This is a genomic window from Bradyrhizobium sp. JR3.5, from assembly GCF_054057015.1.
Window position 1 is genome coordinate 6,311,660 of record NZ_JBSRYV010000002.1, and the last position, 43,658, is coordinate 6,355,317.

Genomic DNA, 43,658 nt, shown 5'->3' on the forward strand with positions numbered 1-43,658 from the left:
CCGAAGGCGCAATCTCAATTGATGGGCGGCAGTTGGCAACGCTGCTTGCTATCGGGAAATCGGGCTGGTGAAGTCCTGGCCGCTGGCTTGTTCAGTCCCGGAGGGGTACGTGATCTAAGCAGTTCCGCGGCGGCCTGGTCGTTCGACGTGACGCCGGCCGGCATCTCAGTCTTGACGTCGATGACGTCTCCAGGCTCAACGGGCGTCGTCTCGTCGGCATCCGATACGACGGCGTGACCGTTCCGCATGCGCGTGATGCTGATCAAATGCTTGGCGCCGGTGCCGCCGCCGACGTTGCGCCATCTGGCGTCGCGGACCGCGATGGCCGCAGGCAGCGTAATGTCGAGGTCGTTGAGCAGATCGCGCGTCTGCTGCAGTTCGGTCGCGACCTGGCGCTTGAATGCCGCGTCAACCTCCTTGATCCTGAAATCCACGTTTCCCGCATCGACCTGCAGCCGGGAGACGTCCGAGAGCAATCGCCAGACCGTTGCCTCCTGGTTTGCCTCGAGGACGCGGTAATTGAAGTCGTTGTTCTGTGTCCCCAACCCTTGTCGGAGAAGGTTGCCATATCGATCGATTTGCTGACGGATCAGGTCGAGCTGCTTCTTTGCCGGCATTGCCCTGTTCGCTGTTGGCCTCGATCTGCTCCTTTAGCAGCGGCTTTTGCGACCGGAGCAGGTCGATCTGCCCCTGCAGGATCGTAGCCTGGATCCTGAAGACGTCCTGCTCGCTTCCGATGATCCGGAGCGTGTCCTTGTCGTTGGCCGCATTGCCAAGATCCGGCGGAACGAAGCTGTCCTTTCCGTCGCGCTGCGCCTCGAGACGAGCCTGGCGGATGAGCATGGTGCGCTTCTGGTTCGTGAGCTGGCGGACACGTTCTTCCGCTAACAGATAGTCGGAGAGTGCGGTCTGGCGCAGTGCGTCGACGGGGCCATATCCTCCAGCGAGCGCCACGGCGCTCTGCGTCGTACTGCCGTAGCGGAAGGGATAAGCGCCCGGCAGCCGCACGTCGCCCAGCACATAGAGCGGCCGCAGTTCGGCGATGCGCACGCCGACCGATCGTGTCCGAAGAAGTCCCTCGGCAAGAAGTTTGTCGTTGATCCGCTCCTGGCATTCAAACACTGTCAGGTCCTTGACCTCGATGGCCGCAGCAAGCGGAAGGCTGATGGTGCCGGCATCATCGATCAGGACGTCACCCGAGAGTTCAGGCTGCCCGAAGACGGTTACCGTGATGCGGTCACCTGACGCAAGACGGTAGGTTGTCTGTCCTGCCGGCGCCACACCTGCGCACAACAGGACGGAAAGGCACGCCGCCGACAACGATGTCAGCAAGCGTCGGATCGGCGTCGACGGGCTGGTACCGGAAGCAATCGGTCGCTGATCACTGTCCACGAATAACTCCACGCGCGGCCAGCTGGATTCGCGCAGACGCTCCATGGCCGGCAGCGTCAAGACTAGTGGTTGCGTGGGCCAAGTGCAGAAAAACACGGGCTAATGACGCGCGCGTCAGCGGTACTTCACTGGTGGTACCTCCGGATTCGAGCCGGATAGCTCCTATTCGTTGCGGCTTATCCATGAGCGCAACTGTTGGCGGCGTGTTGGCTCCCTCAAGATCGGGAATGCCGGAGACCGTCCGGCGGACATGCAAACCGGCGGAGACGCAGCTTGAAAAGACGTGTTCTGGTCACCGGGGGAGCTGGATTCCTCGGCTCACATTTGTGCGCGCGACTGCTGAAGCAGGAATGCGAGGTGCTTTGCGTCGACAATTTCTTCACCGGGATGCGTCGGAACATCGAACCGCTTCTCGGCGAGCCGGCATTCGAGGTCATGCGGCACGACGTCACGTTCCCACTCTATGTCGAGGTCGACGAGATCTACAACCTCGCGTGCCCGGCATCGCCAATTCACTACCAGCGCGACCCGATCCAGACCACGAAGACGAGCGTGCTTGGCGCGATCAATATGCTGGGCCTCGCCAAGCGGCTGCATGCCCGTATCCTTCAGGCGTCGACCAGCGAGGTCTATGGCGATCCAGATGTCCATCCCCAGACCGAGGACTACTGTGGCATCGTCAACATCGCGGGACCGCGAGCCTGTTACGACGAGGCAAAGCGCTGCACGGAGACGCTGTTCTACGATTACCGGCGGCAGCATCGGCTGGATATTCGCGTCGCCCGCATCTTCAACACCTACGGTCCGAATATGCATCCGCAGGACGGCCGCGTCGTGTCCAGCTTCATCGTGCAGGCGCTCAGAGGCGAACCGATCACGGTCTTCGGGACGGGAATGCAAACGCGATCGTTCTGCTACGTCGACGACTTGATCGATGGATTGACGCGGTTGATGAACGCGCCGGCGGACATTGACGGATCGGTCAATCTCGGAAATCCGACCGAGATGACCATGTGCGAACTCGCCGAGCTCATCATCTCGCTGACGGGGTCGCGCTCCAGGCTCGAATTCCGACCGTTGCCGCAGGACGATCCGCGTCAGCGCCGGCCCGACATTTCCCGCGCGCGTGAGCTTCTGCATTGGGCGCCGGTCGTGAGCGTGAAGGAAGGACTGAGCAGGACCATCGCCTATTTCGACAACCTGCTGTCCGACCCGCGCGAAGCTGACAAGCTCGTGTGGAAGATGCCCCAGTGAGTCCCAGGGCCGACCCAGCGCTTGATCGTGGCGACGTGCTCGGTGTCAGCGTGAGCGCCATTACCATGGACGACGCAGTTGCAACGCTCGAGTGCTGGATCGAAGAGCGACGCCGCGAATATGTCTGTGTCACGGGGGTGCACGGCGTGATGGAATGCCGATGCGATCCGTCGCTGCGCAAGATCCACGATGAGGCCGGCATGGTGACCCCGGATGGGATGCCGCTCGTGTACTTCCTGCGTCTTGTCGGCAAAAAGCGCACGCAACGGGTCTATGGACCGGACCTGATGCGAGCGATGACGGCGCTTTCCGCAACACGGGGTTATCGGCAATTCTACTATGGCGGGGATGTCGGGCTTGCCGAGAAGCTCAAGGAAACCCTGGTTCGCTCCGCTTCGGGCCTGCAGGTGGTGGGCACCTTCTCGCCGCCGTTTCGCGCACTGACGCCGGAGGAAGACCGCGCGATTGTCGACATGATCAATGCCGCGCGGCCGGACATTGTCTGGGTCGGCCTGAGCACGCCGAAGCAGGAGCGGTGGATGGCGGCGCATCGCGGGCAGATCGAGGCACCGGTGATGATCGGCGTCGGCGCGGCATTCGACTTCCTCGCGGGAACCAAGCGTCAGGCGCCGCTGTGGATGCAGCGTCATGGCCTCGAATGGCTGTTCCGGCTGTGCTCGGAGCCGAAGCGTCTGTGGCGGCGCTACGCCTACATCGTCCCGGGATTCTCCTGCCTTGCGGCGGGTGAGCTATTGCGACGCGCCATGCAAGGTCGAAAGTCGACCGGCACGATGGCGTCGCGTGAGGCCGGGTGAGTCGAAGGTTGGAATGCAGAAAATCGGAATGAAAGACCGCCCCTTGGCGCTTGGTGTGGACCGCAATGCGCTCCCGCATCCGGAGCGCCACGTTCTGCAAGAACCCGCAAGCCGGAGCGCCACAGCGTGGGCCGGCGATCATGAGCATCATCTTCGGAACGCACGCCCTGGCGTTAGCGGACCAGGCGGTCGTGAGCGGCACCAGCCTTATGTCGACGGTGCTGGTCGGTCGCTTCACCCAGCCCAGCCAACTCGGCATCTACGCCATTGGTCTGTCCGTATTGGGATTTGTGCTCGCGGTGCAGGATGCCCTTATCCTGATGCCTTATACGATACAGCGGCACCGCTCGTCGCGAACCCCCGCGCAGCATGCCGGGCTCTCGCTGCTGCACAGCGTGTGGTTGTCCGCGGCCGCCATTGTCGTGCTGGCCATCGTGGCTGTTGCGATGATCGCGCTATGGGCCGCGAACGATTTGACCTGGCTGGTCTGCACGTTGGTGCTGACCGTCCCGTTCGCATTGCAGAGGGAGTTCAATCGAACGTATGCATTTGCACATTTGAATGTGGCGAATGCCCTGATCCTTGATGCCGGCGTGGCGGCGGTGCAACTGCCTGTGCTGGCTTGGCTCGGATTGGACCGACAGGATGTCCGCTGTCAATGCCTCCCTCGCCCTGGCGGGCGGCTGCGCGTTGACCAGCCTCGTCTGGCTCTACCTGGCACGACAGAATTTCTCGTTTCCCACGGGCCGCGTGCGGCAGGCGACCGCGGAGAGCTGGCGACTTGGCAAATGGCTGTGTGCCGGACAGATCACGGTCACGATCCAGAGCTACGTCAGCTACTGGGTGCTGCCGCTGTTGGTCAGCTTGGCGGAAACCGGCGTTTTCGCAGCCTGCAACAGTATCGCGTCTGTGGCCAACCCGTTGCTGAGCGCATTCCGCAACACGCTGACGCCGCGCTCGGTCCTTGCTTTCAAGGAGGGGGGAGTCGAGAGACTGCGCCGTCAAGCGTCGCGTGACGCGCTTCTGCTTGTCGGTGTCATGTCGCTGTTCTGGGTCATGATTCTTTTCAGCGGCGACTTCCTGATGAGGCTGATCTACCACGATCACGGATACGACGGGCGGGGCGACGTCGTGACGATCCTGGCGCTGGCCGTGCTTGCGACTGCCGCGGGGGCGTCGGCTTCCAACGCTATGGCAAGCATGGAACGGCCGCGGGCGGTCGTGGTGGCGACGTCGGTCGGAGCCTTCGTCACGGCGACGGCGGTCTGGGCGTTTACCGCCGAATGGGGATTGCTCGGAGCTGCTTACGGGATATTGGCCGGGAGCGTTGCGGGATCGGCGGCCCGCTGGGTCGCATTCCTGACGGTCGCAGCCCTGCCCGGTCCTGCGGATCACGTTCGCGCTCCTATCGTGCAGGTCCTGCAGCAACTTGCGCAACCGAACCCGGCTGTCGATTGGGACATCAGGCAGATCGGAGAAGGATTCCAGGGCCGGATCTACGGCATCCGTACAGGTAGGGACGATGCGGTCTGGCAAGGATATCGCGATCTGGCGGTCAAGCTCTATCCCGACGAGCCGGCCGCGGTCGAAACGGCAAAACGGCAGTTCGATGCCCAGATGCGGCTGCACGGCTCGGTCGACGGCAGGACGGTTCATGACTGGACGTTACGCGCGCCATTGCCGCTTCATGTCTCGGAAACGCCGCCGGCCCTGGTGATGACGATGGCTGCCGGCACGGACCTCAACAAGTCCCTTGCCGCCCATAGCGATCAGCCTCCCGAAGTGCTGGCGGCCATGGCCCGGGTTCTTGTCACCGTGTTGCGGCCGCACTGGGCCACGGGCAGTCCGCACGGTGATCTCTGCCTTCAGAACATCCTTTACGATCCCGCGCAACGCATTCTCACGCTCGTCGATGCCGACAAGCCGGCTTGCGTCGGTGTCGTATTCAACCAACGTTACCCGGCGGCCTATGACCTGGCCGGCCTGCTTTGCGATGTGGCGACCGATATTCGTACCGTCGATCGGCGCGTGGCCCTGAGCAAGCGGACGTTTGTAGAAAGCGTGTTGTCGGCCTTTCTGACAATGATGGAAGCACCGGAGCAGGAGCCGGAGCTGATCGCGGAAATCCGCGCCATTTGCGCGAGCGGAGCTCAAGTTGCTCGACCTGCGATGGTCGCCGCGAGGGCTTTTCCGCTTGATTCAGCGAAGCGTCGCGATGCCCCGCATCGATCGGATGCTCGCCGCCGCTCAGGCGAACGTCCGGATGCGTCATCGCTTGAGCGTGGTGGGAGGCGGGTCATGACGTTACCGGCCTACATCACGACCAGTTGGGATGATGGCCATCCCCTGGATCATCGCGTGGCTGCATTGCTCTCAAAGTACGGACTGGAGGGCACCTTCTACGTACCCGCGACGACGAGCGAACGACAGACCATGTCCGCCATGCAGCTGCGCGCGCTGGGCAAGGGCTTCGAGATCGGCGCGCACACGCTCCACCATGTCGATTTGACGTCCGTGACGACAGAAACGGCCTCGCAGGAGATCGCCGAGTCCAAGGCCTGGATCGAGGACAGCACGGGTATTCGCTGCGAGTGCTTCTGCCCGCCGATCGGCCGCTACCGCAAGGAGCATGTGCGCATGGTCCAGCGAGCGGGATATATCGGCCTGCGCACCGTCGAGCTTCTTGCGCTCGGCTTTCCGCGACCGTTAGCCGGCCTGTTGCAGATACCGACGACCGTCCAGGCGTTTCCGCACCGCCGTTCCACTCTGGCGAGGAACGCGATCAAGCGGATGGCCTTCGGTAACATCTGGCGCTACCTCCGTCACGGCCGCGCGACAGAATGGCCCGCGCTCGCGGAATCGCTGCTGTCTCAGGTCATTGCGCGCGGCGGCGTCTTCCATCTCTGGGGACATTCCTGGGAGTTGGAGGAGTTCGACCAATGGCAGCGGCTGGAAAGTGTGCTGCGCCTCATGGGGCAATTCACGCGGCAGGCGCCGGCGGTCAGCAACGGACAGCTCTGCCGCTTGCCGATGCCGCCCGTCGCTGCGTCCGGTCAGGCGGTGGCCGCGGCGGAAGCTGCAGCTGCAGGAGGACGTCGATGAACATTCTCGTGGCGCACAATTTCTACAAGCTCCGCCGGCGGCGAGGACCAATGCGTCGCGGCCGAGGTTGCGCTGCTCAGGGCGCACGGCCACGAGGTGACGCAGTATTGCCTCTCCAACGACACTATCGACGACATGGGGCGTCTGCAGCTCGCGGGCCGCACGATCTGGAGCCGGCAGACCATTGTCGAACTGCGGCGATTGATCCGTCTGCATCGACCGCAGGTCGTTCACTTCCACAACACGTTTCCACTTATGTCTCCGGCCGCCTATTACGCCGCGCATGCCGAGGGCGTTCCCGTGGTGCAGACGCTGCACAACTTCCGTCTTGTGTGCGTCAATGCGCTGCTGTTCCGCGATGGCAAGCCTTGTGAGGATTGCCTCGGCAAGGCGACGCCCTGGCGTGGCGTTGCGCACAATTGCTACCGTCATAGCACGGCGGCGAGCGCGACCGTCGCGGCGATGCTTGCGACTCATCGTCTGCTGGGGACCTGGCAGCACGCCGTCGATGCGTATGTCGCCCTGAGCGCATTCAGTCGCCGGAAGTTCATCGAAGGAGGGCTTCCCGCGGACAAGATCGTGATAAAGCCCAACTTCCTTTATCCCGAGCCGCGTGTCGGCGTCGGCGATGGCGGCTACGCTGTCTATGTCGGCCGGCTTTCCGAGGAAAAAGGCATTCAGGCGCTTCTCGAGGCCTGGCGGCGACTCGAAGTGCCGCTGAAGATCGTGGGCGACGGCCCGCTCGACGGCCTGGTTCGCGAGGCGGCCGCCCGTAACGCGGTGATCGAACGGTTGCACGGCGTGCCCCACGACGACGTCTACGAACTGATCGGTGCCGCGGCGGTATTGATCTTGCCATCGCAATGTTACGAGGGAGCTCTTCCTCGTGTCGTGATCGAAGCGTTCGCCAAGGGCACGCCCGTTATCGTTCCTCGGCATGGCGCGATGGTCGACATCGTCGATGGGCGCAACGGCGCGTGCTTTGCAGCAGGCGATGCAGACGATCTCGCGGCATGTGTGCGCTCCCTCTGGTCAGAGGCATCCGCACTGACTGAGATGCGCCGTGCTGCGCGGGAGACGTTTGACCGGCATTTCACCGCTGAAGCCAACTACCAGGCGCTGATGGCGGTCTATGCACGCGCGATCGATCAATATGCCCGACATGATTTGTCCGAAATCGAGGCGGGTTCGGCAGCGTAACCATTCAGGAACCGGAGCCGAAATAGTGATGTTGGTGCTGGAGAGGCAGGCGATTATCGAGCGATCGGCGGTGGCGCTGGACCCGTTGCCGGCCGAGACCGAGTTCTATGCCGCCTATGATTGGTGCCTCGATCCTCATCTGACGGTCGGTGAAGTGAGCGAGCGTCTTGCCGCCGAGCTTGATCGGCTCGGTGATGTTGAACCGGGATGGCAGGCGAGGGAAGTTGCCACAAACATATATCTGCTTTCATGCTCGCTGTTGAATGGCGTCGACGAGTATCTGCGCGGACACACGCTGCGCATACCCTCGCAGTTGGCAAAAGGCCCGCTCGGGCGTCTCGCGGTATCGACTACCGACAAAGTCGCGCAGAAGTGGCCGCAACGGCACAGGACCCAGCTTCGTCGCTGGAAGGAGGAGTGGCAGAACGGGCTCGAGATACTTCTTGCCGGTCTGATGCGATCGGAGGGCGAGGCGGCGCCGTTCGCGGAGGTCATCGGGAAGCTGTCAGCGTTGTTGCGCTGGCAGCTCCCGTCCGGTCTGCTCGACGTTCGCCTCGGCATACCGTCCGCGTTCAACCGGCTCGATCTCACGCCTGTCGACGTGTTCGAGCTGGGGCGACAGTTCATGCGGGGCGTTGCCGACAGGTCGCACCCGGTTCTCGTGCTCGGGCTACGAACGGCTGGTACCTACTTTTCCGCGCTGTTGTGCTCCTTCTTCAAGGCCGAAGGTTACGGCCGGATCGCCGCGCTCACGGTGCATCCGAAGAAGGGCCCGAGCGAATGGGAGCGCAGGCAGTTGTCGGAGTACGCCCGCAAGGGCTTCAGGCTCGTAATTGTGGACGATCCGCCCAATTCGGGAGGCACGATCGTTCTTGCCGTCGATATCGCGCGTCAGGCGGGCTTCGACCTTTCCAAGATAAAGGTGCTGGTGCCGACACATCCGGCAACGCCCGGTTGGGCTGCGGCGTTGCCTGACGACTTGGTGATCACGCTCGAGCCGGAGCGCTGGCGAAAGCAGCAGCTACTTGATCCCCGGATGGTCGCGGAAAGATTGGCCGAATATCTTGCGCCGCGCGGGTTCACCGATGTTCATGTGCTCGATAGCTGGCGGGCGGAGGAGCTCGATGGTGGTCTGCAGCACAGCGCGAGCGGCAAGCGAGGCGCGACGCTGAGGCGGATATTCAAGGTGCAGCTGCAGACTGCGCAAGGCGACCGCGAGGTCCGTCATTTCGTGGCGAAGAGCGTTGGACTGGGATACCTCGGTTACCCGGCGTTCCTTGTCGCGCAGCGGCTGTCCGAGTTCGTTGCGCCGATCCTTGGGCTGCGTGACGGCATCCTCTACAGCGAGTGGCTGCCGCAGCAGCAGGCCGCCATGGATATCGGATTGGATCGCGATTCCTGGATCGACAGGGTGGCCTGCTACGTTGCCGCGCGCACCCGTCTCCTGGCCCTGCCGAAGTCGCGTGTCGCGGGCAAGGCCGTGCACGAGAACGGTTGGACGCTGCTGGCCGAGGCGTTCGGCCGCGCATATGGTGATTTCGTGCTCGACATACCGATGCGGTCATTGATCCAGCAGCGACTTTATCGATTACATTGCCCGTGTCCCACGTTGATCGATGGCAACATGGGAGCTGCCGAGTGGATCGTGGGCGGGACGGGTTTGTTGAAGACGGGCTATTTTGGGCATGGCCTCGGCAAGACCCTGCTAAACAGCGTCGATCCGGCTTACGACCTCGCGGACGCCATCTTGAGCTTCGAGCTGTCGCCCGACGAGGAGGAGCGATTGGTCCGCCGTTACGTCGAGCATTCCGGCGACGCGTCGGTTGCAGACCGGCTCTTCATCAATAAGCTGCTGGCCGGCGTGTGGGCAATGGAGACGGCGCAGGAGAACCTCTTCAGTGTCGTGCAGTGCGGTAAACAGCAGCAGGAGCAGCACCGGCGCTTCCTCGGCGCGTGGGATTTCCTGACTGCACAGACCGCCAAGTTCTGCGGTGCGCGATGTCGGCCGTCGCGAGCGGTGTCTTGGCAGTCGCCGCTTGTCTTCCTCGACATCGACGGCGTCATGGACCGGCGCATCTTCGGTTATCCTTGCACGACGGCGGCCGGCATCGAGGCTCTTTCCCTGCTGTCGAAGCACGGCTGTTCGGTCGCGCTCAACACGGCGAGGTCGGTCTACGAGGTCAAGGACTATTGTGAAGCGTACGGGCTGGCCGGTGGCGTTGCGGAGAACGGCGCTTACTTGTGGGACGCCGTTGCCGGGCACGGATTGCCGCTGATCGATCAGGACACGCTGGTTCAGCTCGATGAACTCAGGAGAGCGCTGCGGCAACTTCCCGGCGTTTTTCTCGACGAGCGCCACAGATATTCCATCCGGGCCTACATGATCGAGAAGAAACCCCAGAGCCTGCTATCGCGGATGCGCCGCTTCAACATCGGTCAGGGCGTTCCGGTCCCGCTGCCGACGCTGATCGTGCGTGATCTGATCGCGACGCTGCAGCTCGACCGGCTCTGCTTCCGCCAGACCACGAGCGATACCGCCGTGGTGGCAAAGAACGTCAACAAGGGGACGGGCCTGACGGCCCTGCGCGATCGGGTCTTGGGACCGGACGCCGAGACCATTGCGATCGGCGACACCGAAGCCGACCTGCCGATGTTTCGGTCGGCTACGCGCAGCTTTGCTCCGGCGCAAATCCGCTGCAAGCAAGAGGCGCGGCTGCTCGGCTGCACGATCTCGCGCTATTCTTATCAGCGGGGTCTGCTCGATATAGTCGGCGCTCTTGTCGACCGAAAGGCTGACGGGAGCGCTGGCCGGATAGAACCAGCCGGCCAATCCGACGGCGAGCACCTGTTTCTGGATCTGCTCAGGGTAGCCGACCGCCTTCAGGCCCGCGCGCTGGTCGGTGCGCTTTTCAACAGGGCCGCTTTCAGGATTTTCATACGATGACCTCACTGAGCCATCGACTATTGGCCAACCGCCTTGGCCACGCGCAAAGATCGGGAACTCGCACCCGTTCGGGAGATCAGGAAATGTTTGTCGAGACAGGCGCGATCAACGCCCCCCGCATACATTATGAGCAGGTCGTACATGATGCGCTGGGTGTCGTATGGAGGCACCGGCAGCTCGTCATGATAACTGTCGTGCTTGCGCAGGCAGCCTTTCTGGTTGCGTTCATGTTTATGGCATCGCGATACACCGGCGAAGCCACCATTCAGCTCGAATTTGTGCGCAACGAAAATATTGCCGGCGAGAGGCTGCAATCGACAGCGGCCGTCGATGCGGCTGCCGTCGTTGACAGCTCGGCGCGCATCATCCGATCGCGCGGCACCGCAAGCGCGGTCGTGTCGGCGCTGCGGCTCGACCAGGACCCCGACTACGCGCGCCCGGGCCGCCTGGAGCGAGCGCTCTCCCATGTCTGGCCGTATCTCGGGGCTCATCCCGCGCCAACGCCGCGCGAACTCGCGATCACACGCCTCATGAAGCAGATCACCGTTACCAACGATCCGCGGTCTTATTTGATCGCGATCGCGGTGACCACGTCGAACCCGCAGCGCGCGGCCAACCTGGCGAATTGGGTTGCGTCCGAATATCTGCGCGGGCGGCTGCGCGCACAGGCGACGGAGGCGTACGCTGCGGCCGAGCGGGAATTGGCCGGGCTTTCGGCCGTATTGGGTCCGCGTCATCCCACCTATGTCGGCGCTCAAGCCAAACTCGAACGTCTGAAGGAGGCAATGGAGGGCGCGGAGAAGAATCCTGCGTTCGACAACCAGGACAGCGCGCCGGCGCGTGACATGGTCAGGTCCGCTGCTGGTCAAACGCTACTGCCTGCGGAAGCGGTGATGGTACCCTCCGGTCCGAACGGTCCGCTGCTGTTCGCGCTGACGCTCCTCGCTGCACTGGCGCTCGGTGGCCTGCTGTCGCTGCTCGCCGAAAGACGCCAACGACGACGGCTTGCCCGTCCGCACGGCCATTGAGGAGGTTGCTTCTATCAAGCAATCACCTCGCATGGCCCGGTGACGTCAACGATCGATGAACGCCCAGGGTCAGCTCCGACGACGATCATTGAGCGATCCTGATCGCCGTTGATCGTCGCATTGAGTCCGCGTCCGTCGGGGGGATAGATCAAATCGAGGCGAACGGGGCTCGAGCGCGGGCGATGCGTTGGTGCGCGGTCATTCGTGAATCTCGCTTGCGTCGTTCGGCCGCACGCAGATGCAGGTGGAGGATAAGCTGGTCAAGCTCGGTCCTGGCATGGTGACGGTTGAGATCTAGACAGGCAGGCGCCGGATCATCGGTTACCTGCTTCTTGCCGCCGGCGAGGCGACAGCGTGAAACATTGTGGGAAGGATAGACCAGCCGTCTGCGCTGGCGCTGACCTCGGCATCGGCCATCGCGCATCGCATTCCGTTGATGCGGCTCGCAGGCCGAGGGACATCCCGCCTGGGTTACCCGGCGAGATGTCAACGGGAAGGTTCAGCTATTTGCGAAGCCGGATCGCCTCGTCGATCTTCGAACTGCCGTTGTGGGCGTGACCGTTCGTAAGCGGCACTTCAAAATAGTTCGCCGTGTGGTCGATCGCGCCAAGTGGCGCCGGCCGGCCCGCTCTTGCGATCTTGGGAACTTCCCGCTTCGGCGGGAGAGGTCGCTCGGCATCGTTCGCGTGGGGCGCCGACCCGTGGCTATTCGGCCATGCCGCAGGGCGATGGTGCAAGCCCCAGATCGCGGCCTGCGTTCTGTTCTGGACCCTGATCTTGCGAAGGATCGCCTTGATGTGAACCTTCACCGTGGCTTCTGCAATATTGATCTTGCGGGCGATGCACTTGTTGGAATCGCCCTCGATCAGGCACTGCAGAATCGAGATTTCCCGGGGCGAAAGTTGCCGAGCAAGCCTGTCGTCCGGTTCTGCGGCGGCAGGATCGTCATTATTGGGGCCGGGCGTATCCTCCGCATCGCGTTCTTCGGCGTCGAGTGCGGACGTCAGGAACGCCGGCGGGAAGACGGTGCCACCCATCATCACGAGTTCGATGGACTTGATGAACGCGTCGCAATTCATCACGTCGATGAAGTATCCGGTGGCACCGGCCCGAAGTGCGACAGCCAGGTCGCTCACACGATATTGATCCGCGACGACGGCGACGCGCCCATCGGCGTGACGGCGCCTGAAGGACTCGATTTGCTCGATTGTCGGGCGGAAATCGTCGCCGGTGTGAACAATGAGGAGCAACAATGCCTGATTGGTTGCGGCCTTCTTGGGCGTGTCGTCGCCAAGCAAATCGTCGGCATCGGATATCGAAGTCAGGACTTGAAAACTCTCCGAATTCAGAATTCTGGCAAGACCTTCCTTACGAAGACTATTTTCACCAACAAGCACAATAGCAAAAGGATATCGTCGTCTCATGGAAATTCTCCCGGACGCTACAATGAAACAATGGGCGGGTCGGTTGAATCCGGCTCATTTGTTGATCATCACCCAGCTAAAAAGAACGACGTATGCAAAACGCTTCCTCGGATTTGTCCGATCGGACCAACGAATCTGAGGACGAAAAAGTCTTGAGCGCACTCTAAATATTTAAGAATGTTAGATGCTAATCCCCAATATCCCTATATACCGTTGGTTATAGTCATTGCCTCAGATGTCGTCCGTCGTTTCAGATGTCGATCATCATGAGAAAGAGACGCCACCCTTAGGGCGCGCGCGCAGGGCACCCTTGAGAAACACCCGCTCTGGGTGAGTAGGTCAGGCGCTGCGATCATGCGTTGCTGAAATTATGCCTGTTGGCACGCTTAGGGCAGTAAATTCACGGGGCGTCCGCGACAACAAATCCTTACGGAAAAGTGTCATATTGGAGTAGCTTATTAATCAATTGGGTTGGAGTAGCTTATTAATCAATTGGGCGCGGAGCTGATCTGGAGGGACTACGGAGCTGAACTGGAGGGACTGAGGGATTGGTCGTAAATGCATTTCAGTCGTGTGGTGATTGCTAGCAGATATCCAGTTGTCTTATTGGGTCTGAATTGCCTGCTCGAAGCAGAACGTGATTTCAAGGTTGTCGCTCGTTGCAATGATGCTGCGAGTTGTTTCGAAGCAGTACGGGGTCTAGCGCCCGACATAGCCATTTTGGACATGTCGATGCCTGACATTTTTGAGCGGGCAACGATCGACATTGGAAATTCCGCGACGCGTGCCGCGCGCCTCGTCTTTCTCGCTACCTCCGTCGAGGATCGCGATCTCGCGACGTTGGCAGCAGCCGGAGCCTACGGCGTTATTCTCCATGACGAGGAGCCTGAGACTCTCCTGCAAACATTGCGGCAGGTCGCGGACGGTCAGAAGATGATTGCCGCCGCCCTCGTGCGAGGAAGCGATCTCCCGTGCTCAGACCGCGATGCCGGAGAAGTATCTTGCAATGCTGACGGAACGCGAGCGTCAGATCATGAACCTGGTGTCGGAGGGGCTGTCGAACAAGGAGATCGGCCGCCGTCTGAAGGTGGCCGACGGCACCATCAAGGTTCATTTGCACCACATCTTCCGCAAGCTCGAGATCAGCAACAGGACAATTCTGGCGACGCTCGCCGTCCACTATGCCGGGCCAGGCGGAGTGTAACGGTCGCGCGTCCTTGCAACTGAAACTGCCGCGGGCACGTCATCGCGATCGCCCGATCGGTGGCGCATCGATGGTGATCGCCCTGGATCGTCAGCTGGGTCGGCCGTGCCCGTAATCCAAAAATATTGCAATCCGAGCCGAGGGCGACCGCGCTCAGTTGTCGTGCGCATCCCGCGGTTTTCGCAGGGGCGGCGATCGATGGCGGCTTGCCGGCCGAACTGACTGTGCGCGCGACGAACGCGGCGAACTGCTTGCCTTGGCTCCCCAGTTCCGGCCCTCCGCCGGGTCGGCGATTGACAGGTAATTATTACATGTATAAAAATATGCAAATTCATATAATATGAGCTGCCCGAATGGACGCGCATCCGCTCAAGCTCAAAGTGCAGTCGATCGTTGCGGAGACGCCTGTCATTCGCAGCGTCGTGTTCGGTGTGGAGGGCGGTGCTGTGCCGGAGTGGCAAGCGGGCGCGCACATTCGCGTGTTGCTGCCGGGCGGGGGAGATCGGCCGTACTCCCTGATGGCATTGCCGGACCTGCCTGAGGGCGCTGTTGCGCTGGGGGTGCTGCGCGAGGAGACGTCAACCGGCGGCTCGCAGTTCATGCATGCCCTTCAGGTCGGCGACGTCGTCAGCGCGACCGCGCCGGTCAACAATTTCGGTCTTCATGGGGGCGCCGCGCCGGCGTTGCTGTTTGCCGGCGGCATCGGGGTCACGCCGATCCTGTCCATGGCGGCGGTGCTGAAGGCGCAGGGAACCTGGTTTCGACTGCACTATGCCGGACGAATGCCGGGGCTGCTGGCGTTCCTGCCGCAGTTGCAGGCAATCTGTTCAGAGGGCTTGGCGGTCCATTACGACAGCGATACGTCCCGCCTCGATATTGCGGCAGCGCTTGGCGATGCGCCCGCAGATGCCCACGTCTATGTCTGCGGGCCCGCCGGCATGATTGACGCGGTGAAGGTAGCGGCGCTCGCCAGGGGCATCCCGGCAGACCGCATCCATTTCGAGCTGTTCAAGGCGGAGCCGGCCAGCTCCCCGAACCAGCCGTTCGAGGTCGAGCTCAAGTCGACCGGGCAGGTCATCACGGTCGCGACCGATCAGAGCATCATCCAGGCGCTGGAAGCGGCAGGGCTCGACGTGCTCTATGATTGCCGGCGGGGCGATTGCGGCATCTGCCAGTGCGGCGTGATCGCGGGCGTGCCCGATCATCGCGACGTCATTCTCAGCGATGACGAGAAGGCGTCCAACAAGGTCATGCAGATCTGCGTGTCGCGTGCGAAGTCGGACCGGCTGGTGTTGGATCTCTGAGAGGAGGCAAGAGGCGCCATGGCGAAATACGGAAAGAATCCCCGCGCGATCGGCGGGCTTGTGCGCGACGCCGAGGTGCATCGCGACGTCTATGTCGATCCCGAGGTCTTCGATCTCGAGATGGAACATCTGTTTCCCAACAGCTGGATCTATGTCGGGCATGCCAGCCAGTTGTCGAAGGCCGGCGATTTCATCACCGCCAATATCGGTCGGCAGCCGGTGGTGGCCAGCCGCCATACCGACGGCTCGATCCACCTGTTCTACAATCGCTGTCCGCACAAGGGCGTCAAGATCGCCTCCGAGCCGTGCGGCAATACCGGAAAGTTCTTCCGCTGCCCCTATCATGCCTGGTCGTTCAAGACCGACGGCTCGCTGCTCGCGATCCCGCTGAAGAAAGGCTACGAGGGCACCGGATTTACCGACACTCAGGCCAACGACGGGCTATCGAGGATCAAGAATGTCGTCGTCTACCGCGATTTCATTTTCGCGCGCCTGAGCGAAAGAGGTGTCGCCTTCGAAGACTATTTTGGCGAAAGCCTCTCGACCATCGACAACATGGCCGACCGCTCGCCGGAGGGGAGACTGGCCGTCGAGGCCACGCCGATCCGCTACATGCACACCTGCAATTGGAAGATGCTGGTCGAGAACCAGACCGACACCTGCCATCCCATGGTGGCGCATGAGAGCTCGGCCGGCACCGCCATCAAGGTCTGGCAACGCGAACAGGGCAATTCCACGGAGACGCCGATGGCGGTGCAGCTCTATGGGCCGTTCATGAGCCCGTACGAGTTTTACGAGCAGAGCGGCATCCGGATCTGGCCCAACGGCCACGGCCATACCGGCGTCGCCAATTCCATCCATTCGAACTATTCGGATGTCGAAGGCTATCTCGGCCAGATGGTCGCAGCCTATGGCGAGAAGCGGGCCCACGAGATTCTAGGAGAGGTCCGGCACAACACCGTCTATTTCCCGAACATCATGGTCAAGGGCGCGGTGCAAATCCTCCGCAATTTCATCCCGATCGCGGTGGACCGGACGCTGGTGGAGAGCTGGGTCTATCGCCTGGTCGGTGCGCCCGACAAGCTCTACGAGCGTGCGCTGATGTACAACCGCTTCATCAACGCACCGACCTCGATCGTCGGGCACGACGATCTCGAAATGTATGAACGGGCCCAGGAAGGGTTGAAGTCGAACGGCAACCAATGGGTCAATCTGCGCCGGCTCTACGAGAGCAACGAAGAGCCTGATGTCACCGCGGTCATCAATGGCACATCGGAGCGCCAGATGCGGAACCAGTTTCATGCCTGGGCCAAATTCATGACCATGGACATGGACCAGCCCGTCGAGGCCGCGGAATGATCAGCGAAAAGACCATCACCGATTTCATCTATCGGGAAGCCGACCTCCTCGACACGATGCAATGGCAGGCGTGGCTCGATCTGTTCCATCCGGAAGGGCGCTACTGGATGCCGCTGGAATGGCAGCAGCAGGATCCGGTGCTGCAGCCGTCGCTGATGTACGAGGACCTGTTGCTGATGAAAGTGCGCATCGAGCGACTGGCCGGCGAGCGCACCTTCAGCCAGAAGCCGAAGAGCCGCTGCCATCACCTGCTGCAGGCGCCGCAGATCCTGGTGTGCGACCCGGCGGCCGGCCTGTTCAAGGCACGGACGTCCTTTATCTACACCGAGACGCGTGGCGACACGCTGGAACGCTTTTCAGGATGGGCGTCGCACGATCTGGTTCAAGTCGGCGATGAACTCAAGATCAGGCTCAAGCGCATCGATCTCGTGAATTTCGACGCGCCGTTCGGCAATATCCAGCTTTTCATGTGAGTGCGCCTTGACCTCAGCGACCACCGTCTACGCCCGCTTCCGCGAGACCGCCCTGCGCCGCGGGGAAGCCGGGTTTCTCAACGTGCTGCCCGAGACGGGCGAGATCTACGGCATTGTGGCCGGGGAGATCTCGTATCGCGCCATGCTCGAACGGGTCGAGCGCTGGCGCGCGGCATTTGCAGACCGCGGTTACGGTGAAGGCCATCGGGTCGGGCTGCTGCTCCAGAACAGGCCGGTGTTCGTCGAGCTGTGGTTCGCCTTGAACGCGCTCGGCGTGTCCGTGGTGCCGATCAACCCCGATCTGCGGGTCAGCGAACTCGAATACATCATCGCGCATTCCGAGATGAATGCCGCATTCGTGCTTGCCAAACGACGCGGCGAGGTCGAGACGGCGGCGCGCCAGGCCGGGTGGCCCATTCCGGTTGCGACCGACAGCGGCGATGTTCCAGCCCCGTTCGGTGGCGCGCGGCCGGCGAACGCCGGCGACGGTTCGAGCGAATGCGCGCTGCTCTATACGTCGGGGACGACGGGCCAGCCCAAGGGCTGCGTGCTGACCAACACCTACTTCCTGTATTCCGGAGACTGGTATCGCGATGTCGGCGGATTGATCGATCTCAGAGGTGATGGCGAGCGCATGATCACGCCGCTGCCGCTGTTCCACATGAACGCGATGGCGGTGTCGCTGATGGCGATGCTGTCGGTCGGCGGCAGCCTGACGATGCTCGATCGCTTCCATCCGCGGAGCTGGTGGAAATCGGTGCGCGACAGCCGGGCGACCTGCCTGCATTATCTCGGCGTCATGCCCTCGATGTTGATGGGCGCGCCGCCGACGCATGAAGATCGCGCGCACAGCGTGCGGTTCGGCTTCGGCGCCGGCGTCGACAAGCTGCTGCACGCGCCGTTCGAGCAGCGCTTCGGTTTTCCGCTGCTCGAGGCCTGGGCGATGACCGAGACGGGAAGCGGCGGCGTGATCGCCGCCAATGTCGAGCCACGGAAAGTCGGCACAAGCTGTTTCGGACGTCCGGCGCCCGAAGTCGAGGTGCGGATCATCGACGACGGCGGCAACGATGCGACGGTCGGTATACCGGGCGAGCTCTTGGTGCGGCGGGCGGGGGACGATCCGCGCTACGGCTTCTTCAGCGAGTACCTGAAGAACCCGGAAGCCACCGCCGAGGCCTGGAAGGACGGATGGCTCCATACCGGAGATATCGTGTCGCGCGATCATGATGGCGATCTTCATTTCGTCGACCGCAAGAAGAACGTGATCCGCCGCTCTGGCGAGAACATCGCCGCGGTCGAGGTCGAATCCGTCCTCAACCGCCATCCGGCGATCCGGCAGGCCGCGGTGGCGGCGACACCCGATCAGGTGCGCGGCGACGAGGTCGCGGCGGTCATCATTGCGGAGCAGCCGGGAGCGGACCGCGCGCTTGCCGAGGACATCGTGCGCTGGAGCCTGGAGCAGATGGCCTATTACAAGGCGCCGGGCTGGATCTCGTTCGTCGACCAACTGCCATTGACCGCGACCGAGAAGATCCAGCGCGGCGGATTGAAGGATTTCGTCGCGAAGCTGATGCGTGATGGCGCGTTCTTCGATCTTCGCGACCTCAAGCGGCGGCAGGAGTGACACGTGGCGTTCGCAGGGAGCCGATCATGAGCGAGAGCCGCACCACACTCATCACCGGAGGCAATTCCGGGATCGGCGAGGCCCTGGCGAAGAAGCTCGTCGACGAGGGACAGCGGGTGATCTCGGTCGGTCTTGAGAAGCCGGACTGGACGCATGATCTGCTCACCGCCTATCGCGCGGACTTGACCAGCATGGCCGAGACAAGGGCCATTGCACAGGAGATCTGCCGGGATCATGCGGTCGATTGCCTCGTGCACAATGCCGGCATCATCCTGCCGAACCTCCTGGCCGACGCGAAGCCGGAAGACATCCTGACGCTGGCGCAGTTGCACCTGGGCGCACCGATGCTGCTGACCCAGGCGGCGATGGAGGGGATGCGTTCGCGGCGGTTCGGGCGGATTGTGTTCGTGAGCTCGCGCGCTGCCATGGGCGCAGCGACGCGCTCGGCCTATTCCGCGACCAAGGCCGGCGTGCACGGCATGGCGCGGACGTGGGCGTTGGAGCTGGCGTCGAGCGGGATCACGGTGAACGTGGTCGCACCAGGCCCGATCCTGACCGACAATTTCTGGGGCATCATCCCGAAGGACTCCGAGCAGCAGGAGCGGATGGCGCGCAACGTTCCGGTCGGGCGACTCGGGACGCGCGAGGACGTGGCGCACGCGATCAGCTTCTTCCTCGACGAGCGCTCGGACTTCGTGACCGGACAGGTGCTCTACGTCTGCGGCGGCACCAGCCTTGCCGGCCTCAGCCCTTGATCGTGAGCGGATCAGATCTGATTCTGGCGGATGTTCTCGACCATCGTGGCGAGCACGCGGGCGCACACCTCGATCTCGTCGGGATCGATACCGACGGTCAGCCGGTCGTAGTTGTTCTCCATGATGGGCCAGATCTTTCGCAGCAGGGCCTCACCGTCCGCCGTCAATCCGACGACGCGGCGACGCTGGTCTTCTTCCGCGATCTCGCGCTTGACGAGACCCGATGACACCATCGACTCGACCATGCGGCTCGCGGTCGACTGCTCGGTGACCGCCAGAACAGCGATCTCGTTGACGGTCAGGGTCTTGTAGATGAACAGGACCGACAACGTCCGGAACACGACGTTGTTGATGTTGTGCTCGCTGAGATCACGGTTCTGATCGAGGTTCCAGCGATTGGCGAGCCGGTTGAAGAGATAGGGAATGTAGCTTTGCAGCTGGTCCCGCGTCCGCGGTGGACCGGATTTCCATCTGCTCCTGGAGTCTTTGGCCATTATTTCTTGCGACCCTGCTTCTTGCTTTCGCTGCCAAGTTTCGAGGAGAGGGACCGCAGCACCGACAGTGCGGCCTCCAGCTCCTGGGCGGGAATACTTTCGAGCCGTTCGCTGAGATGCCTCTTGTGCACGTCGGCTGCCTTCCTGAACAGTGCTTCGCCCTTTGGCGTCAGGCGCACGATGAACGACCGGCGGTCCTCGCTCGACATCTCCTTGCTGATGAGGTCGTCAGCCAGCAGGCGCTGCACCAGGCCCGAGACGTTGCCGCCCGACACTTTCAGGTTCTGCGACAACTGGCCGAGCGCCATTCCGTCCCGGTAGCGATCGAGCTGGGCCAGCACGTCGAACTTTGCCAGCGACAAGGCGAATTCCGAGCTCAGCATGGAATTCAGCGACGCAAACAGCTCGCCATGCAGGGACAGCAGTTGCAGCCACAGCCGGGTTTCAATCTGCCCGAACACGGGAGCCGTGCTCTCTTTGAGTGCTGCCGGCATCATGCAAAGCTCTTGATGGTCTGAATCACGCCGTCGAGCTCCTTGCCTTCGCTGTCCTTCAGCGCGGCTTCCCGCAGCCGGCGCGCCCAGTCGGCGGCATCGTCGCGCGGTGCGACCAGCTTGATCGCGGCCAGCGTCTTGTCAAATTTCGACAGGCCGCGGCTGTGGGTGTCGGAATAGCCCTTGACCAGGCGCCGGCATTGCAGGATCTCGACGCCCAACTGATAGTTGGCTCGCACTGCCTCGGTCGCGGCCTTGAGCCATTCGTCCCGATGAGCGGTCTCGATGGCGTGACGCAGCGAGCGGCGGCGTATGCCGCGGAGTCCGCCGACGACATAGAGCGCGAGGAACCAGGGCAGCGAGTAGGTCCGCACCCGGCGTCCCTTGTTGACGCGACGGTCGAGCCAGCCGAGGAGGCGCGGCTTGGCGCCGAGCCAGCGGCCAAAGCCCACTGGGAGCATGCCCATCACCTCTTCCATGCGGGGATGCATGAACTCGGTGGTCTGGAGCACCTGGTCCTGCGACAACTCGAGTTCGCCCTCGATCCGCGCACGGCGGCCGGATCTGGTCTTGAGGTCGGCAACGCGGATGACGTCATCATAGGCCATGGCGTTGGCCAGATATTTTGCGGCGGCCTGGGTGAAGGCAAAATCTCGCCCGGCGCCACCGCAGCTGCGATCGGCGGCGTGGAGCTTGCCGAGGATGTCGAGATATTCGCCGCCATAGGCGACGTCCTGGAAATCGACGACCTTCTTCAGCCCGGCGCGGCCCATCGCCTGCACGGCCTCCGGCAACTGCTGCGTCAGCCGGGCGGCGAGGCCGGCAAGACGGGGATCGAGGGCTGCCGGGGAGGGAGGCGCGTCAGTCGGCCCCGATTGCGCCAGCGGCGCCGGGTCGGGAGATTTCGACTGCACCCGGTCAAACGCAGCCTCGAACGCGCGGACGCTGGCCTGCGCGCCTTTGTCGCCGGCGCGGATGACGTCGAGATAGCTCTCGCGACTAAAGCTCAGCACGCCGGCGCCCGCGAGCGCGCCGAACATCGCCGCCGAGATCACGCTGCCATTGGCGATCGCCAGCGCGTTCATGTCGAAGATGATCTCGGTCTTGGCGGCGACCCCGATGGCGCCGGTCACCGCACCCTGGTCGGCGATACCGTTGCCCGGCGCGATCTTTTCGCCGATCGCGAACGTCCGGTGATTGGATGCGATCAGCGTGGTGCGGTCCGGCGTTACCAGGCCGCGCAGGATCGAGCGGCCGGCTTCCATGAATTCCGCCGCCATCACCACGTCGACATCGCCGGGCGTCGGCATCAGCGACAGGATCGGCTTGCGGCCATCGAGCGGCGGCATCGCCTCGATATAGTAGATCGTGGCGCCGGTGCGCTGGGCGACGCCGGGCACCGATGTCGACTGCGCGACCCAGCCATGGTTCTCGGCGAGCTGGACGATCCAGTCGGTCAGGACGCCGCCGCCCTGGCCGCCCATCGCGACGATCGCGATCGAGATCGGCCGCTCGGTCGCGTCACCTGCGGGGGGAAGCGCCAGCTGGACCGTTTCGTCTCTCATGCCAGAGCTTTCATGCCAAAGTTCTCATGCTAAGGCCTCGAGCGCCGGACGCCGGCGATCACGCCGCCGTTGCAGCCAGCCGATCACGGCCATGGCGACCCTGGATTTGAACTTGTCCCAGCCGGTCGGATTGTGAATGACGTCTGCGCGATAGAACGAGGGACACAGCACGGCCGCGTCCGCGACCTCGCCGCAATTGCCGCAACCGACGCAGGAATTGTCGATGGCCGCGACGGGATCGTCGCGCAAGGGATCGTCGAGCTGCTTGACCGAGAGCGACGGGCAGCCGGAGAGGCGGATGCAGGCGTGGTCGCCGGTGCAGACGTCCTCGTCGACGCCGAAACGTTCCTTGACGGTGCGAACGCCGTCCTTGATCGCCTTGCTGATCTGCGGCCCCACGCGGCGCTGCTTGTTCAGCATGCATTCGGAGGACGCGACGATGACCTTTGGGCCTTCCTCCTTGGTCGTCAGCGCCTCCTTCAGCGTGTCGCGCATCCGGCCGACATCGTAGGTACGGTCGATCTGCCGCACCCATTGCCCGCCGATGCCCTTCACGGCCTGCACGATCGAGTTGTTGGTGTTTCGCCGCTTGCTCGTCGCGCGCGACGACAGGATGTCCTGACCACCGGTCGCCGAGGTGTAGTAATTGTCGACGATGATGAAGACGCCGTCATGCTTGTTGAAGACGGCGTTGCCGATGCCGCTGGTCAGCCCGTTGTGCCAGAAGCCGCCGTCACCCATCACGGCGATCGGGCGCTTATCGGCCTTGACGTTGAAGGCCGAGGTCGAGGCCGGGCCAAGGCCAAAACCCATGGTCGTCGCGCCGATGTTGAAGGGCGGCAGGATCGAGAACAGATGGCACCCGATGTCGGCGGAGACGTGGTGCTGGCCAAGCTCGCTCTCGACCAGCTTCATGGCGGCGAAGATCGGACGTTCCGGACAGCCGGTGCAAAGCCCGGGCGGACGCGCCGGCACGATTTGCTTCAGCTTCTCGACCTCGGGGCGGTTGAGCACGGGGCTCGCGTCCGGCGCCGGCGGCCGATTGCCAAGCAGCCTCGGCTCGGTCTTCTCGAGGAACTCGCGCACGCCGCCGAGCAGCACCTGCGCGGTATAGTCGCCGCCCATCGGCAGCACATCCTTGCCGTGGATGCGCGCCTGGATATCCCTGCGGCGCAGCACCGTGTTGATCGCCTGCTCCAGATATTCCGGCTGGCCTTCCTCGACGATCAGGACGGCGTCCTTGTCGAGGCAGAACTCGGCGACCTCCGTGTCGATCACGGGGTAGGTGACGTTCATGACGTAGAGCGGGACCTGCGTGTTGCCGTAGGCATCCGACAGCCCGAGATATTGCAGCGCGCGGATGACGTTGTTGTACATCCCGCCCTGCATGATGATGCCGACCTTGCCTTGCTTCGGCCCCATCCATTCATTCAGCCTTTGGTCGCGGACGAAGTTGATGGCCGCGGGCATCCGCGTCTTGATCTTCTCCTGCTCATGCTCGTAGGCCGCCGGCGGCAGCACGATACGGCCGACGTCGCGCTTCGGATTGTTCAGGGCGTCCTTGATGGTGTGGGCCGGCCTGACATTGTCCTTGCAGGCAAAGCTTCCGTGCATGTGACAGGCTCGGACGCGCACCTCCAGCATGACAGGGGTGTTCGAGGCTTCCGAGAGCTCGAAGCCCTTCTCGATCAGGTTGACGATGCATTCATGGTCAGGGCGCGGATCGAGCAGCCAGATCTGCGATTTCATCGCAAAGGCATGGGTACGCTCCTGCATGATCGAGGAGCCTTCGCCGTAATCCTCGCCGACGATGATCATCGTGCCGCCGGTAACGCCGCCAGAGGCGAGATTGGCCAGCGCGTCGGAGGCAACATTGGTCCCGACCGTCGACTTCCAGGCCACCGCGCCGCGCAGCGGATACATCACGGAAGCCGACAGCATCGCCGCAGCCGCCGCTTCATTGGCAGAGCTCTGGAACACGACGCCGAGATCGTCGAGCACGTCCTTGGCGTCGGCCAGCACGTCCATCAGGTGCGAGATCGGCGAGCCCTGATAGCCGCCGACATAAGCAACGCCGGATTGCAGAAGTGCCTTGGTGATGGCGAGGATGCCTTCGCCGCGGAAGGTGTCGCCGTCGCCGAGCCGGAGATCCTCGACCTCGCGAGCAAAAGACCGTTCAGCCATTGCACCCTCCAGAAATATGCGATAGCATACGTTTACATGTAAAGTAAGTCAACGCTGCGCCCCGATCATGAGCCGGCGACAGGGTAGGGCCCATGCTGAAGCTGCCGCGCTTTAGAGCCGCCGCCGTCCAAGCTTCACCTGTATATCTCAACGCCAGCGCGACCGCCGACAAGGCCGCCTCACTGGTGCGTGAGGCGGCGGCGAACGGCGCGAGGCTGGTCGCATTCCCCGAAGTGTTCGTGCCGGGCTATCCCTATTGGAACTGGATCACCGATCCCGTCAGCGGAAGCGCCTGGTTCGAGAAGCTCGTCAAGGCGTCGGTGCTGGTGCCGGGTCCTGAGATCGACGTCGTCCGGAAGGCGGCGCGCGATGCCGGGTGCTATGTCGTACTCGGCGTGAACGAGCGCAGCCCGGTGTCGCTCGGCGCAATCTACAACACGCTGGTCTTCATCGACCCGGACGGAGCGCTGCTCGGCAAGCACCGCAAGCTGGTGCCGACCTGGGCAGAGAAGCTGACCTGGACCGGCGGTGACGGGTCGAGCCTGCGCGTCTATGACACCGAGATCGGGCGCCTCGGGGGCTCGCCTGCGGCGAGAACACCAACACGCTCGCGCGCTTCGCGCTGCTCGGGCAGGGCGAACTGGTTCACGTCGCAAGCTACATCTCGCTGCCCGTCGCGCCGCCGGACTACGACATGGCGGAGGCGATCAAGTTGCGCGCCATTGCCCATTCCTTTGAGGGGAAGATCTTTACGGTCGTTTCCTGCTCGACCGTCTCGGAAGAGATCATCACGGCCATGGAGACCGTCGTTCCAGATGCACGGGCGCGCCTGCAGCGCAAGTCGAGCGCGTTCTCCGGCGTCATCGGGCCGGACGGCCGTCTCGTCGGCGAACCGCTGGTCGACGATGAAGGCATCGTCTATGCCGATATCGACCTCGAGCGCTGCATTCAGCCGAAGCAAATGCATGACATCGTCGGGCACTACAACCGGTTCGACATCTTCGATTTGCGGGTCAACCGCCGTCCGCAAGCGCCGCTCGGCCTTGCGGAAGGCGAACGTCTGGCGGCTGACGCAGCGGAGCAGGCGAACTTCGTCTCAATCCCAGGCAGGACGGAATAATGGGACGTGTCGATCCAACGACGCCTCCTCCCCGTTGTTCTGGCGAAAGCCAGGACCCATTACCCGAATGGTCATTGTCGAGCGATCTGGGGCCACGACCCCTTTCACAATCAAATGCGGTGGTGATGGACGATAGTTTTGGATGTGGCGACAGGACTGCGTGAGACAGGACGTCATCAGATAAGACTTGGAGGACAGGATGGGCGAGAACGTCATCGGCCGGGCCAATGTCGAGGATACCCCGGAGCTCAAGGCCTACTACAAGGACCTCGAGAAGTTCGACGCGGCCGCGCTGTGGACGGTCGCCAACAAGATCGAGCCGTGGCAGCCGCAGTCGGCGTCCATTCCCGTGCTCTGGGCGCTACAGCGATCTGCGCGAGCACGTGCTGCGCTCGGTAGAACTGGTTTCGCCGGAGAAGGCGGGACGGCGGGTGATCTATCTCAACAATCCCGGTCGCCGCGACGTGTCGGCCGCTGTCGGTTGGCTCTATTCAGGCTTGCAGGTGATGCACCCGGGCGAAGTGGCATCGGCCCATGCGCATTCGGCCTCCGCCCTGCGCTTCATCATGGAAGGGACGGGCGCCTACACCATTGTCGATGGCCACAAGATGACGCTCGGCGCGCGGGATTTCGTCCTGACACCGAACGGCACCTGGCACGAGCATGGCGTCGAGGGCAACGGCTCGGTCTGCATCTGGCAGGATGGGCTCGACATTCCGCTCATCAATGCGCTGGAGGCCAATTTCTTCGTCGTGCACCCGAAGATCCAGCAGGAGGAGTCGGGCTATCCCGTCGACGACATGACCAAGACCTGGGGCAATCCGGGCCTTCGGCCGGTGGGCTCGCGATGGTCGAACGGTTATTCACCGATGTTCAAATATGAGTGGGAGCCGACTTACGAGTCGTTGCGGAAATATGCCGCCGCGACCGACGGATCGCCCTATGACGGAATCCTGATGAACTACGTCAATCCGATCACCGGCGGACATGTGATGCAGACCATCGGCGCCAGCATGCAGTTGCTGCGGCCCGGCGAGAAGACCAGGTCGCACCGGCACACCGGAAGCTTCGTCTATCAGGTCGCCAAAGGACACGGCTACTCCGTGATCGGCGGCAAGCGGTTCGAGTGGCAGGAGCGCGACATTTTCTGCGTTCCCTCCTGGGCCTGGCATGAACACGGCAACGCCTCCGGGAGCGAGGACGCCTGCCTGTTCTGCTTCAATGATCTGCCCGTCATCGAAGGGCTCGGTCTCTACCGGGAAGAGGCCTATGGCGACAATGCCGGCCATCAGTCGGTCGCTGCCTGACATTCTCCCGCAGAACTCAACCCGAATAATCGGATCAAGCTCTCATGCGTCTTGTCACCTACACCTTGGGCTCCAGCGGTGCGCGGCTTGGGGTTGTCGTCAACGGTTTGGTTGTCGATGTCGAGCGCCTCGGTGCGTCACGCGGTCTCGTCTGGCCGGGCGATATGCTCTCGTTGATCGATAACGGCGTCACGCTGCTGCCGGCGCTGAGGGAATGCCTGGATAGCGCCAACGGGGCGCTGCCGGTCGGCGCCGCCGTTCCGCTCGAGGATGTCAAGCTGCAGGCGCCGATCCCGCGCCCGCGCAAGAACATCTTCGGCATCGGGCTGAACTATCGTGCGCATGTGGCGGAGTCCGCCAAGAGCCTCGATACCGACAAGGATCTGGCGAAGCAGCCGGTCGTGTTCTCCAAACCGCCGACCGCCGTAATCGGACCGGGAGCGGCGATCCAGCACAATGCCAGCATCACCCGGCAGCTCGACTGGGAGGTCGAACTCGCCGTCATCATCGGCAAGACCGCAACCCGCATCCCGGTCGAGAAGGCGATGGATCACGTCTTCGGCTATTCCGTGATGATCGACATTTCCGCGCGCGACAATCGCCGCGCCGGGCAGTGGATCTTCTCCAAGGGCATGGATACCTACGCGCCGTTCGGCCCCTGCATCGTGACCGCGGATGAGATTCTCGATCCGCATGATCTCAGGCTTTGGCTGACCAAGAACGGTGTCATGAAGCAGGACTCCAACACCAAATACATGATCTTCGATATTCCGGCCCTGATCGCCGACATCTCGTCCGGCATGACGCTCGAGCCGGGCGACATCATCGCGACCGGAACGCCGGAAGGCGTTGGCGCCGGCATGAGCCCGCAGGAATGGCTGTGGCCCGGCGACGTGGTCGAGGCCGGCGTCGATGGCGTCGGCGTCATCCGGCACCCCGTTGTTGCGGTCTGATGACGCCATTCTCGTTCGATCGCGAGTTGAGGTTCGGGGATTGCGATCCATCGGGGATCACCTATTTCCCGTCCTACCTGAACATCCTCAATGGCGTGGTCGAGGAGTTCTGGGCTGTGATCGGATTTTCCTGGCCGGAGCTGATCACGATCCGCGGGATCGGGACCCCGACCGTGCATCTGGCCTGCGACTTCTCACGGCCGTCGAAGTTCGGCGAACGCCTGACGTTCGGCCTGTGCGTCGTCAAGGTCGGCCGCGCCTCGCTCCATCTGGCGCACGTCGTGACGGCCGCAGATGGCGTGCGCTGGCGGGCGCGCCAGATCCTCGCCGCGACGTCGCTGGTCGATCATCGCGCAATTCCGTGGCCCGACGACGTCCGTGCCGCGCTCGAATTGCATCGACATGCGGAAGAAGGCACGCAGGTGGCGTCGCTATGATCTCGCTGTTCATGACGTTCTCCGATCCGAAAGGCGAGCGGCGAATTCACACGGACGATCTTGCGGCTGCGGCTGCCATGGTGGGGTCTACTCCGGGGATGGCCGAAGGCCTGCTGTTTACGCCGCTGGAGCAGTCGGTCGATCATCCCTACAAGGCTGACGGGGACCGGGCCGGCATTTGCGCTCCAACTGCGCTTTCCGAACCTGTTTGCGTGCGAGGCCGCGATGGACCGCGGTGGCGTGCTCGCAGGTCTTGCGGCAGGTCGCGGACTGTCGAGCCTTGCCGGATTGGACGTGACGCACCAGGCGATGGTAACGCGTGCCTATCCCGTCGACGACGCCACGCATGCGAACGGTACGGTCACGCCGTGTAGCTACCTCGTGCACTATCCCGGGCCGGCCGACAATATCAATGCCTGGAATTTGCATTACCTGGAGCATCATCCGTCGATCATGCGGACCTTCCCTGACGTCCGCCAGATCGAGATTTACACGCGTATCGATTGGGTCGACCGGCTGCCGTCGCAGCGGGTCGAGTACATGCAGCGCAACAGACTGATGTTCGACAGCCCGCAAGCCCTTGCGCGAGCGCTGAGCTCCGACGTGATCAAGCGGATGCGCGCGGACTTCGTCCGCTTTCCGCCGTTCGCGGGCTGCAACAAGCATTTTCCGATGCTGACGAGGATCGTCCCGGCCAGGGAGAGGGGCGAGGGCGGAACGCCGCGATGCTGGCATTGTGCTCCTGATTTGCCCGACGGAGCAAGCGGATTCTGAAAATCAGCATGCGTTGCTTCGGGCCAGCAAGCCATTGATATTGCGGTGGCCGGCTACTGTGCATGGGGTTGTTTTCGATGTTTTTGATGTGCGGCTCGGCGGGGCCGACCCAAACGGGTCTCAGTGTCCGCCGAGATAGGCCGTGATCAGCCGGGGATCGTGGATCAGATCCTTGGCAGGGCCGGACTGCACGATCTCGCCGGTCTCCAGCACGTAGCCATAGTCGGCGGTCTCGAGCGCGGCGCGGGCGTTCTGCTCGACCAGCAGGATGGACACGCCGAGGTCGCGCAAGGACGCGATGGTGCGAAAGATCTCGCGCACGATCAGCGGCGCAAGACCGAGACTGGGTTCGTCGAGCATCAGCAGCGCGGGCTTTGCCATCAGCGCGCCGTCCCAGCGCGAGCATCTGGCGCTCGCCGCCGGAGAGCGTGCCTGCGGCCTGGCGCTGCCGCTCCCTGAGCCGGGGAAAGCGATCATAGACCTCATCCAGCGTCTTTCGGACACCGGAACGATCGCGCAGGCTGTAGGAGCCGAGCAGCAGGTTGTCGGCGACCGACATGTCGGAAAACAGCTCGCGCTTCTCCGGAACAAGGCAGAGCCTGCGCACGACGCGATCCTCGACCGACATCTTACCGAGATCGTTGCCACGGAATGCCATGCGGCCACGCGATCCGAGCAGCCCGATGGCGGCCATCAGCAGCGTGGTCTTGCCGGCGCCGTTCGGACCGATCACGGTGACGATCTGGCCCTCGTCGACCGACAGCGAGACGTTGCGCACGGCCTCGACGTTGTCGTAGCAGACGGTCACGTCGGTCATGGAAAACATCTCGCTCACGCGACGCCCCCGAGATAGGCCTCTTGAACCCGCTCATCGCTGCGGATCGCGCTTGGGGACGCCCTCGCAAAGCTTGGAGCCGAAATCGAGCACCACGATGCGGTCGACCAGCGACATCACGAACTCCATATCGTGCTCGACGATGAGGATGGTCAGGTGATCCGCCCGCAGCGCGCGGAGCAGCTCGGCCAATCTCAGCTTTTCCTGGCGGCGCAGGCCAGCCGCCGGCTCGTCCAGCACCAGCAGGGCGGGATCCGCGGCGAGCGCGCGTGCGATCTCCAGGATGCGCTGGTTGCCGAGGGGAAGATTGCCGGCGAGCTCGAACGGCTTGTCGCCGAGCCCGACGCGCTCGAGCTGCATCAGCGCCTCGTGCCGGGCGCTGGCTTCCTCGCGCTGATTGAGGCGAAAGGCACCCGCGAACAGGCCGGTGCGGGTTCGGCTGTAAGTGCCGAGCATGACGTTCTCCAGCAGGTTCATGCGCGGCCGCAGCTTCACATGCTGGAAGGTCCTGGCGACGCCGGCCTTGGCGATGCGGGATTGCGGATCACGCGTGATCCGGCGCCCCGCAAAGACGATCTCGCCCTTGTTGACCCGCAGCGCGCCGGTCAGGCAGTTGAACATCGTGCTCTTGCCAGCGCCGTTCGGGCCGATCACGGCAAGAATCTCGCCGGATCTCACCTCGAAGCTGACATTGTTGACCGCGACGAGGCCGCCGAACCGGCGCTCGGCGCCGTCGACCTTCAGAAGAAGCTCGCCCGGTGCCGGCTGCGGCCGGCGCGGCAGCGGCGGCGCCGGCTGCGGCCGCTCGCGCCTGGTCTTCGGCAGATAGCGTGCGATGGAGGGGACGATGCCCTGCCGCGCCCATTGCAGGAACAGGATGAACAGCGCGGAGAAGGCGACGATCTCGAGCTGCCCGGATGCGCCCTTGGCGATCAGCGGCAGATAGTCCTGCACGCTGTTCTTGAGCAGCGTCACGATGGCGGCGCCGACGACACCGCCGAGCAGGCTGCCGGCGCCGCCGACCATCGTCATCATCAGATATTCGATGCCCATGCTGGCATCGAACGGACCCGGGCTGATGAAGCGGCTCATATGCGCGTAGAGCCATCCGGAGAGCGAGGCCAGGAACGCCGCGATCACGAAGGTCACGAGCTTGATCCGGAAGGCGTTGATGCCGAGGCTCTCGACCAGCGTATTGCCGCCGCGCAGTGCCCGCATGGCGCGGCCGAGCCGCGAGTCCAGGAGATTGTAGCCGAGGAACAGTACCAGAGCGACGATGCCCCAAATCAGATAATAGATCTGTGCGCTGGAGACGAGCGCGAGCGAGCCGAGACTGATCGGCGGGATCGACGAGATGCCGTTGAAGCGGCCGAGCCCCTCGACGTTGCCGAACAGGAAGCCGATCGCAAGGCCCCATGCCACGGTCGAGAGCGAGAGGAAATGGCCCTGGAGGCGCAAGGTGACGACGCCGAGGACGGCTGCGACGCCGCAGGTCAGCGCCACCCCGAACAGCAGGCCGAGCCAGGGCGATTGCCCGTTCAGGGCGGAGACCCAGGCCGTCGCATAGGCCGCGATGCCGACGAACGCAGCCTGTCCGAACGACACGATGCCGCCGACGCCGGTGAGGAGCGCAAGGCCGATGGCGACCAGCGAATAGATGCCGATATAGTTCATCAGCGTGACGCTGAACGGGCTCAGGACGAGGGGCGAGAGTGCGAGGCACGTCAGTGCCGCTACTGCTGCGAGCTGCACATGAAGGCGCGTCATTCCTCGATCTCCTCCTCGGAATGCAGCGAGGCGAGGGATCGCCGGATCAGAACCGGGATCAGCAACGAGAACACGATCACGTCTTTGAGCGCACTGCTCTGGAAAGATGCGAAGCTTTCGAGGATGCCGACCCCGACCGCGCCGATCGCGGCACCGGGATAGCTGGTCATGCCGCCGACGATGGCGCCGACGAACGCCTTGAGTCCGATCAGGAAGCCAGAATCGTAGAACACGGTATTCACCGGCGCGATCAGGATGCCGGATACGCCGGCCATCAGCGAGCCCAGCAGGTAGGCGATGGTGCCGGCCCGCGCCGGCCGGATCCCCATCAGCCGCGAGCCGGTCCGGTTCACTGCCGTGGCGCGGAGCGATTTGCCGACCAGCGTGAAGTCAAAGAAGAGATAGAGGAGGCCGCTGAAGACGAGCGCCGCGATCACGATCAGCATGGTCTGGCCCGAGATCAGGACGCCGGCGAGCTCCGTTGAGAACGACGTCAGCGGCTCGGTACGGACCCCTTCGGGGCCGAAGAACAGCAGGCCAAGACCGACCAGCGCGAAATGCAGCGCCACCGAGACCGTCAGCAGCAGCAGCACCGTGCCGTCGGCGATCGGGCGGAAAACGATCCGGTCAAGCAGAGGGGCGATCGGCGTGATCAGCATCAGCGCGAGCACGAGCCGGACGGCGAGCGGCGGGTCCAAGCGCATGGTGAGCCAGGCGACGCCGACCACTGCCAACGGAAGGGCGAGATAGAACAGAAGCGCGCGCGGCAGGAGTCGAGCGTCGCCGTTGCGGATGAGCGAAATGATCTCGATCAGGGTCGCAAGGCACGCCAGCACCACGACCAGTGCGCCGGTTCCGGGAAAGCGCTTGGCATCGAGAGCCGCAAGCGTCAGCGCGGTGAAGGCGGCGATGTCACCAAAGGGAATGAAGATGACCCGTGTCACCGTGAAGATGAGCACGGTCCCGATCGCCACCAGCGCGTAGACCGCGCCGGTGGCGATCCCGTCGATCGCAAGGATGGCCGCGATATCGCTGGTCATTGAGACGCCGTTCCCCCGTTCTGACCGCTGGCCATCGTCCCGCTTATGGCGCGTACTTCCAGGCGCGCACGCCGGGCAGTTCCTTGGTGCTGAGGATGGCGTCTCGCAGCGCCGCACGGAATTCCGTCGTGCCGGGCTTCGCGGTCTTCAGCGCCCGCTCGGCGGCGTTGGCAAAGATCAGCCAGGCATCGAAGGAGTAGGCGGAGAAGCCGTCGGTGGTCGGTATGTTGTGGGTCTTCTGGTAGACCGCGCGGAAATCGAGCGCGATCTTCTTGGCAAAGTGCTCATCCGGAAGCTGTTCGGCCACGATCACAGGCCCGGCGGAGACCTGAATGCCCTCGGCGGCCTTGCCACCGACCGTGACGAAGTCCGGATTGACCAGCGCCACGGTGCCGTAAGTATTGCCCTTGAAGCCGCGCTCGGAGAGCGTGATGAGAGGCAGTGCGCCTTGCGTGCCGGAGCCGCCGATCAGCACGGCGTCGGGACGTGCAGCCATGACCTTGAGGATCTGCGCGGTCACCGAGGTATCGGTGCGGGCATAGCGCTCATTGGTCTGGACCTTGATGTCGTCAACGGGCTCGGCGGCCTTGGCCCCGTTGTAGACGAGGTCGCCCCACGCATCGGAGAAGCCGATATAGCCGATGTTCTTCATGCCGTCGCGCTTCATGCGGTCCGCGACGATCTTGACCAGGAGCGAAGCCGGCTGTGGCACCGCGACGACCCATTGTTCCGGCGATTCCGGAAGCTTGCCGATGGGCGAGATCGAGATCATCGGCACCTTCAATTCGCTCGCGACGGCCGCCATGGCGATGGTCGAGGGAGTCGTCGCGGTGCCGATCAGGAGGTCGACCTTCTCTTCCTCGACGAGCTTGCGCGCGTTGCGCGTCGCGGCCGACGGATCGGAACCGTCGTCGAGCTGGATCAGGCGGATGGTCTCGCCGTTGATCGTCTTCTTGTATTCATAGGCGGCATTGATGCCGCGCCCATAGGGGATGCCGATCGACGCGCCGTTGCCGCTCAGCGAGGTGACAAAGCCGATCGTGATGTCGGCTTGCGCAGCCGGTGCTGCGAAGACGCCGGCGACAAGTGCGAGTAAGCCCAGGGTCTTCTGCCGCATTTGCGTTGTCCTCCGTTGATGCTGGATACGAATGTCTGGAAGCCAGGCAGGAGCCCGAGCTGTGCACGAACCAGTTGAAGGCATTGCTGCAGCGCCTGACGCCGGGCGCGGCGAGAGGGAAGTTCGCTTGGCCGGGGCGTCAGCGGCCATGGCGAGGCGTGCTGCTCGAATGGCGGGCGGGTCTGCGGCAACCGGCGTGCGTCTGTCGAAGCGAAGGAAGATGAATCCCGCAGCCGCGATGCGCGACCGGCGATGATGCTGCCGGCCAATCGGGCCCGACGATAGTCCACGCGATTGAGTTTCTCAAAATCGGTGCCCTGCAACATCATCGTCATGGCCGCCGGCAGTGGCCGGTGATCGATTACTTAAAGCCTAAAGTATTCTCCGTGGCGCCGTCAACACGTGTCACGGGGCTGCCCGAAAAAAATGTTGCTGCATACAATTCCGTCAGAGTGCGCCATTTCCTTCATCTTCTTCTCCCGAAAAATGGACCTTCTCGTCGCGATGGAGAAGGCCCCTTGGGGGGCTCCATCGTGCGCATTTGACGGGTCGATTAGTTTATGGTTGAAATATATTGGTCGGCAGGCCGACGGCCGATGCTCCTGTCACCGTTTGAGGAGAAGGGCGATGCGCATCTTCTGGCAGAGTTTCGTCGATGCGAGCGTGAACGCGCCCTACATGGCGCGGCTGTCGGAGTACCTCAACAAGATCGCCGCGCCCGGTACGACGGTTCACGTCGAGGGCATTTCACCGCCGGATAGGGAGTTCGGCCGGCTTGCCGAATTACGCTGCGCGGTTCAGGCGATCGACAATGGCATCGCGGCCGAAGAGGCCGGGTTCGACGCCTTTGTGATGGGCCACTTCCAGGATCCCGGACTCTATGAGCTCCGCTCGACGCTCGACATTCCCGTGATCGGGACCGGCGAGGCGACGTTGCTCGCGGCCTCGCAACTCGGCCGGCGCCTCGGCCTCGTGACGCTCGATCCCGTCTTCGAGATCTGGCACTACGAGCAGGCTGAACGCTACGGCCTGCGTGATCGCGTCGTCCACGTGAGCGGGCTCGGTTGCAAGCCGGAGGATTTCGCAAGCGCGTTCGCCGGCGATCAGGCGGCACACGCCCGGATGATCGAGGATTTCCTGGCCTGCGCCCTTCCGCTGGTGCAGCGCGGAGCCGACGTGGTGATCCCTGCCGGCGTGCTGCCGGGCCTCTTGATCGGGCGGGAGCACGGCCTGAAGGTCGGGCACGCGCCGGTCGTGAACTGCGCTGCGGTGGCGTTGAAGAGCGCCGAGATGTGGGTGCAGCTCAGACAACTCAATGGCACCGAGCCGAGCCGAGGGCCGAGCTTCAAGCGTGCCAGTGCGCTGGCGCGTGACGATTTCCGGGCGATGCTTGCGCGCAACAAGCGTTAGCACCCGAACAGCCGCCCAGCTCTGGAGAGCAAGACGTGACGAGACCCGAGAAGGTGACCCTGTTCGAATACGACTCGTGGCAGTATCGATGTGTGGCTGGAGATGATCTGAGGCGGGCAGGCAAGGCAGGCGGCTGGTGAAAAATTCGCTGCGCACACCGTATGAGGGCATCGTGATGGCGGCTCCCGTCACGATCCCCTATGCGCGCTATTCCATCGAGAGCGCACAATGGTGGATTGGCCGCGCGCTGAGCGCGCTGGTCGCGCGGGCCGGCATCAAGGCCTCCGATATCGACGGCCTGTGCGTCTCCAGCTTCACCATGGGGACCGACAGCGGGATTGGACTGACACAGCATTTCGGACTGTGCATCAGATGGCTGGACACCATCCCGCTCGGCGGCGCCAGCGCCATCGCGGCATTGCGGAAGGCGGCGCGCGCGGTGCAGGCACACGATGCCGACGTCGTGGCTTGCGTGGCCGGCGATACCAACCACGTCGATTCCTTCCGCCTGACGCTCGAGAATTTCTCGCGCTTCAACCAGGACGCGGTCTATCCTTATGGCGCAGGCGGCGCCAATGCGAGCTTCGCGCTGATCGCGCGCAACTATATGCGGACTTATGGCGTCACGCGCGAAGACGTCGGCAGGATCGCGGTCGCCCAGCGTGCCAACGCGCTGCGCAACCCGCATGCGCTGATGAAGACGCCGCTGACGATCGAGCAGTATTTGGCGGCCCGTCCTATTTCCGACCCTATTCATCTGTTCGATTGCGTCATGCCGTGCGCCGGTGCGGAGGCCTTTCTTGTGATGCGGGACGAGACCGCGGCATCGCTTGGCTTGCCGGCTGCACGATTGCTGTCGACGATCGAGCGGCACAACGCCTTCGCCGACGATCCGATGCAGGTGCGTGGCGGCTGGGCGATGGATGTCGGCGAACTCTACGCGATGGCCGGCGTGAAGCCTGACGATCTCGATTTCGTCCAGACCTATGATGACTATCCGGTCATCACGATGATGCAGTTCGAGGATCTCGGCTTCTGCAACAAGGGCGAGGGCGCGGCCTTCGTTCGTCAGCACGATCTGACGGTTGACGGCGACCTCCCGCACAACACCTCGGGCGGCCAGCTCTCGGCAGGGCAGGCCGGCGCCGCCGGCGCCTATCTCGGGCTCGTCGAAGGATTGCGGCAGGTCCTGGGCGAAGCCGGACCCACGCAGGTGAAGGATGCAAAGCTCGGTTTGGCCTCGGGCTTCGGTATGATCAACTATGACCGTGGCCTGGCCTCGGGCGCCGTGATCTTTGCAGGGCCTGCGCGATGATCGATCCGATTGAGCTGCCCCGGCGCAAGAACCCGCTGCTGCGGACGCGACTTCCGACGTCGCCGCCGCAAGCGCGCAGCAGAACATCGCACGGCTTCACCCGCGCCGCCGCCGAAGGCCGCTTCATGCTGCAGCGCTGCGAGGCCTGCGGCGCCTTCGCCTATCCGGCACGTGAGGCGTGCCCCGCCTGCCTGTCGGCCGGTCTCGCGTTCGTCGATGCGCCGCGCCGAGGCGCGCTGCTGGCCGAAACGACGGCGCGCGTGCCGAGCGACGTTTATTTCCGCGAGCGGGCGCCGTGGCGCATCGGTCTCGTCAAGATGGACTGCGGTCCGACGATGGTGGCGCATCTGCATGCCGACTGCGTCGAAGGGGCGCCCGTCCTCATGTCGTTTCAGCTCGACAAGAGCGGTCAGGCGGTAGCCTTTGCCCGACCCGAGGGGGAGACTCCCAACATGGCGGACGACAGGCAGTGGCGGGAAATGACGGCTGATCCGAAATTCCGCCGTGTGCTCGTAACCAACGGCCGCGGCGTGATCGGCCAGGAGGCCGTTGCAGCACTGAAGGCCGCGGGCGCGAAGACGGTGTTCGTCGGCGTTGCCGAACCGTGGCGGCCGTTTGCCGGCGAGCAGCTGTTGCGCGGACAGCAAGGGATCGAGGTCGTGACACTCGACGCGGCCGACGAAAAGTCTGCGACCGATCTCGCGGCCGACATCGGCGGCAAGGTCGATATCCTCGTCAACACGACGGAATATGTGCGGCCCGGCGGCCTCCTCGACCGCAGGGGCACGAGCATCGCGCGGGACGAGATCGACCAGGCCTATCTCGGCTTCATCAACCTCGCGCAGGCCTTCGGTCCCGCGATGCGGATGCGGGGGGCGGATGGCGTCAACAACAGTGCGGCCTGCGGTCAATATCCTGTCGGTCTATGCGCTGGCGAACTGGCCCGCTTTCGGCGCCTACTCGGCATCGCAAGCCGCCTGCCTGTCGCTGTCGCATTGTCTGCGCGCTGAACTCAGGCCTGGTGGCGTCAAGGTGCTGAACCTGTTCACGGGGCCGGTCGACACCGAGTGGTTCCAGACCGTGCCGCCACCCAAGGTCGCGCCGCGCGCTGTCGCGCAGGCGATCGTGTCCGGCCTCCGGGGCGGGCTCGAGGAGATGTATCTCGGAGACGTCGCCGAGGAAATCAGGCAACGCCTCGCCGCCAATCCGAAAGCGCTTGAGCGCGAGCTCGACAGGTAAGATCAGGGTTTCAACCAAGCAGGAGGACGTGACGATGCAAAGCAAGAATCTCCTGGAGCTCGCAGGTGCGATCTCGTCTGGCGCGGTGCGCGTCGTCGATCTGACCTTCACGCTCAGTCCGGATTTTCCGGTCATCGTGCTGCCGCCGGAGTTTGGCCAGGCAGCTCCCGTCCGGATCCAGGAGATCTCGCGATATGACGGTCGCGGTCCGGCCTGGTACTGGAACAACGTGACATTCGGCGAGCACACCGGCACGCATTTCGACGCGCCGATCCACTGGTTCACAGGCAAGGATCTGCCGAACAACGCCGTCGACACGATGCCTGCCAAGGACATGATCGCTCCGGCGTGCGTCATCGACTGCTCGGCTGGCGCAGCGCAGGATCCGGATTTCCTGCTGACCGTTCCGCTCGTCGAGGCCTGGGAGGCGAAGCACGGGCGAATTCCCGCGCGGCAATGGGTTCTGCTGCGTACCGACTGGTCGAAGAAGGGCTGGCGCGACTACGCCAACCTCGGGGATGACGGCGCGCACACGCCGGGTCCGAATCCGGCCGTGATGAAATGGCTGGTGGAGGAGCGCGGCATCATCGGCTTCGGCACCGAGACGATCGGCACCGACGCGGGGCAGGCCGGCCATTTCGAGCCGCCTTATCCGGCGCATCACTTCCTGCACGGCGCCGGCCGATATGGCCTTCAATGTCTTTGCAATCTCGATCAGCTTCCCGCCACCGGCGCCGTCATAGTGGCTTCACCCCTGAAGATCCAGAACGGTTCCGGCAGCCCGCTGCGCGTGATCGCGTTGGTTTCGGCAGACTGAAGCGAGCGGATGGCGCTTGCCCGATAGATAAACGCAAATCAAGAAAGACAGGTGCCATGATCTCGATGAAGACCCTGCTGGCTTCTGCCGCGCTGCTTGTCGCCGTTCCGCAGGTCGGGCAGGCGGAGATCCTCGTCGGATTCGTCACCGGCCTCAGCGGGCCGGTGTCGTCGATCGGGATTCCCAATGCAAAAGGATTAGCGGCGGGCGAAGCCTATATCGGCGAAGTCGGCGGTGAGAAGCTCCGCGTCGTTCAACTCGACGACGGCTCCGATCCCGCGGCGTCGGCGCGTAACGCGCGCAAGCTCGTCGAGCAGGAGAAGGTCGACATCCTCATCGGCACGTCGGGTGCGCCGCAGACGCTGGCGATGGCGACAGCCGCGATCGAGATGAAGATTCCAATGATCGCGGTGTCGCCGATCGCGGCGGTGCCGCCCGGCGATGGCGGGCCTTGGGTCGTGCAGACGCCGCAACCGACGCCGCTTCTCGTTCAGGGCATCGTCGATCACATGAAGGCGCGAGGGTTGAAGACCGTCGCGTTCATCGGCTTCTCCGATGCCTTCGGCGACCTCATGTACGATTCGCTGACGCAAAGCGCCAAGGCGGCCGGCATCAAGGTCATCGCCAACGAGCGATACGCCCGATCGGATTCGTCGGTGACCGCCCAGGTGCTGCGCGCGTTGGCGGCCCACCCCGACGCCATCATGCTCGGCGGCACGGGAACGCCGGGAGCGTTGCCCGTGATCGCCTTGTCCGAGCGTGGCTACAAGGGACCGCTCTACGGCAACCACGGACTCATCAGCGCCGATTTCCTGCGGCTCGCCGGCAAGGCGGCCAACGGAATTATCTGCCCGACCGGGCCGGTGACCGCGGCCGAGCAGCTTCCAGCCAGCAATCCGATCCAGAAGGTTGCCTTGGCGTTCCGCGCGGCCTTCGAGAAGGCGAATGGCGAGGCGCCGACCGACTCGTTCTCATCCTATTCCTTCGACGGTTGGCTGGTGTTCGTCGATGCAGCCAAGCGCGCGCTGGCAACCGGCGCCAAGCCGGGCTCGCCGGAATTCCGCACCTCGCTTCGCGAGGCGCTGTTCACCACCAAGGAGCTGGCCGGGACCCAGGGCGTCTACTCCTACACGCCCGCGGATCGCCACGGCGTCGATGCGCGCGCGCGGATCCTGGTTCAGATCGAGGACGGGAAGTACAAGCTGCTGCCCTGATTGAGCGGCGGGATTGCGTCGGAGCACGGCGTGCAGGCGAACACCGGCAAGACGATGGAGCAGGGCAGTGCGATGCCGACACGGGCGCGCGCGGTCGATTTGTTTTCGCCGGCGGACAGCAAGAAGGGCGCACTGCGTGATGCGGGCGTGACGGCGGATATCTGGGACCGCGAGGCGGCCGGCATTCGGCTGCAGCGTTAGTTACAACGTCAGCTCACGGCTTCTGCATCGCGTCCTTGACGGTTCCCTTGAGCTCGTCGAGCTCGCTGGTCAATTCATCGAGCCGGTCGGCCGAGAATCCCGCCAGCAGTTCGGCCAGCCATGAGCCATGGCTCTTGGCCATGCGCCTGAAGGCCTTGCGGCCCTCGACGGTCATGCAAACGATCTGCACGCGCCGATCCAGGTTGGACGGCGTGCGCGTGATGTAGCCGTCCTCAACCAGGCGATCGACGATGGGTGTGAGGTTTCCGGCGGAGACCATCAGACGCTTCGGCAGCTCTCCCAGCACCAGTCCACTCGGCTCGCGGTCAAGCTGGGCCAGAACGTCGAAGCGCGGCATCGTGAAATCGAATTCCTCGCGGAACCGGCGCCGCAACTCGCCCTCGATCAGGGTTGTGCAAGCAAGCAGCCGAAGCCAAAGCCGTGTCTGAGCCCGGTACTCGGCCTCCTGGTCAACCCCGCTCTTGGGTGAAACAGGTGGGGACTCCTTCGCGACTGCCAAATCAGATCTCCTGCGGCATCCGGGCCCGCTGAACGCGACGACCTCGATGTCGGCCACAAGATAGTTCGTGCCAAAAGTAAATTCAAGGCTCGTTCAACGCGCACCGAAGTTGCTTGCCGATATGCAATTTTGCGGACCTTTGTTCGGAGAACAACTATCCCGATGGCTCTCCATTGGGCGCCTCGGTGATCTTTGGTCTGTATTGATACTTTAGACTTAAAATAAATCTGCGGCCTCTGCCGTGAGATTGCACGAGCCCACGGCAAACGAGGCCGCGTTTCCTCTCGTGTACCCTTCCGTGTTGACCGCGACAGTGCAGTCCGAAGCGACTTGCGAGCGGAACCGCCGTACGCGCCTACGTCCTAGCCCGTCTTATTCATCAGCGGCTTGTTGAGAGGCTGGCGAGCGTGGCGTAAGCCGCTGAGATGGCGTAGGATTCGGTTGCTGACACCCACCCTCCGCGCATCCGGGCCGCCACACTCGCCATGACCGACGATACGAGTCTGCCGTTCTCATTTCCAGCCGTTTCCCGCAAGAAGATCACAGCCTCGTTCGACGGCGGCAAGCTGACGTCGGATGGCGGCGTCATGCTTCTGGCCATGGCGGACCGGCGCCTCGGCTTGGCCGCGAAGTTGTCCTGCGTATTCCCCGAGCGGCGCGATCCGGGACGCATCGTGCACAGCCTTGCGGATATGATCCGCGCCCGCATCTTCGCCATCGCGTGTGGCTACGAGGATGGCAATGATCTCGATCGTTTACGCGGCGATCCGGCGTTCAAGCTGGCTTGCGGCCGACTGCCGGACACTGGCCGGGATCTGTGTTCGCAGCCGACCCTATCGCGCCTGGAGAATGCACCACACCTGCGCGAGGTGATCCGGCTGAGCTCTGTGCTGGTTGACCTATGGATGGACAGCTACGCGCGAGCGCCGAGCGCAATCACGCTCGACATCGACGACACGGTCGACGTGGTGCATGGCCGTCAGCAACTCTCGCTGTTCAACGCCCATTATGATGAACACTGCTTCCTGCCGATCCACGTCTACGACACCGAGCACAGCCGGCCTGTTGCGGTCATCCTGCGCCCCGGCAAGACGCCGAGCGGCCGCGAGGTGCGGGCACACCTGCGCCGCCTGGTTCGGCGCATTCGCCGGCGCTGGCCCGATACGCGTATCACCTTCCGCGGCGACAGCCATTACGCCGGCCCCGAGGCGATGACTTTTTGCGAGCAAAACGGCGTCGATTACATCTTCGCGCTAGCCGGCACGAAGCCGCTCGCCAGAAAGGTCGACGAGGTCTGTGATGCATTTCGAACCGAACGTGCGATCGAGAACAAGATCGTGGTTCGCGGCTACACCGAGACCCGCCACGCGGCCGGCTCCTGGCATCGTGAGCGCCGCGTCGTCGCCCGCATCGAGGCAACCCAACAAGGGCTCGACGTCCGCTACGTCGTCACCAGCCTGGATATCGGCTCGGCTGAGTGGATCTATGACAGCCTCTATTGCGCTCGCGGACAGGCCGAGAACCTGATCAAGCTGCACAAGACCCAGCTCGCCTCCGATCGCACCAGTTGCCGCTCGGCGCTCGCCAACCAGGTCCGCCTCGTCTTCCACACCGCCGCCTATTGGCTCATCCTCGCCGTGCGCGATGCCATCCCAAAGCCGCGCGATCTGGCAACGGCCGAGTTCAACACGATCAGGCTCAGGCTTCTCAAGATCGCAGCCCGCGTCATCGAGACCGCCACCCGCGTCCGTCTCGCCTTCGCTGCGGCGTGCCCCGACGCCGACCTGTTCCGCGGCTTGGCAAACGCTCTGGTCCCGCAAGCACCCTGACGCGCGGGGCATGAGCCCCCGGTCACCCCGCTGCCGTCCTCCAACGCGTTCACGAAGTCGGGTCGAAAAGCGGCGAAAAAGCCGAAGCGTTCGCGCGCGCCTTCACCCCGACCGGAAATGTTCCAGCTGCCCCGCCCGGCAATCATGAATAAGACGGGCTAGCGTAGCTGCGCTTGAGTCCAAGACGTACTTGGCCCGGTGGGTCTAACTGACAGCAACGAACGATCGTCGGATAGCAGTTTGTCGTCCGGCTCGACGAAAACGCGGGCGGCATCGAGGGCGAGGCGAACACATGAGATTCAGAGGACGAACGGCCTTGGCGTCGGAGGGCGCTAACGTTGCCGTCATGGGCCGGCGACGGGAGCCGTTGCAGGCGTTGGCAGACGAGACCGGCTGCTTCGTGGTGCAGGCGGACGCGGCCGACAGCGTCGCCGTACGGGCAGCGTTGCAGGAGATCCACGGCAAGTTTGGCAAGGTGGACATCCTGATCGCCAATGCCGGAGGCCACGGCGTCGGTCCGACAATCTCGATGACTGACGAGACGTGGTCGCTGGCGACCCGGCTCAACCTCGACACAGCCTTTGTCTGCGCCCGCGAAAGCCTTCCGGATCTCATCGCGCAAACAGGCGCCGTCGTGGTCGTTGCTTCGATCGCCGGTTTGTTCGCGGGCCCCGACGCGGCCGGCTATGTGACAATGAAGCACGCCTGCATCGGCTTCGGCAAATCGCTGGCGCGCGATTACGGCCGCAAGGGTGTGCGGACCAATATCGTCTGTCCCGGCTGGGTCGCGACAGCGATGGGGTCCGTGTCGCCGAGCGCGCGGACGAATACGCCCCGGTCGAAGCAGGTGTCGGCGTATCCGCGCGCGCAGCCCGGAGCTGCCCTGAGCGGCCTCGATCTCGACCGCGCCGAGCAGAGCGCAATCTGCTTCCGGGGCAGCATGATTGGACATCCTCCGGGCGACGCACCGCTTTGTGTGCGCTACGCGTGCACTGGCAGGTCAAAACGGGTACAAGCGTGCGCAAATTCGGCCTGGTTTGAAGCGAACATGCTTATGGGCATCCCTTTGAATTCCAAGGTAACTCGCTGAAATATCAAGATTATATCTTTTCCGTGGCCCCCATGATGGATTGGAGCGAGAGTTTAAG

36 protein-coding genes and 4 pseudogenes are annotated in these 43,658 nt (G+C 63.5%); 28 read left to right on the forward strand and 12 right to left on the reverse strand.

Features of this window, described 5'->3' with window-relative positions; genetic code table 11:
- Positions 1-14 precede the first annotated feature (14 nt).
- Together ACVWW1_RS46825 and ACVWW1_RS46830 are read right to left on the reverse strand one after the other, a co-directional pair.
- Positions 15-434, reverse strand: a complete 420-nt coding sequence (locus ACVWW1_RS46825) for a hypothetical protein (protein WP_456660569.1) — start codon at positions 432-434, stop codon at positions 15-17.
- The gene (locus tag ACVWW1_RS46830; protein WP_456660570.1) at positions 409-1,452 is read right to left on the reverse strand and encodes a polysaccharide biosynthesis/export family protein; all 1,044 of its coding nucleotides are present in this window, start codon (positions 1,450-1,452) and stop codon (positions 409-411) included. Before ACVWW1_RS46830 ends, ACVWW1_RS46825 begins: the two co-directional genes overlap by 26 nt.
- A gap of 213 nt (positions 1,453-1,665) precedes the next feature.
- On the opposite strand from ACVWW1_RS46830, the gene ACVWW1_RS46835 reads away from it, so the two are divergent.
- The 7 genes from ACVWW1_RS46835 (at position 1,666) to ACVWW1_RS46865 (ending at position 11,735) form a co-directional block, all read left to right on the forward strand.
- Positions 1,666-2,646, forward strand: a complete 981-nt coding sequence (locus tag ACVWW1_RS46835) for a UDP-glucuronic acid decarboxylase family protein (RefSeq protein ID WP_456660571.1) — start codon at positions 1,666-1,668, stop codon at positions 2,644-2,646.
- Between the two features lie 65 nt (positions 2,647-2,711).
- Positions 2,712-3,461 carry a WecB/TagA/CpsF family glycosyltransferase gene (locus tag ACVWW1_RS46840; RefSeq protein ID WP_456660572.1) on the forward strand — a complete coding sequence of 250 codons (750 nt, stop codon included), beginning with the start codon at positions 2,712-2,714 and terminating at the stop codon, positions 3,459-3,461.
- A 140-nt stretch (positions 3,462-3,601) separates the two neighbouring features.
- Positions 3,602-4,477: a hypothetical protein gene (locus tag ACVWW1_RS46845; protein ID WP_456660573.1), complete on the forward strand. Its 876-nt coding sequence runs from the start codon at positions 3,602-3,604 to the stop codon at positions 4,475-4,477.
- 1,282 nt (positions 4,478-5,759) lie between these two features.
- The gene (locus tag ACVWW1_RS46850; protein WP_456660834.1) at positions 5,760-6,563 is read left to right on the forward strand and encodes a polysaccharide deacetylase family protein; all 804 of its coding nucleotides are present in this window, start codon (positions 5,760-5,762) and stop codon (positions 6,561-6,563) included.
- Positions 6,564-6,581: 18 nt separating this feature from the next.
- Entirely contained in the window at positions 6,582-7,763 is a 1,182-nt protein-coding gene (locus ACVWW1_RS46855) for a glycosyltransferase (RefSeq protein WP_456660835.1), read from the forward strand.
- A complete protein-coding gene (locus ACVWW1_RS46860) occupies positions 7,717-10,707 on the forward strand; it encodes an HAD hydrolase family protein (RefSeq protein WP_456660574.1) in 2,991 nt (996 codons plus the stop codon). Before ACVWW1_RS46855 ends, ACVWW1_RS46860 begins: the two co-directional genes overlap by 47 nt.
- Positions 10,708-10,727: 20 nt before the next feature.
- Positions 10,728-11,735, forward strand: coding sequence for a hypothetical protein (locus tag ACVWW1_RS46865; RefSeq protein ID WP_456660575.1), 1,008 nt, complete (start codon positions 10,728-10,730; stop codon positions 11,733-11,735).
- A gap of 503 nt (positions 11,736-12,238) precedes the next feature.
- Here ACVWW1_RS46865 and ACVWW1_RS46870 read toward each other — a convergent pair.
- Complete coding sequence (locus ACVWW1_RS46870) at positions 12,239-13,159, reverse strand: LuxR C-terminal-related transcriptional regulator (protein ID WP_456660576.1); 921 nt, start codon at positions 13,157-13,159, stop codon at positions 12,239-12,241.
- Positions 13,160-14,165: 1,006 nt separating this feature from the next.
- Here ACVWW1_RS46870 and ACVWW1_RS46875 point away from each other — a divergent pair.
- From ACVWW1_RS46875 to ACVWW1_RS46900, 6 genes are all read left to right on the forward strand, one after another.
- On the forward strand, positions 14,166-14,363 hold the full coding sequence (locus tag ACVWW1_RS46875) for a response regulator transcription factor (RefSeq protein ID WP_456660577.1): 198 nt from the start codon (positions 14,166-14,168) through the stop codon (positions 14,361-14,363).
- A 353-nt stretch (positions 14,364-14,716) separates the two neighbouring features.
- Entirely contained in the window at positions 14,717-15,667 is a 951-nt protein-coding gene (locus ACVWW1_RS46880) for a PDR/VanB family oxidoreductase (protein WP_456660578.1), read from the forward strand.
- A gap of 18 nt (positions 15,668-15,685) precedes the next feature.
- Positions 15,686-17,026, forward strand: a complete 1,341-nt coding sequence (locus ACVWW1_RS46885; RefSeq protein ID WP_456660579.1) for an aromatic ring-hydroxylating dioxygenase subunit alpha — start codon at positions 15,686-15,688, stop codon at positions 17,024-17,026.
- Positions 17,023-17,499, forward strand: coding sequence for an aromatic-ring-hydroxylating dioxygenase subunit beta (locus tag ACVWW1_RS46890; protein ID WP_207836923.1), 477 nt, complete (start codon positions 17,023-17,025; stop codon positions 17,497-17,499). The genes ACVWW1_RS46885 and ACVWW1_RS46890 overlap by 4 nt, the downstream gene beginning before the upstream one ends.
- 7 nt (positions 17,500-17,506) lie before the next feature.
- Positions 17,507-19,123, forward strand: a complete 1,617-nt coding sequence (locus tag ACVWW1_RS46895) for an ATP-dependent acyl-CoA ligase (RefSeq protein ID WP_456660580.1) — start codon at positions 17,507-17,509, stop codon at positions 19,121-19,123.
- 26 nt (positions 19,124-19,149) lie between these two features.
- Positions 19,150-19,878 carry an SDR family NAD(P)-dependent oxidoreductase gene (locus ACVWW1_RS46900; RefSeq protein ID WP_456660581.1) on the forward strand — a complete coding sequence of 243 codons (729 nt, stop codon included), beginning with the start codon at positions 19,150-19,152 and terminating at the stop codon, positions 19,876-19,878.
- 11 nt (positions 19,879-19,889) lie between these two features.
- Here the strand turns inward: ACVWW1_RS46900 and ACVWW1_RS46905 are convergent, their stop codons facing one another.
- From ACVWW1_RS46905 to ACVWW1_RS46920, 4 genes are read right to left on the reverse strand one after another with little or no spacing between them, the layout of a single operon-like run.
- Entirely contained in the window at positions 19,890-20,372 is a 483-nt protein-coding gene (locus ACVWW1_RS46905; protein ID WP_456660582.1) for a MarR family winged helix-turn-helix transcriptional regulator, read from the reverse strand.
- A complete protein-coding gene (locus tag ACVWW1_RS46910; protein WP_176532186.1) occupies positions 20,372-20,866 on the reverse strand; it encodes a MarR family transcriptional regulator in 495 nt (164 codons plus the stop codon). The genes ACVWW1_RS46905 and ACVWW1_RS46910 overlap by 1 nt, the downstream gene beginning before the upstream one ends.
- A complete protein-coding gene (locus tag ACVWW1_RS46915; protein WP_456660583.1) occupies positions 20,866-22,431 on the reverse strand; it encodes an indolepyruvate oxidoreductase subunit beta family protein in 1,566 nt (521 codons plus the stop codon). Before ACVWW1_RS46915 ends, ACVWW1_RS46910 begins: the two co-directional genes overlap by 1 nt.
- 24 nt (positions 22,432-22,455) lie before the next feature.
- On the reverse strand, positions 22,456-24,615 hold the full coding sequence (locus ACVWW1_RS46920) for a thiamine pyrophosphate-dependent enzyme (RefSeq protein WP_456660584.1): 2,160 nt from the start codon (positions 24,613-24,615) through the stop codon (positions 22,456-22,458).
- A gap of 92 nt (positions 24,616-24,707) precedes the next feature.
- On the opposite strand from ACVWW1_RS46920, the pseudogene ACVWW1_RS46925 reads away from it, so the two are divergent.
- From ACVWW1_RS46925 to ACVWW1_RS46950, 6 genes and pseudogenes are all read left to right on the forward strand, one after another.
- Positions 24,708-25,133: pseudogene (locus ACVWW1_RS46925) on the forward strand (nitrilase-related carbon-nitrogen hydrolase); the annotation flags it as partial.
- Between the two features lie 122 nt (positions 25,134-25,255).
- On the forward strand, positions 25,256-25,735 hold the full coding sequence (locus ACVWW1_RS46930; RefSeq protein ID WP_456660836.1) for a nitrilase-related carbon-nitrogen hydrolase: 480 nt from the start codon (positions 25,256-25,258) through the stop codon (positions 25,733-25,735).
- 199 nt (positions 25,736-25,934) lie between these two features.
- Positions 25,935-27,042: pseudogene (locus ACVWW1_RS46935) on the forward strand (cupin domain-containing protein).
- Positions 27,043-27,086: 44 nt separating this feature from the next.
- Positions 27,087-27,995: a fumarylacetoacetate hydrolase family protein gene (locus tag ACVWW1_RS46940; protein ID WP_456660585.1), complete on the forward strand. Its 909-nt coding sequence runs from the start codon at positions 27,087-27,089 to the stop codon at positions 27,993-27,995.
- The gene (locus ACVWW1_RS46945; RefSeq protein ID WP_456660586.1) at positions 27,995-28,432 is read left to right on the forward strand and encodes an acyl-CoA thioesterase; all 438 of its coding nucleotides are present in this window, start codon (positions 27,995-27,997) and stop codon (positions 28,430-28,432) included. The genes ACVWW1_RS46940 and ACVWW1_RS46945 overlap by 1 nt, the downstream gene beginning before the upstream one ends.
- Positions 28,433-28,657: 225 nt before the next feature.
- On the forward strand, positions 28,658-29,206 hold the full coding sequence (locus tag ACVWW1_RS46950) for a hypothetical protein (RefSeq protein WP_456660587.1): 549 nt from the start codon (positions 28,658-28,660) through the stop codon (positions 29,204-29,206).
- 120 nt (positions 29,207-29,326) lie between these two features.
- Here the strand turns inward: ACVWW1_RS46950 and ACVWW1_RS46955 are convergent.
- The 4 genes and pseudogenes from ACVWW1_RS46955 to ACVWW1_RS46970 form a co-directional block, all read right to left on the reverse strand.
- Positions 29,327-30,041: pseudogene (locus ACVWW1_RS46955) on the reverse strand (ABC transporter ATP-binding protein).
- Positions 30,038-31,808 (reverse strand): annotated as a pseudogene (locus ACVWW1_RS46960) (branched-chain amino acid ABC transporter ATP-binding protein/permease). Before ACVWW1_RS46960 ends, ACVWW1_RS46955 begins: the two co-directional pseudogenes overlap by 4 nt.
- A complete protein-coding gene (locus ACVWW1_RS46965) occupies positions 31,805-32,848 on the reverse strand; it encodes a branched-chain amino acid ABC transporter permease (protein ID WP_456660588.1) in 1,044 nt (347 codons plus the stop codon). The pseudogene ACVWW1_RS46960 and the gene ACVWW1_RS46965 overlap by 4 nt, the downstream one beginning before the upstream one ends.
- 43 nt (positions 32,849-32,891) lie before the next feature.
- Positions 32,892-33,965 carry an ABC transporter substrate-binding protein gene (locus tag ACVWW1_RS46970; protein WP_456660589.1) on the reverse strand — a complete coding sequence of 358 codons (1,074 nt, stop codon included), beginning with the start codon at positions 33,963-33,965 and terminating at the stop codon, positions 32,892-32,894.
- 627 nt (positions 33,966-34,592) lie between these two features.
- Here ACVWW1_RS46970 and ACVWW1_RS46975 point away from each other — a divergent pair.
- The 7 genes from ACVWW1_RS46975 to ACVWW1_RS47005 all read left to right on the forward strand — a co-directional run bounded on the left by ACVWW1_RS46975 (position 34,593) and on the right by ACVWW1_RS47005 (position 40,161).
- Positions 34,593-35,375 (forward strand): aspartate/glutamate racemase family protein, encoded by a 783-nt coding sequence (locus ACVWW1_RS46975; RefSeq protein WP_456660590.1) that lies wholly within the window; start codon positions 34,593-34,595, stop codon positions 35,373-35,375.
- Between the two features lie 136 nt (positions 35,376-35,511).
- Positions 35,512-36,690, forward strand: coding sequence for a thiolase family protein (locus tag ACVWW1_RS46980; RefSeq protein WP_456660591.1), 1,179 nt, complete (start codon positions 35,512-35,514; stop codon positions 36,688-36,690).
- A complete protein-coding gene (locus tag ACVWW1_RS46985) occupies positions 36,687-37,700 on the forward strand; it encodes an SDR family NAD(P)-dependent oxidoreductase (protein ID WP_456660592.1) in 1,014 nt (337 codons plus the stop codon). The genes ACVWW1_RS46980 and ACVWW1_RS46985 overlap by 4 nt, the downstream gene beginning before the upstream one ends.
- Complete coding sequence (locus ACVWW1_RS46990) at positions 37,585-37,929, forward strand: SDR family NAD(P)-dependent oxidoreductase (RefSeq protein WP_456660593.1); 345 nt, start codon at positions 37,585-37,587, stop codon at positions 37,927-37,929. The genes ACVWW1_RS46985 and ACVWW1_RS46990 overlap by 116 nt, the downstream gene beginning before the upstream one ends.
- 34 nt (positions 37,930-37,963) lie before the next feature.
- Positions 37,964-38,746 carry a cyclase family protein gene (locus ACVWW1_RS46995; RefSeq protein WP_456660594.1) on the forward strand — a complete coding sequence of 261 codons (783 nt, stop codon included), beginning with the start codon at positions 37,964-37,966 and terminating at the stop codon, positions 38,744-38,746.
- A gap of 56 nt (positions 38,747-38,802) precedes the next feature.
- A complete protein-coding gene (locus ACVWW1_RS47000) occupies positions 38,803-39,960 on the forward strand; it encodes an ABC transporter substrate-binding protein (RefSeq protein ID WP_456660595.1) in 1,158 nt (385 codons plus the stop codon).
- Between the two features lie 30 nt (positions 39,961-39,990).
- Positions 39,991-40,161 (forward strand): hypothetical protein, encoded by a 171-nt coding sequence (locus ACVWW1_RS47005; protein ID WP_456660596.1) that lies wholly within the window; start codon positions 39,991-39,993, stop codon positions 40,159-40,161.
- A gap of 13 nt (positions 40,162-40,174) precedes the next feature.
- Here ACVWW1_RS47005 and ACVWW1_RS47010 read toward each other — a convergent pair whose 3' ends face one another.
- A complete protein-coding gene (locus tag ACVWW1_RS47010) occupies positions 40,175-40,738 on the reverse strand; it encodes a MarR family winged helix-turn-helix transcriptional regulator (RefSeq protein WP_456660597.1) in 564 nt (187 codons plus the stop codon).
- Between the two features lie 428 nt (positions 40,739-41,166).
- Between ACVWW1_RS47010 and ACVWW1_RS47015 the strand changes: the two genes are divergently transcribed.
- Together ACVWW1_RS47015 and ACVWW1_RS47020 are read left to right on the forward strand one after the other, a co-directional pair.
- A complete protein-coding gene (locus ACVWW1_RS47015; protein WP_176528776.1) occupies positions 41,167-42,510 on the forward strand; it encodes an IS1380 family transposase in 1,344 nt (447 codons plus the stop codon).
- 292 nt (positions 42,511-42,802) lie between these two features.
- On the forward strand, positions 42,803-43,600 hold the full coding sequence (locus tag ACVWW1_RS47020; protein ID WP_456660598.1) for an SDR family NAD(P)-dependent oxidoreductase: 798 nt from the start codon (positions 42,803-42,805) through the stop codon (positions 43,598-43,600).
- Positions 43,601-43,658 lie beyond the last annotated feature (58 nt).

Bases quoted from the DNA above. Each gene is read 5' to 3' on its own strand.
- ACVWW1_RS46940 (WP_456660585.1), top strand. From the start codon at position 27,087: ATGCGTCTTGTCACCTACACCTTGGGCTCCAGCGGTGCGCGGCTTGGG.
- ACVWW1_RS46975 (WP_456660590.1), top strand. From the start codon at position 34,593: ATGCGCATCTTCTGGCAGAGTTTCGTCGATGCGAGCGTGAACGCGCCC.
- ACVWW1_RS46910 (WP_176532186.1), bottom strand. From the start codon at position 20,866: ATGCCGGCAGCACTCAAAGAGAGCACGGCTCCCGTGTTCGGGCAGATT.
- ACVWW1_RS46985 (WP_456660592.1), top strand. From the start codon at position 36,687: ATGATCGATCCGATTGAGCTGCCCCGGCGCAAGAACCCGCTGCTGCGG.
- ACVWW1_RS46970 (WP_456660589.1), bottom strand. From the start codon at position 33,965: ATGCGGCAGAAGACCCTGGGCTTACTCGCACTTGTCGCCGGCGTCTTC.
- ACVWW1_RS46880 (WP_456660578.1), top strand. From the start codon at position 14,717: ATGGACGCGCATCCGCTCAAGCTCAAAGTGCAGTCGATCGTTGCGGAG.
- ACVWW1_RS46915 (WP_456660583.1), bottom strand. From the start codon at position 22,431: ATGAGAGACGAAACGGTCCAGCTGGCGCTTCCCCCCGCAGGTGACGCG.
- ACVWW1_RS46870 (WP_456660576.1), bottom strand. From the start codon at position 13,159: ATGAGACGACGATATCCTTTTGCTATTGTGCTTGTTGGTGAAAATAGT.
- ACVWW1_RS46965 (WP_456660588.1), bottom strand. From the start codon at position 32,848: ATGACCAGCGATATCGCGGCCATCCTTGCGATCGACGGGATCGCCACC.
- ACVWW1_RS46920 (WP_456660584.1), bottom strand. From the start codon at position 24,615: ATGGCTGAACGGTCTTTTGCTCGCGAGGTCGAGGATCTCCGGCTCGGC.
- ACVWW1_RS46950 (WP_456660587.1), top strand. From the start codon at position 28,658: ATGGACCGCGGTGGCGTGCTCGCAGGTCTTGCGGCAGGTCGCGGACTG.
- ACVWW1_RS46860 (WP_456660574.1), top strand. From the start codon at position 7,717: ATGCCCGACATGATTTGTCCGAAATCGAGGCGGGTTCGGCAGCGTAAC.
- ACVWW1_RS47020 (WP_456660598.1), top strand. From the start codon at position 42,803: ATGAGATTCAGAGGACGAACGGCCTTGGCGTCGGAGGGCGCTAACGTT.
- ACVWW1_RS46900 (WP_456660581.1), top strand. From the start codon at position 19,150: ATGAGCGAGAGCCGCACCACACTCATCACCGGAGGCAATTCCGGGATC.
- ACVWW1_RS46875 (WP_456660577.1), top strand. From the start codon at position 14,166: ATGCTGACGGAACGCGAGCGTCAGATCATGAACCTGGTGTCGGAGGGG.
- ACVWW1_RS46840 (WP_456660572.1), top strand. From the start codon at position 2,712: ATGGACGACGCAGTTGCAACGCTCGAGTGCTGGATCGAAGAGCGACGC.
- ACVWW1_RS46885 (WP_456660579.1), top strand. From the start codon at position 15,686: ATGGCGAAATACGGAAAGAATCCCCGCGCGATCGGCGGGCTTGTGCGC.
- ACVWW1_RS46995 (WP_456660594.1), top strand. From the start codon at position 37,964: ATGCAAAGCAAGAATCTCCTGGAGCTCGCAGGTGCGATCTCGTCTGGC.
- ACVWW1_RS47000 (WP_456660595.1), top strand. From the start codon at position 38,803: ATGATCTCGATGAAGACCCTGCTGGCTTCTGCCGCGCTGCTTGTCGCC.
- ACVWW1_RS46890 (WP_207836923.1), top strand. From the start codon at position 17,023: ATGATCAGCGAAAAGACCATCACCGATTTCATCTATCGGGAAGCCGAC.
- ACVWW1_RS46845 (WP_456660573.1), top strand. From the start codon at position 3,602: ATGAGCATCATCTTCGGAACGCACGCCCTGGCGTTAGCGGACCAGGCG.
- ACVWW1_RS47015 (WP_176528776.1), top strand. From the start codon at position 41,167: ATGACCGACGATACGAGTCTGCCGTTCTCATTTCCAGCCGTTTCCCGC.
- ACVWW1_RS46945 (WP_456660586.1), top strand. From the start codon at position 27,995: ATGACGCCATTCTCGTTCGATCGCGAGTTGAGGTTCGGGGATTGCGAT.
- ACVWW1_RS46905 (WP_456660582.1), bottom strand. From the start codon at position 20,372: ATGGCCAAAGACTCCAGGAGCAGATGGAAATCCGGTCCACCGCGGACG.
- ACVWW1_RS46850 (WP_456660834.1), top strand. From the start codon at position 5,760: ATGACGTTACCGGCCTACATCACGACCAGTTGGGATGATGGCCATCCC.